Source organism: Bradyrhizobium sp. URHD0069, from assembly GCF_000701345.1.
Lineage (GTDB): Bacteria > Pseudomonadota > Alphaproteobacteria > Rhizobiales > Xanthobacteraceae > Bradyrhizobium.
In genome coordinates, this window is sequence record NZ_JNIJ01000011.1 from 1 (window position 1) to 57,671 (window position 57,671).

Sequence of the window (57,671 nt, forward strand, 5' to 3'; positions counted from 1 at the left end):
CCGAACAACAGCTACATCGCGACCTTGGTCGAGCGCCATACGCGTTACGTGATGTTGGCCAAGGTGGCAGGTAAGGACACCCAGACGGTCGTCTCCGCGCTCATCAAGCAGGCGAAGAAGCTACCAGAGGAGCTGTATAAGTCCCTGACCTGGGACCGGAAAAAGGAACTCACGGATCATCGTCGCTTTACGTTGGCGACCAAAATCGACGTATACTTTTGCGATCCGCAAAGCCCGTGGCAGCGCGGCTCGAACGAGAACACCAATGGCCTGCTGAGACAGTACTTTCCGAAAGGCACCGATTTGTCGGTGCACTCGCAAGCCTATCTGAACAAAGTGGCTCGCCAGCTAAACGAACGACCACGTGAGACCTTGCAATTTGAAACTCCAGCAGAGAGATTTAACGCCTGTGTTGCGGCGACCGGTTGAGCCGGCAGGCGCAATCAAGATAGAATTGACCTGTTCATCGGTATCTCAATCCGGCATAAGGCCGACGGTCATGATTCATTTTGCCGCCGGACTCTTCGCCCTGTCCGGCGAACCAACAGAGCAGCATGCAGGTCAGATATAACACGCTAACCCTCACGGGATGGACATCGGTCGCAGTTACCGTGGCGGTCCTCGCCAAGACCTTCGTGCCGTTCTATCTAATAGGTTCGACAGCGATCTTTGCGGCTTCTGTTGCAGTCGGGCTTGTCCTGGTCGCGTTGAGCTGGCGCCCGATCTTCGACGGTGCCAACCACGCCCGGGACGCCCTCGTCGTAGCTGCGCTGTTCTACACGGTTATTGTCGTCAGCTTCCTGGCGTATTCCCGCGCCGCATTACCGGCGACACACCTGTGGGGCATCCTGATCATCCATGGGATCATGCTGATTTTTGGCTTTACTGCAGCGCGTGCGCTGAAGATGGTCCTGCTGGTGCTTTCCGGCACTGCGGCGATCTATGCGGCGCTGCTCGCCCTCCACGCATTGCGCTTCGGCGGCATCACAACGGGCATCAATATCGACGACATCTTCGGAATTGGAGTCCCGGAAATCTACATTACCTTCCACCAAAATATCGGCTTCGTGCTCGGCGTCGGCGTGCTAGCAATATTTGGATTGGCATCGAACCGCGTTATGCGGTTCCTCCTAGTGACCGCACTGCTGATCGTACTGCTGCTCTTGTTTCATATCGCTGCCCGAACGGCATTGGTCGCGCTCGCGAGTAGCCTGATCTTCTTAGGTTTCACAGCGCTCTGGGAGTATTCGAGGAAAGTCGCAACACTAACTGCCGCGGCTGTGATCGTGGCTGCGACGATTGCAGCGGGTGTACTTTCTCAGCGCGCGCTAAACCAAATCGGCGTGGACGCAAAGGCACCTGATGCGATCTCTCGGACGATCCGAGAGTTGCAGGACCCCAATCAGGGCTTCCGTTTGCCGATATGGGAACAGACCTGGCGCCATATCGTGAGCGACCCGGCGCGGTTGCCGCTTGGGCGGGGCATCGGCATGTATCCAATCGATGCGGGGTTTGGCGCTCCGGATTGGCTGCTTCATCCCACCGAAGGATCCAAGCATTATCCCCATAACGTGCATCTGGAAATACTCTACGATACCGGAATTGCCGGGCTGGTGCTGTTTAGTATTCTGACTATCTTACCAATCATTGCGTCGCTGCGCCGCTGGTCCACCTTTTCTCCCGCGGAGAAATCCACCGTCGCCATATATGTTTTTAACCTCGTGAGCTCGGACATTTCCGGCGCGTTTGCCTATACATATATGCTGCAGTTTTTTCTCGCATTGACAGTTGGTATCGTTGCGCTGAAACGAGCTGATGACACTAAGATTGACGGCGCGGGTGTACCTAAGGAGACCTGGGATCCAAAGCATCCGCGCGCGCCCGCATGATCTAGTGGCCAGACCCCGCGGGCCCGCCTGGCTGAAGATGGTCCCACGGGGCGCCAATCAACCATTACTTAACTTAAAAATGGGGCGGGCGTGCTACGTTAGACCTAAAAATCGAGCGCACCGATCACACACGATCAAGGGGCAATCTCCACTGTGATCACTTCGAATCCCCACTCCCCATACGAACCGGGATCGTGATTTATACGCACGAAAAACCGCCTAACCGCCGGACCAGCATTGGGAGAGAGTACGGTCACATAACCGGACACTCTATAGTCGCGATCGTCGGCGCCGAGCTCGACGTCGAATTTATTGGAAGCGCAACTTTCGAAACTGACCGGGCCTTGATCCTTCAAGCGTGCGCGCGCAGCATTCTGTGCTGTAACGCAAGCCATAATTCTCATATCGTTCAAGTAGGCTTTCGAGCGGTCTTCCGCGTGGGATAAATCCGCTTGGAGAACTACCGCGAAGACTAACGTTACACGACACGCTATTGCTTTAGTAACCCCTTTTGAAGCCGCCAATATGGCCCAGCGATCCTTAAACGGCATGCTTTCGCTCAAAATTCGGGTGCTGCCTACCCCACCGAACATCGTCATACGCGGAGCGCAATCTTTTAGATATCTCGGTAGCCTTACGAACGCCAGATGCGAGTAGCTTCAGCTGAGCGGCTTGTGCGCAATAGGAACTACTCTTAGAAGATTTTGAGCTGTATACCCCTGTTCATGAGATCGATGTCCGCCTAAAAACGGCGATCTGACCGAGACGGTCCCGGACTGTTCCGAGGGCAAATCAATCGATGTGAATTGAATGACTTTGGAAACTGCTGCACCGCCGCGACGAATACTATACGTCGTCAACGAGGACTTCGCGTTCTTGCTCAATCGGCTACCGATGGCTCGGGCGGCGCGCGAAGCAGGGTTTGAGGTACATGTCGCGACACGTGTCGATAGAGGCGCCGACGCGATTGAGGCGGAAGGCTTCACGCTGCATCGGGTTCCTTTCCGCCGAGGTGGGCTATCACCTTTTGCCGCAATCCCAACTATTAGGGCGCTACGACGCGTCGAAAGCAAAATTAAGCCGCAGATCATTCACCACTCTGGTTTGCAATGCTGCGTCTTTGGCTCGATCGCAGCACTCGGGAAAAAGATTCCCTTCGTAAATGCAATAACCGGGCTGGGCTATATTTTTACATCGGTGACTTGGCGAACGCGGTTGCTGAAGCGGAGCATGGCAACGCTGTTGCCATGGCTTCTAAATAGCGAGCAAAGCCTAGTGCTCGTTCAAAATCCTGATGATCAGTCAGCTCTCGAAACCCTTGGAATAGAACGGAAGCGGATCGTTTTGATCCCCGGGTCGGGCGTCGACACCGATCGCTTGCAGCCGCTGCCGGAACCGGATGGCCCGATCACAATTGGTTTTGCCGGGCGCTTGTTGACCGATAAGGGCATTCGGGCGTTGGTGGCCGCTCATGGTATTCTGCGTAAACAAGGGCATGGTATAAACCTGATAATTGCTGGAAATCCGGACCCAGCCAACCCCGCTTCTGTTCTGTTGGAAGAAGCACAGGCATGGAGCCGTCAGCCGGGAATCACCTGGCTCGGACACATCGACAACATCGTCTCGCTGTGGCAGCGCTGTCATGTGGCCGTACTGCCGTCGCACAGGGAAGGCTTGCCCATGAGCCTGCTGGAGGCCGCAGCATGCGGACGGCCGATGATAGCAACGGACGCTCCTGGATGCCGCGAAATCGTCATCAACGATCAGACAGGTCTGTTGGTGCCGATCGAGGACGCGCCGGCCCTGGCCGGCGCGATAGCGCGCCTTGCCACCTCACCTGCGCTACGTGCGCGCTATAGCTGTGCGGCACGGCAACTCGTCGTCGACAAGCTATCAGCGAAAATCATCGGCAAGGCTGTTATCGAGCTCTACGATCGCTTAGCGCTGGATCGTTTTCAAACTTACCGGCCGCCGGAGACTTCTACTTTGCCGGCCCAACGACTGCAGCGAGCCGGTAAAATTCTGCTTGTCAGTCAGCATTACGCACCGTTTCCCAGCACGACATCCGGCTACATGACCGACATCGCCAGGGCGCTTGCGCTGGAAAGCCAGGTGCTCGTTCTGTCGGGGACCCCGAACTCCGGCTCGAAATCGCCGTCGAAACCAGGCGAGCCCGCCGTCATCGAAATACGGAGCTGGTGGCCGGGGAGATCTGCGCTGGTCTCACGCTCGCTTGCCGCCCTCCTGTTCGCTGTGCAGGTTTTTCTTTCAGTCATGAAGCACAGCCGTCGTGAAGACGCCGTTCTTTGCGTTACGACTCCGTTCACGTTGCCCTATGCCGTGACGTTAGCGGCGCGACTACGCGATGCTTCTGCAGCGCTCATTATCTACGATTTCTATCCGGATTCCCTGATCATGGCGGGCTTTCTGCAACCCACGTCGATAGTGACCAAAATTATGCGATGGGCGAACAGGGTGATGTTCGAAGGGCTCGACGCCGTCGTTACCATCGGGCGTGACATGAATTCTATATTGATGGCCTACCCGCGAATGACCGCAGAAAAGATTAGCTTCATTCCAAATTGGGCGACGCTTCCGGTGCGCTATCGGGAGATCGCAGCTGACAATCCCTATCGCCGCCGTTGCGGAGGCAAATTCCTGGTGGCGATGTCGGGAAATGCGGGATTTACCCACGATCCCGACTCCGTATTTGAGGCCGCTCGAATATTGAAAGACAATACCGGTATTCATTTTCTGTTTTCTGGCGAAGGTGTTGGCTGGACTAAATTGAAGGAAATGCAGGCCGCCTCGCCGCTCGACAACGTCACGCTAATCGAGCGCGTACCCGAAGCAGAATTAGAAACTTTCCTGTCGGCCGCCGACATTTGGCTCATTCCGTACCGCAAAAACAATACCGGCGTGTCTGTGCCGAGCCGAATCTACAATTTGCTCGCGGTCGGTCGGCCCGTCATCATTTGCTCGGAACCGGACGCGGAAGCGGCCATCCTCGTCCGCGAACATGACTTGGGTTGGGTGGTGCAACCGGAGAGGCCCGCAGCGATTGCACAGGCCGTCGAGCTCGCAGCCTCGGCAGCCGGCAACACGCTGGAGAAGGGCCAGCGCGCGGCCGAGATCGCTCCGCGCTACACAAGGCAGAACGCGCTGAAATCTTACGGTGAACTGATGAGCCGTCTTCTGGACAGGCACGCCGCGGTGCCCGAGCAAGCCAAGCGGGAGCGTCGTGCCAGACTTCGCTGATCCCGATGAAGCGGGCAACAGCACGCCGTATCAAAGATAGCGTTTTAGCCGTTGACTCACCGGAAAGTTTTTTCCATCGAGGGCGGCGACACAGCCGCTCATACCGCCAATTCTCTCCTGCAAAGGCTTGCTTATGAAAAACGATCCAGTTTTGGTGACCGGCGGGATCGGATATGTGGGGCGGGAATTGGTGCGCCAGCTCGTCGCGCAGAGGGATTGCGAAGTCCACGTTCTGGATAATTTGGCCAGCGGTGAACATCGTCTGGCTCAGATGGACCAGAAAGAATTTGTTCTGCATCGGCACGACATCCGCGATGCCGATGCGGTCGCAGAATGTCTCGGTAAGGTGAAACCGGCGATTGTCTACCACCTCGCCGCAGTGCATTTCATTCCGGCGTGCGAGAGGGCGCCCGGCAATGCGGTCGCAATCAACGTGTCCGGGACCGTCAATCTTCTGAACGCCGCGCCGGCCGGAGCGAAATTCGTCTTCGCGTCGTCGGCTGCCGTTTATCGTCCGCTGCCCGGTGCTCACCTGGAACGCAATGAAGAGTTGGGGCCGGTCGATATCTATGGCTCCACGAAATTGCACGGCGAGGATTTTGTTCGGCACTATCACAACCAAAACAAGATCCGCGGCGTCATCGTCAGGTTGTTTAACGTGGTAGGCCCCGGAGAGACCAACCCACATCTCGTACCCGCCATTATCGGCCAGCTTGCGGCGGGCAAACACCAACTCGCCTTGGGAAACCTGTTTCCGCATCGTGACTATATCGACGTCAGCGACGCCGCATTCGGCTTTCGTGCGCTTGGCGAGAATGCCGCATTCAATGACGGACCGCTGATTTCAAATCTCGGCACGGGAAACACGCACTCCGTCGGCGATGTCGTCGCGACGATCGGCGCTGCGGCCGGCGTCACGCTCGATATCCAGCAGGACCCCTCGCGCATGCGCGCGGTCGATCGTCCGATGCTAAAGGCATCTACCCAGAAGCTGAAGCAGATCACCAATTGGACGCCGGCAATGTCGCTCACTGAGAGCATGCAGCGGGCATGGGCCAGCCGCGTTGAGGACGGGTTTTAATGACGGCGAGCAAGCCGCGCGTCGCCGCTGTTGTCATTACGCCACCGACGTTTAAGGCAAGCGGAGGGGTATCTGCTGCAATCCAGTTGACGCAAAGGATCGCGAAGCTGGTCGACAGCGCGTTGTTTCTCATGGCGGATCACGATAGCGAGACCGTCGAGGACGGCCTTCGCACCTTCCGCCAGAAGGCACGAAATCCCCTTCTGCCGCTGCAAAAATTCTTGCCGCGTCAGGCAGTCAGCCTCGCCTGGCGTGCGGATATCAAATCATGGCTGCGTGACGGCCGGTTCGATATTGTCCATTTTCACAACCCCCACCCGCCGGGCGCACTTAAGACCGCTGCGCAAGCCTGTCTTGATCTTCATATTCCTTACGTAATTTCGACGCATGGATTTGTCGAATTCAACGAATTTTCGCGCGGCTTCGGTGCCCCCCGCTGGCAAAAGCCGCTGCTGGAAATGCTGGTGCGACGTCCGGTCGTACACGTGGCGCAGAACGCGGCGAGAGTTTTGATGCTGTCGCCGCAAGAGGCGCCTATTCTGACCGGCATGGGTGTGGACCCTCGCAACCTTCGTGTCATCTCCAACGGGGTCGATCCGTATTTCGCAACCACAATTCCCGAAACCGAACGTCAAAGACTAACCAGGCGCTTCGCCCTTCCGGCGGAACATCCCCTCATGCTGTTTGTGGGCAACCACACGGCGAACAAGGGCCTCGACGTGCTGCTAAGGGCATTGCCCATTATGCGCGAAAAGGCTGTGACGGTCGTCGGCGGCGCAATCCGCTCGCAGGAAGAGCATGCACGGCTCCTCGCCGACAATGGCATGTCGGCCTCGGATGAGCGGCTTCTGTTCACTGATTTCATCACACGGGAAGAATTGCGGGCGCTCTATCAGACCGCGGATTTGTTTGTATTCCCCTCGCGCGCCGACACGCTGCCGCTTGTGGTCCTTGAAGCCATGGCGAGCCGCCTTCCCGTCGTTTCGACATTAATCGGCGGAATTCCGTTTGAGGTATCGCCCGATGCCGGAATTCTGGTGAAGCCGGGCGACCCCATGCCTCTCGCTGCCGCGTTGGACCGGTTGTGCGCCGATGAATCGATGCGCAAGGCAATGGGCAATGCCGGGCGGGCGCGCGTCATGGAGGTCTTTAACTGGGAAAGGTCGGCTGCACGGGCCGGGGCGATCTACCAGGAGATTTTGGCTGAAAAGATCGGATAGCAGGTGCCACCAATGGATCGTTAGTAAGCCCATTCTGAATGTTTAGCCGAGCGCCTTGTGTCCCACGAACGAGTAAAGACGGCCAGGCCTGTTATCGAAACGCTCGGCGACGGTCAGCGCAAATTTGAAGACGGAGTCAGAGCTCAGGATCGCTCGCCAGCCCGGTACCGGCAACTTGCGTGACAGACGCGAGACTACGGCATCGCGCAAGCTATTGATTGTATACGGAAACAGATTGATCGCGTTTGTCAGTGGCCCAAAGACCTCCAGCGGCTGAAATCCGGCCGCGCTCAGGGCGTTGACATAGCGATCGAGACGAAAGGCGTGCTCGCCGCCATACAGCCGGTGCAGCGGATGCTGGTCCAGAAACTTCTGGAGATCGGAATCGTGGCTGATGACATGTTCGCGTGCAGCGATCGCGATCCCACCGGGCTTCAGCACGCGATAAATTTCGCGGCAGGCATCTTCAAGGTTGGTCATGTGGTGCAAGACCGCCCGTGCGAATACCACATCGAAACTCTTGTCGGCGAACGGAAGCCGCTCGGACACCTCCTCGACAACGTCGATGGCGAGCCTCGCATCTTGGGCGAGCTTGCGGATCGCCGCGGATCCGACGATTGCACTCGGGTCGGGTTCGAGCGCGGTCACCTCAAAACCATCGCGCGCCAATGCGTAGCTGGCAATGCCACGACCGGCGCCGATATCGAGCGCCCGACCGTGGCGTCGGTGCAATATCTCAGAAACGGCGTGCCATTCTCCCGATGCATGATAACGTGCGGCAGCGTCCACCAACGGATCGTCATAGAACGCGTCTCGCGCAACCTGCTGCTGCTCAGGCTGATTGCGAAACCAGACGACGGCCTCCTCCCAAGACGAATGCCTAGGATCAGAGCTCATCGGGCGACAGCTCCCTGACGATGACCGCAGGATTCCCCGCTACGATGGAAAACGGTGGCACATCTTTGGTTACGACAGCGCCGGCAGCAACAATCGCACCCTGCCCCAACGTCACGCCGCGTAGCACAAAAGCCCCCGCGCCAATCCACGCGTCGTCGTGAATGGTGACAGGCTGCTCGCCGAGCGCCAGCTCGCGCGGATGGCCGCGTTCGAGTATCGCCCTAGTTTGCTGATGTCGTTGAGACGCACCTAATGGATGCGTAAGATTATCAAATATATTGACAGAGTGAGACACTAAAACACGACTTCCAATGGTGATCGAAGCGGCCGACCATATGCGAGTTCCCTCCCCTACGTAGCACCAATCTCCGAGCACAATCCTGCCGCCGTGACCAAAGGTCATAAGTTCACCGCGGACGAAAGTGTTGCGTCCAATCAAAATCCTCTCTGTGTCACCAGCAATATTTCTGATCCGCGCGCTTCGGCTTAAGCGCGAGCCCTCACCCAATCGACATGTAGCGCGTCCAACAAGTCGCTGAATCAGAATATCGAAATTCATTATCTTTGTAGGAATCCCGTAAATATATTCCGCCTGTAGCACAACTATAGCCGTTCCGCGAGAGCGACAAAACGCTGCCATTGCGCGGACTTGCTATAAATGCTTGCGATCCGGTGCCGTCCCCGGGCAGCCATTTGCAACGATCCGGGACCGTCGGCAAGCCGTTCTTCGATCAGCCGGGCGGCCTGTTCGGGAGAACCGTAGACTTTGATCGTCGTGTCCGGCTCCATGCCATCCGGGTATTGCCCAGAGTCCGAAACCAGCAGGGCGCCGCAGCCCATCGCCTCGAAGCATCGCATGTTGCCGCGATCCTCTCCTGCCATGTCGATGGCGCCGTTGAGCACGATCTTGGACTGCCCGATCAAATCATAAAGCTGCCGTCCGAACACCGGCTCTTTTGCAATCCTCGATATCGCCGGGGGACGGCGGTGCTTTCTGAGCGGCGGCAAAAAGCCGGCAGGGCTTTCAGCAAGCCGCGTGAAACGCGATGCATCCAGACAGAAGACGACGCTCCGGGTCACAGCGAGATTGGCGACCCGCTCCAGAATCCTCGCACGTCGCGAATGGTGGCGGGAGTAGCCTCCGACGAACAGGACGTCGATAGGCCGCTCGCCCCGGCCATATTCGTTCATCACCGGATCGATCGCAGGCGAAAACGAAGCGACCCGACAGCCCTTTTTGCGCCAGTCCTCAAGGATTGACGGAAAATTACCGACGACAAGATCATAAGTCGACAGGTTGGCATTACCCGAAGGCGCCGCGCGCCAGCACACGGTTTTCTTTACGCACCCGGGCAGCTTGCGCACGAAGGCATTGCCGTACCGGATCGGATCGAGATTGTACAGGACATCGGCGCGATGATGTTCGATCTGCGCGATGAGAATGTCTTCCAATGCGCTTGACGACGGCATCCCGTTTTCTCGCGCCCAGTATTTCTGCAGCGTGTGGTCGTCGCCGTTGGTGAAGAAGGCATCAGGGGATCTGTCGAGAACCGGCTGCAGGAAATGCAACGCGCCGAACCTGTCGTTCAGGAACACACGCAGTCGCTCGTCGAAGCGAACGGCACCAGTCGCAAGACGGTCGAAATGACGCAGATAGGATGGGTAAAGACCGCTATTCTGGAATATTCGCATTTCAGAGGATCCGCCAGCAGCCGGGATCGATAGCATTCTCCGCGCGAATAAGAAACTCAGCTACCGGCGCTTCGCCTCCCCCAAATGGCCATCTAGCTGCGAACGATTGACACTGTCACATGCTGCTGCGAAATAGCACGGTTTTACGTTTCAGATGACCGATGCGCGGCGCAATACGGACTCGGAACAGCCTATGACCAGCAAAAATAACGCGGGGTACCGGATTGAAGGCGAGTCGATCTATTCCAACACGGAATATCTCGCGAGCAACCCGACGTGGCATGTCGAGGATTCACCGTGGAAGGCCCAGAAGATTTACGAGATCCTTCGCAGGAACAATCTCAAGCCATCGCGGATTGCGGAAATTGGCTGCGGCGCCGGCGAGATCCTGGTACAGCTCAAGGCTCACCTGCCTGAAAGTTCTTTCGTCGGCTATGAGATGTCGGAGCAAGCCTTCGCGCTGGCGCGAAGTCGCGAACGTGCCGGTGTGCGTTATGTCAACGCCAATCTGCTGGATGAAGAGGTTCGCTTCGATGCTCTCCTATGCATTGACGTGTTCGAACATGTCGATGACTACATCGGATTCATCAAATCCCTGAAACGCTACGCCGACTACAAAATCTTCCATATTCCGCTCGACCTGTCCGTTCAGGCAGTAGCGCGGGTTGACGCGTTGCCGGAAGCGCGGCGAAGAGTCGGACATCTGCACTACTTCACCAAAGAGACCGCACTCGAGACCATAAGATACTGCGGCTATGAAGTAATCGACGCCAATTTCACCGCGCTTGCGATCGAACCCCCGAATCGCGGCTTGCGGGCCAACCTGATGAAAATACCTCGTATTCTCCTGTCGAAAGTCGCGCCGGATTTTGCCGCACGTGTTCTGGGTGGGTGGTCGCTGATGGTGCTGGCAAAATAACTAAATCAGCCATTGCCGGCCGGTATCGACGATGGCCCAGCCTGATTGAGAAGCCTAGTCGCTTTTACGAGGGCACCTGCCAAGAGCGGCGCAAGCAGCAATCCGCCCGACAACAATGCGGTGTTAAGAGCACTCACCAACAGCGTGAAGACACCGACAAACGCCGCGGCCATCACTGCGATGCCGAGCGCAGTTTTGCCATTCACCAGATAAATCGCATCGATTGAACGGCATATGGCGCCCGCGAGCATGCTGTAAACGATAACGCCGGCATACGAAAAATCAACCCAGGCGTCGGCGATGAACAGTGCGTTGCTGGTAACATCTTTGGTGTTGTGCCAGAGCTGCGAGATGATCGTGTATGCGGGCGTGTAATCGAGTCCCATGATCATCGCCAGCGGCCGGATATTGGCGCCCCATGTGTGAGGATATCGGAAGGGGAATGCGCTGAACGTTTCCAGAACCGATTCACTCGGCACCTCGAAGACCCGGTAATAGAGAAACCCCAGCGCACCGAAATTGTCATAGGCAGACATCGTGAACCTGATGATCAGGTAAAATACGAGAATGAGCGCGAACAAAGCACCGAGCCCACTGCGCCAAGTCAACTTATTGCGAAAGACAAGCAGTCCTGCCACGACCAATTGAATAAGAAAGAATGCCGGAGGCGCTTTGCTCAGGGTTTCGAACTTTCCGATCATAACAGCGAGAAAAAGCAAACTCGCTGCCACAAACAAAATCCACGAACGATTGACCCAGCTCGAAAGCAATCCCCACACGACTAACATCGGCGCCACCGCTCCCAAGATCAAACGGTAGAGATAGTTCGGGCTGCCCCCGTAATTCAGGCGATAAGCGGCCCTGCCCGTTTCATCTCCGGTAATCGACAAGAACGCCTTGATGGTGCCGACATGGTTCTCCTTGAACGATGCCCAGGCCAGGAACACAGCGAGACTCGCGATCACTACCAATAGCATTCGGCTGCCGCCGACGTTGTCTTTCAACGGCTGCGAATTCCAGCCGGTCAAGGCAGCCTGCATGGTCGCGATCCGCTTTGGTATCAGCCGATCGACAATCTCGATCCCCAAAATGACCCCGACGTACATCAGCGCCATCGCAAAATTCATAGCGATAACGATGGCGCCAAAATCTGGGGACGCCGCGTGAATGATGCTGAATATAATGGACTTGCCGCCCATCGAGCCTGAAAGTCGCTCGAGCACCATAGCCTTCTCGCCTGATGAGAGCATGAAACTCAAATAGGCAGGGCCATAGACCAGCAACAGCGATCCCACCAGCATTGTGGCGGCCGTGAGAAACAAGCGTAATCTGAAATAGAGATAGATTGCCGCGCCGCTCATGGCCAAAGTTGCAACCGCATAGCTTGCTGCGAGCATCACCACCCTCCGGAAGAGCGGAAACCCGCTTCGCCAAATTGGGCAGGATGCGGCCCAACCGTCGTTCTTCAGTGCGGCAAGCGAGCTAACATCCACTTCATATGAAGATATGGCCAAATTCGGTCGGCCGACTCCCAATTCCATGATTTGTTGCGGTTGAAGGTGAGAACCACTTTTTCGAGTGACGGCTCATCGACCAGTTCGGCAAAGGCCGCAACCTTCTTTGCCAACAATGATGCCGTCCAGTCCGAAAGCGGGCCATTCAGCCATTCCGGCATTGGCGAATTGAAGCCCACTTTTCGCTTCCCGGCCCGGATCGATTCCGGCATGCGCCCGGCCATGGCACGGCGCGCGATCAATTTGGAAATACCTCCGGCATATTTGGTCTCTTCCGGAAGGGCGACCGTATATGTCACCAGACGCCAATCCAGAAACGGCATACGCACTTCAATGCCATGTGCCATCGACAAACGATCGAAGTTCCGCAAGATCGTCGGCAACACAGTTCCATGAAGCATGCGATAGAGCCTGCGATTGAAGGACCCCCATTCGCGCGGCAGGCGGTCCTCATCGCCCACCACCGGGAACGGCCGCGGCAGCGAGGAAAGCCCCCCACGCAGAAAGAACTGACCTTTGTGTTGGATTAGCCTAGCGCGTGCGAGATCCACCGTTCGCGCCAGAAACCGCCAGCGGGACACAATTCCTGACAACAGGTTCCGCAGCTGGAAAATTCCGGTGCCACCAGCCTGCAGGTAGCCGCCCATCAGTTCATCCGCGCCATGACCATCGAGTGACACCAGTACCCCTCGGCGGCGAAGTTCCCTGTAAATCAGCCACACCGCGGTCGGCAGGCCGATATAGATATCGTCCATATCCTCGAGAACGCGATCGAAATCTCTCAAGGCGTCATCGACGCCGATCTGGAGTATCGTAGGATCGACGCCAGCCCAGGCAGCAGCTTCCTCGGCCTGTGGCCGTTCGTCGTTAGGAGAACCCGGAAACGACACGACGAAAGCATGGCGCCAGGCATGATTGCCTCGCGGCCCCATTCCCGCCTTCTCGGCATCGGCCATCGTGCAGATAATCGCCGAAGAATCGAACCCGCCGGACAGGCAGGTGCCGATCGGCACGTCACTGCGCATGCGCAGGGCTACGGCATCGCGAAAAATCTCGCCGAACCGTTCGACGCGCCCGACTTCTGTGGAGGGCAGCTGCGGCAAGTGATCAATCGTCCGCCACCAGCGTGTCAGGCTGGTGCGGCCTGCCTTTATCCAGAGATAATGACCTCCCTGCAGCCGACTGACTTCTCGATGCAGTGTGCGTTCGCTGCCCTCGATACTGAACGCATCGACCAAAATCCGGCGTGCAACGTCCACGTCGATATCGGTTGGCACCAGTCCGCATCCAACGAGCGCACGCATTTCCGAGGCAAAGACAAAACGTCCGTCCGAAACCGAATAAAGCAGCGGCTTGATACCGAAGCGATCGCGCGCCAAAAAAACATCGCCTGAGACCTTGTTGACAATGGCAAGGGCCCACATGCCGTTGAAGCGCAACAGCATGTTCGGTCCCCAAGCCTGCCACGCAGCAAGGATGACTTCCGTATCGGACTCAGTGCGGAACTGGATGCCTAACCGCTCCAACTCCTCTCGCAATTCGAGGAAGTTGTAGACCTCGCCATTGTAGACGATGACATAACGGCCATCGCCCGATATCATCGGCTGATTGCCACGTGCGCCGGGGTCGATAATTGCCAAACGGCGATGGCCAAGCGCGATGTGCTTGTCATCGCTGAACCAAAATCCCGCGCCGTCGGGACCGCGATGAGCGACCAGGCTGGTCAGACGTTCAATCGCGTCAGGAGCGACGGTCCTGCCCTGTAGATCGACGATACCCGCAATGCCGCACATGAATCAGAGACTCCTCGCAGGAAGAAATCGCGTTGCGATGCGATGCATATCCCGCCGGCAAATCTCTCCGTAAGGCCCAACACTGGAGACCGCGAGAACAACTGCCAGGATCGCCGCAGCAGAAAAGCCATACCAGCCCACAATCTGCCACCAGACCACACTCTGACCGAAGCTGTAACCGGTAATCCAGACTCGCAACAAGACCGCACAGGCCACACCGACGGCGATTGGCAGCAGGACGAAATGCCCGACCCGCTGCCAAATGTCCGGCAAATTGAAACTCCGTCGCAGCAGCAGCGTCATCACAACGATCTGCGCCAACGCGCCGACACAGGAACTCCAGCCGGCGGCGGGCCATCCGATATAAGGTAGTGCGATCGCGCTTGTGCCAAGCGTGAACAGCGCGGTGACCAGCGAGATCGCGGCGTTAGTCCGCGTCCTGCCGTTCGCCAACAGATAAAATGCGAAAACATTGGTGCCGCTGCCGAGAATCCCCGCCAGCGCCAAGACGATCAGGACGCGCTGACCTTCGGCCGCGACCTCCGCGCCAGTCCACAGATGCAGTACATTGCCCGCGACAGGAATGAGGGCTCCGAGCACACCAACCGCCAGAACATTCAGCACCCAGGCCGCACGGAAAAACAAATCGCACACGCGCGCATCGCCCTCACCTTGCAGCGAGCTGAAAAACGGAAACAAAATCTCGCCTATTTTCAGGACACCGATGTAAATCGCCTCCTCGAGGCGTTGCGCGATCACATAGTAACCTACATTTTGCGGTTGCAGGAACGCGCCAAGCAAATAGCGATCCGCCTGCCCCGCAACAAGCCCTCCGCCCTGCGCGACCACTTGCCATTTGCCGGTGCGCAGAAGGCTTGCCAGCGACATGCGATGCAAGGCTGGAAGCGCCACCCATTTGGCCAGTGCGAGCCGCGACAACAGTACCGACAATAAAAGATTGGCTGCAAACCCCGCCATTTGACAGGCTATGAAGGTAGATGCAACCGGCCATCGCGGGATGAGTACCAGCATCAAAAGCGTCGAGATGACGGTACCCGCGATATTGATCAGGGCGAGCCGCGCATAGTCCTGGCGCGCTGTGAACAGCGCGAGGAAGACGCCGGCGACGCACTGGCACAGCCATCCCAGGGCGCCGAAGCAGAACGCCGCAAAAAGATCGTAAGAGAGATCGCCGCTCAGATGAAATAGGCGCTGCGCCACAGCGGGACCCGCGAGCGGGAAAACCGCCGCGAGCGGAATGCCCGCGGCCAGACTGAGAAACAGCGCCGTTGCAAAAAACTGCCTTGCCTCGCGACGCTCTCCGGGAGCAAGTCGTTGCGCTAGTTCGCGCGTAATCATCAGCGCGAGAGAACTGCTGAAAATCAGCGCAGGCGCGATGCTGGCGATGACAAGTCCCGCAATTCCGAACGATGCAACGCCCAGGCGCATGACGACAAAAGGCAGGATCAGTAAGTTCAACCCGACGCCGACGAGAAACGCCGTCGCATTCCAGGTCGAGTTTGCCAGTAATCGAGAGCCGCTTTTCATAGGGTATCTTCAATCGGCTCTGAACCGATATCGCCAGCGGTGGGCATGACTAACTGAAGGCGCTAATGAGATCGACCACGGTCTTCTGCTGCTGCGCCGTGATTTCCGCGAACATCGGCAACGACAGGATGCGGCCCTGATGCCGGTGGGCATTCGGAAACTGCTCGGGACGATGACCCAAGCGCCGGTAGGCTTCCAGAAACGGCAGCGCAACGGGATAGTTGATGGCGGTTTGCACACCGTTTGCGTTCAAATGCGCGGCGAGTTGGTCGCGTTGCGGATGCTGGATGGTGTAGAGGTGATAGACATGGGTGCGATCGGGAGCGACCTGCGGCACGACGATTTCCTCGATCTGGTTGAGACCGGTGTTATAGACCGCGGCCGCGGCCTGCCGCGCCTGCGTCCAACGCGCCAAATGCGGTAGCTTCGCCGAAAGGATGGCGGCCTGCAGACCATCCAAACGGCTGTTGATGCCCTCGAATTGATGTTGATGCTTCACCAGTCCGCCGTGTCGCGCCAGCATCGCCATTCGTTCGGCGAGATCTGAACGACCGGTGACGATAGCACCAGCATCGCCCATCGCCCCGAGATTCTTGCCTGGATAGAATGAATAGGTGGCAGCGTCGCCGAAGGTACCGACCTGTTGACCCTTATACCGCGCCAAATGCGCTTGCGCACAGTCCTCGATTACCCAAAGGCCGTGCTTGCGTGCGATCGCCATGATCGCGCCCATGTCAGCCGGTTGACCATAAAGATGAACTGGAATGATTCCGACAGTTCGCGGCGTGATGGCACTCTCAACGGCTGCGGGGTCGATCGTGAAAGTGCTGGCGTCCGTATCGCAAAAAACTACCGTCGCACCGGCATGAGTGATCATGGCCGACGTGCTGATCCACGATTGTGCCGTGGTAATTACCTCATCGCCGGGCTTAACCCCCAGGGCAGCCATCGCAACAAAGAGCGCGTCGGTTCCGTTGGCGCAAGACACGCAATGATGCGCATCAACAACAGTCGCAAATGCACGCTCAAACGCATCGACGTATGGTCCACGAATGAACGCGCTGTCACGAATGACGGAAGAAACGGCGGCGTCGATTTCCGATTTGATGCTCTGGTATTGCAGATGAAGATCGGCGTAGGGCACGGCCATCGGTGGAAACTTTCGTTCAAGCTGGTGACGGCTACCGGCGCGTGAGTAGGCGCGCCGGATTTCCTGCGTAGGATCCGGGCACCGCGATATCCTTGGTCACTACGGCTCCCGCCCCGACCACGACATCGTCGCAGATCTTAACCGGAAGAATTGCCGCGCCCGATCCGATTGATACTCGATTTCCGATTTTTGTGGGACGCCACAGCTCTTTGCGACCACGCGCCGGCCCACCGATCGAAAACGTATCGTTGACGAACATCACCCCGTGGCCGATGAAACAATCTTCGCCGATTGTGACGAGTTCGCAGACGAACGCATGGGACTGAACTCGCGTCCGCGCTCCGATACGTACGGCTTTCTGGACCTCGGTAAAGGGGCCAATGAAACAGTCGTCTCCAATTTCGCAGCCGTAGAGATTGCAGGGCTCCACGATCCTGACGCGCGCGCCGAATAGCACATCACGCACACTTACGTGTCGGATCTCGGGCTCGTTCATGGTAGCTCACCCAGACGACACAACTGCGGAACAAAATTCAACGAGACTTCCTTGCCCGTCTCAATCGACTCGTACAACGCAGATATCAGTTCGAGGCTCTTGCGTCCCTGAAGACCATCGACAAGCGCCGGACTCTGATCGTTGAGGCATTTGACGACGTGCTCGTAGTACGCCTGGTGACCGAACCCATAAACATTTGGCGGATTGACGGAGAATCTCTCCATCACGTCCTTGTCTGAATCTAGTTCTTCTGAGAATCGCCAATGCCGGATTTTGTTGACTGCAAAGCCCGCAATTTCGACTGAACCCTTTTCTCCGAGTATCGACAGGGACCCTTCAAGATCCTTCGGCCTGATTGCCGTTGTGGCTTCGATGATTCCGAGCGCGCCATTTCTGAATCTGAGCGTCGCCACCGCCGTGTCTTCGGCTTCGATGTTCACCAACGCCGTTGCCGCCCGGGCGTGTACGCTAACGACGTCACCGAAGAACCATTCCAGCATATCGACATGGTGGCTGGCCTGGTTGGCTAGAACGCCGCCATCATATGCCCAGGTTCCGCGCCATTTATCCTGATCATAGTAGGCTTGATCGCGAGACCAGCGCACCCTCACGGTTCCCAGCACCAGGCGTCCAAAGCGGCCGCTATCAAGCGCCTCGCGCGCCTTGACCACGGGAACATTGAATCGATTCTGTTTCACGACGAACAGCTTAACTGCCGCGGCATCGCAGGCGCGGATCATGGCATCGGCGTCTTGAAGGCGAAGAGCCATCGGCTTTTCGACGATGACATGCTTGCCCGCCTTGGCAACAGCAATAGTGTGAGCCGGATGCATGCCACTTGGCGTCAACACGGAAACAGCCTGGATATCTTTTCGGCCAAGAAATTCATCGATATTGTAGAATGCCAACACGCCAAATTTCGCGGCGATTGCGTTGGCGCGCTCACGGACTTCGTCGCAGACTGCAACCAGTTCGGCTCCTGGGATATGGCCTCCCCCAAGAAGATCGGAGTGGCGCTTCGCGATGCGTCCGCACCCCAGTAAGCCAAACTTGATCACGGATCACCCTTTGCGGTTCGCTCCAGAGAGCGCACGACGTCTATCCGGACGACCTATCCTATATCGCGCGATACCCCAACATTTGTAGAAATGGCACGATCTGACCGGCCCAGTACACCGGTTCCACGTATCACACCGGATAGCCGAAGCTGCTATCATTTTCAATATCTTGCATGTCCATGATGGATCACGAACCGCCTTGTCAAGGCTTGCCCCTACCGAATTCTGGCGCGAGCGTCCATTTTTTCAGAAGCCAACCATCGCTCGTTCTGGGGGTAAAGACGCTGGCTGATTTTGCGCCGTCTTGAATTCTGGCGCTGATCCTCTATGAATGCGAGAATTCACCCTGCACCAAAGTATTTTGAGATTTTTTCGAGAGCGAGTGGGCTAGGTGGACGCGAAAACAGATAGCGAGCAGGCGAAGAGCCTGGTGATAGGCGCCACCGGCCTTACTGGTGGTTATATTCTCGAGCACCTCGTCCGCGGCGGACAGCGCCCGCTCGCCCTTTCCAGGTCGCGGCAAACCAGAACTGGCGTCGACTGGTTTCAAGGGGACCTTGAGAAACCCGAGACATTCGGGCTTCCGCCGTTTGCGACCCTATATTGTACTGCGAACGCGATCCTGTTGCCGGCGGCGCTTCCGTATCTTTTCAATCCCTCATTGAAGCGGGTCGTCGTCTTCAGTTCGACCAGCGTCATAACAAAAATTGACAGTGAAATCGTCTCGGAGCGAGAGACGCTGAAGAAACTCGCTGACGCAGAGCAAGAGATCGCCGCACTCTGTGGTCAAAACAGCATTGGCTGGACGATATTGCGTCCCACGCTCATTTATGCCGAAGGCCGAGATCGCAATATTACGCCGTTGTCGAAGCTTATCCGAAGATTCGGCTTTATGCCCCTTGTCGGCGGAGGGCCGGGTTTGCGGCAACCGGTGCATGCGGAGGACCTGGCGATCGGAGCCATTTCCGCGGCATCGAGTCACTCCGCAGCGAATAAGTTCTATTCCTTGCCTGGTGGCGAAACTCTTACTTACCACGAGATGATCGGTCGAATTTTTGATGGGCTGCGGCTGCCGCGGCGTACTATTTCAATACCGCCCTTCTTGTGGAAGGCCGCCTTTGTCATTGCGAAGCCACTTTTTCCCGGCGCCAATGCCGCGATGGGCACGCGAATGATGAAGGATATGGCTTTTGATTCCACCCCCGCGGCGGACGACTTCGGTTGGAAACCGAGAATGTTCAATCCGACTTTTGACTAGGAGCCGGCATCATCTGCCGCAAGGCCCCGAAGGTCGTTGCGCATGCCGCGTGCGAGGCAACGATACTGCGGTGCCTGAACCCGACCCGGCGCAGGATCCCCCGTAGAATCGTCCAGGCTCGCGTCGCGACAAACCCGCGGCGCTTCAAATCGACGTAGAAAATCGGATGTCAGTACCTCCGCATTCGCTGGGATCGCCGCCGAATCGACAGTTCAGATCGACTTTCGGCTTCGATGCGCCGAACTCGCTGCCGGGCCGGGCAGCGGCATATTCTCGAAGATCAAGTCTTGGGCCGACAACGTCGGGTTCGACAAGAACACGCGCGCAGGTCGCCATGGTTCAGAAATATTTTGCGGAGTTCGAGCCGCAACATGTCCGCCGCTCCCAGGGAGTGAAGGTCGCTGCGGATTGAGATCACTAGCGTTGCCGCGTCCATGATCGGTCGAAAGCCCATTATCGTGATCCGGTTTTCGTCCGTGCCCTGCTCCGCGCTTTCAAGCGTGGCTCCAAGATTCGCGCCTGGAAGAACCCGAGAATATGCGAGCTTGAGAACTGCGCGACTTCCGGCTGCACGGCAGTGGCATATAAGCATCAAGCGAGAGCGTGAGTGCGTCCAGTGAAGCTGAAATGCAATCGAGATTTTCCGGCGTCAAACCCGGAACCACAATTGAGAGCGGCAATCTATCCATTTGCTCCGCGCCCTGGGTTTGGCCCTATTCTCAGTAGTCGCGTTCGTAACGGTTGAGGCTGACGCAGCGCCGCCGACGTCACCGAGATCCATGGGAAATGATTCAACGGCAAATTGCACTTCGAATGATGGTCGTCCTTGAGCGCATCTAAGGCCGGAAGTAGTTGACCGTAGGAAGGTGTCGATAAGATGAAACGTCTCGCTAGCGAATAATGAAGTTGCTCGCATGCAGGTCGGAGATATGAACATCCATCAGACTTATGCTATCGTGATTTCCGAGGTTGATCACCGTATCATGGCCGCCATTCGCCGACTGGAACAGAGCTTGCGACTGACCGGTCTGCGCATCATTTAACAGCGCCGCCAGCTGTGCGTTGTGGGTGACCGACGAAAATCTATCCAGTGCAATTGTGTCGGTGCTTACGGCATTCTCGATGACCTCCGCGCCGACGCCAGGCCGGAATACGAATGTGTCATCGATAACCGAGGCCACGTGCTGCGATACAGGGCCTGACGAGATATCGCCGGACCCGGTGCTATTGCTATCGAGAAAATAGTTATTCCCAACTGCGACCAGACTGGTCGATCCAAACGACTCGATTACCATCGGCGGACTTATGAAGGTTGAGCCCGCAAACGTTCCGTCCGAAAACCGGAAATTTTCCACGCCGACAACAGTGTCGGTCCCATCGGGCGATCCGCTTCGCTGATCTGTTACCGTCAACGCCTGCGTCGCGGAATTGTAAGCGATCAGGTAACTGGTGTAAGCGCCCGAGAATACCGCAACGTCGGTGCCGGAGCCGCCCACGATCGTATCGTTGCCCGCACCGCCGGTAAGGGTATCATTGCCACCGCCGCCGTTGAAGTTATTTGCGATCGCATTTCCGGTTAGCGTGTCGTTGCCCGAGCCGCCAATAGCATTGTCGATATAGGACCGCGCGTCATTGTCATATAAATACGCGTTGTAGATATTCCCTGCCGAGTAATGGCCGCTTCCAAGATACGCAAGTTGCGTCGCCGATGTAATCGAGGATGCGCCAGGATTGAGATTGATCGACACCGCCGTCGTGTAGTTCGACATGTCATAGGTATCGATTCCATTACCGTCCCAGATCGTCTCGAAAATACGGTTTGCCGAGCCGCCGGCACCGTTGCCCGGCGCCAGTTGCGCGACGCCGTTGATCAACTCGTGCCCTGTGGCCGGATTCCAGGAATAGACCGTGTTTTCGCTATGCGTCGTGAAATTCGCGCCGTAAAGCGTTTGCAGCGCAAGGATATCGTTCGCCATATAGGTTTGAGGATGGCCATAGGCTTCGTTGGTATAGCCCGTAAGTGGTCCACCCATATAGCTGCGATAGCTCATGACGGTGTATTCGAGATCGTCATGCGCGGCGGGCACCGCGACGTTGGCGACGCCGCCGGTTTCCTGGCTGTGTTTGAGGCCCAACGCGTGGCCTAGCTCGTGGAGCGCTATCGTGAAATAGTAGTTCCCGAGCGCTGCCAGGGAGTAATCGTAGGCGGTCCCAAACCAAATGTCCCCGCCCGCGGGAACACTCGCCGGATAGTAAGCGTATGAGGTCGGATTGGCAGCGGGGGATTTGGCGATCGCGATGTCCGCGCCGTTCGTTCCCGCGAACTGTATCGGGGCGTTGGTGTAACTCGAGATCAGCGCGAAAGCATAGCTGATGGCTTGCTGCATCGCGAAGGGGGCCGCCGAGAAGCCTGCAGCTGTTGACTCGCCGTTGCCGAGATAGTTTGCGGAATAATCGCTCGGAGAATCGGGAAAGCTGTAGGTGATCGTGCCGGACCACTTCGTGCCGCCCAGCAAACCATCGATTTCTGGATTGTCTGTTTTGGAAACAGTTACGGTGGTCGCCAACGACGCTCCTTGGTGCCTCAGCAGGTGTTTGCGCTGCGCCTTCACATCTTAAGCGAACAATAAGTCGGCATAATTTGGGCCTATCACCCTTTCAATCCTGTTGGGCTAAACTAACTGGACGGCTCCCTGGCGGAAGCGCCCAGAGTTCCCTGTCATCGACCGCGAAAACGATGATGCAACGTGCCGGAGGTCGCGTCCTCTTCTTTGCAACGGCCCTATTCGTTGGAGGGATGAGCTGCCCGAACCAGATCAAACGTTTCGCGAAGGACGCATCTCCATGGCCAGGAAGGCATCCGCGGACGAGGGAAAGTTATCCGTGAAAGGACCAGTCCCCGCACGAGATCCCCAGATCGCGGTGCAGGAGGAATATGAAATCGCGCGACAGCGAGGCACAGCGCAAGCGCTGGAGCTCTTCATCTCGCGGCAGCCTGACGACACACTGATCAGGGGCCAGAACACCAAAACGATCGCCAATCTCGTGATCGAATCGACTGCGTTCTAGTCCGCCGCCTCGGCTTTGGGCCTACCTAACTTGGGCCGCGGCGGTTTCACCTTGAATGATGCCCGAGGTTCGACCGCGAATTGAACGCCGAAACCAGCAAGCATCTTCATGGTATTCCCGAGCGAAGGGTCTCTATGCCCCGCAAACATCCTGTACAGGTTCTCCCGTCGCAAACCCGTCTCTTCAGAGAGAGCAACGACATTCTGAGCTCGCATCACGGTACCTATAGCCGCGACGAGAACAGCAAGATCGTAGCTGGCAAGTGCTTCGTTGAGATATTCAGAAATCAGCGCTGGATTATCGCGAAATTTCTTGGGATCAAAGCTTTGCTTGGCGGACACCGAGACCCTCCCTAGAACCATTTGATCGCCACTGTGGCTTCTGAGTGACAGGCTTCGCCTCGAATCCGGGTATGCTCAAGACGCAACTCAAAATCGCCCAATGGGGAATTTACCATGAAAAAGTTAGTCATTGCTTTGTCCGCCATTGCGGCTTTCACCGGATCAGCCATCGCTGCCGACCTTCCCGCCCGTTACACCAAGGCTCCTCCCCCGCCGGCGCCGGTCTTTAACTGGACTGGCTTCTACATCTTCGGCGGTGGCGGCGGCGGATTGTGGAACGCGGACAGCAACGTGCAGACCTTCCCCGGCGGCGCCGCCATAACCCGTGACCAGCGGATGGGTGGCAGCGGCTGGTTCGGAACCGTCGGCATCGGGTATGACTGGCAGTTCAACGGTCCTTGGGTGGCCGGCATTTTCGGTGATGGGCAATTCGGAGAAATCCGTGGTTCCCTGAGCGATCCCGACTTCCAGATTGAGGGTCGTGAAAAGCTTCGGACGAGCTATGCGGCTGGCGTGAGAGTGGGTTATCTCGTTGCGCCCCAAGTGCTGTCCTACGTCAATGGCGGTTACTCCGGTTCGGAGTGGTCAGGCTCCACTCTCACGACCTTGGCCGCAGGAGGCGGGCCGGCCGTCGCTACCACGCCTTCCTTCCGTCGTGATGGCTGGTTCGTTGGCGGCGGCGTCGAGAACAACTTGGACATTTTCGGAATCTCGGCGCCTGGCTGGTTCATGAAGACCGAATATCGTTCGGCTTTCTATGACCGCATTTCCCTGCCCGAGACCGATGTCGCCACCGGCGCCCTTAATGGCGGTGCCATTACTTTCAAGCCCTGGGTGCAGACCATCAGCACCTCGCTGGTCTATCGTTTCAACTGGGGTGGCCCGGCCGGCGCGCGGTACTGATCTCAGCTAAAACTCAAGCAATTCAAAAGCCCCGGCATCGTCCGGGGCTTTTTTGTGCCGGAGCAAATCCGGCCGGAACGGATGGAGCACCCGGGTTCGTCTTAGGGCGGACCCCTCCTATCCTTCCATGCAGATCGACCACGCTGCTCGGCTCGATCAACCTCGCGGATGGCCTCGATACACGCTTGCGCACCCCTTCCGCGCGTATCTTCGCAGCAGAAAACCCGTCTGGCACGCGATTTGGTGCTCATGGCTGGGCATCACAACAGCCCTTGAACGTGGCTGCAATGCCTCTACTCACAGGTTTCCGGAACAACGGGCCAAGCTGCGACTAAATGCGAGGCGGTAAGAGAAGCAGAGTGCGCGATTGACCGGGCGCTTGCGCCCAAAAAGCTCAGGCTCGTCTCGCCCGGTCCGGCAGAGCTGGAAGAAATTTTTTCGCCTTGCTCAGTCTTCGCGTTCCATTTCGGGGGTAGATGGGGCCGAGCCGGCGCTCCAGGCTCATCGAGCTGGGATCTCAGATCAGCACCCGGAAGAAAGCTCGAACCAGCAGAGACGACAATTGGAAATCTCCGCTAAATTGTCTAAGCCGAGCAACGCATCGCGTGCCAGTTCGAACGCGGAATTCCACAAAAACGAGAGTTTCCTGAATGCCGTCCCCGCGCGCCTCGCAAGCCCTGTCCCGCTTCACCGTGCTCGATCTCACCCGCGTCCGCTCCGGGCCGACCTGCGTGCGGCAGCTCGCGGACTGGGGCGCCAACGTCATCAAGATCGATGCGCTAATGGAGGATGCCGGCGGTGAGCAGCCGGGGGGCCCGCGCCGCGGTTCTGACTTTCAGAATTTGCACCGCAACAAGCGCGCGATGACGCTCAACCTGAAAGACCCGAAAGGCCTCGAGGTGTTCCGGCGCCTCGCCGAAAAGGCCGACGTCGTAGTCGAAAATTTCCGCCCGGATGTCAAAGCACGGCTCGGCATCGACTATGAGAGCCTTCGCAAGATCAACCCCCGCCTCGTCTATGGCAGCATCTCCGGCTTCGGCCAGGACGGCCCCTATCACAAGCGTCCCGGCTTCGACCAGATCGCACAGGGCATGGGCGGGCTGATGTCGATCACCGGCGCGCCGGGCCAGGGGCCGATGCGCGTCGGCATTCCCGTCGCAGACCTTACGGCCGGGCTGTTCTGTGCCATGGGCATCCTCACGGCGCTGCTGGAGCGGGATATCTCCGGCGAGGGCCAGTGGGTGCAGACCTCGCTGCTGCAGGCGCAGATCTTCATGCTGGATTTCCAGGCCGCGCGCTGGCTGATGGAAAAGGACGTGGCACAACAGGCCGGCAACAACCATCCGACCAGCATCCCGACCGGTGTGTTCAAGACCTCAGACGGCTATATCAATATCGCGACCACGGGCGGGCGGATCTGGGAGCGCTGTGCGCAGGCGATCGGCGCGCCCGAGCTTGTGACCAATCCCGATTACGCCACCGCGCCGGCACGCTCCAAGAACCGCGACGCTCTTAATGCCGAGATCAGCAAGCTCACTGAAAAGAGATCCACTGAGACCTGGGTCAGGGAGCTCAACGCCGCCGGCGTGCCGTGCGGCCCGATCTATTCGATCGACCAGATGTTCGAGGACGCTCAGGTCAAGCACCTCGGCATTGCGCAAGATGTGCCGAACGTCGAGAACCGCCACATCCGCCTGGTCGGTCAGCCGGTCACGCTGTCACGAACGCCGAGCAAAATGGCGGCGCGGCCGCCGGAATTCGGCGAACAAACCGACGAGGTCCTTGCGGAATTTGGATTTGGCGCTGACGAGATTGTCGCGCTGAAGCAAGGCAAGGTCGTGTGAAACAGCGGCGGGACCCAACTTCGAGCTAGCCGAATCCAATTAGCGCCCTAACCTAGGGCCCGGTTGGACGTTCGGCCAAGACGAATCCGCATTCGCTCGGACCGATCGTCGAACCGACAATTCGTATCGGCTCGCGGGATGCCCCATAAATTGCATATTGTCTTATCTTAGAAGCCGCACGCCGGGGCCTCCACCGTTCTTTGCGATGAACTCGACGCCCGCCTTTTCTAATGCTTTACGCAATTCCACGATTGTCCGTTCTTGTGCCGCGAGCACGCCAGGCTGAGTTTCAAGCCGCTTTATGCTGGGAAGCGAAACGCCAGAAGCTTCGGCGAGGTCGCGCTGCTCCCACCGCAGTAGCGCCCGTGCCGCGCGAACCTGCTCGCTGGTGATGGACAATTTTAATACCTCAGGTATTGACTTGATCGGAGCCAGCCTTTAATACCTCAGGTATCGCATAAGACAGCCTGCGAGATCAACCCTATCGAGCGACAACGCCACTTTGGTGAAGGGCGGAGCTATGTCCGAGTTCAATCCCCCCATCCAACGGGTGAATTTGCCGTGGCTGCCCCAAGCATTCCCATCCATTTTCAAAGAGACATATAGAAATGACCAAGGCGACACAGAGTTACGACCGGCGCCAATTCATCGGTGGCTCGGATGCCCGCATCATCATGGGCAAGGACGAGAAGGCCCTGTTGTGGCTCTGGCGGGAAAAGCGGGGTGAGGTCGCCGCACTCGACCTTTCAGGCGTGCTGATCGTCCAGCTCGGCCTAGTCACCGAGGATCTCAACCGGCGCTGGTATGAACTCAACTCGGGCAACCGGATCTCTGACATCCAACGCCATGCCGTCCACCGGACCATGCCGTGGATGGCCGCCACGCTGGATGGACTGGTCAAGGAAACCGGCGCGGTATTTGAGGCGAAATTCATGCTGCCTTGGTCGTTCTCGGAAGAGGCGGCCGCGGAGAAGCACATGGCTCAGCTCCAGCACAACATGCTGGTCGCGGGCACCAAGAAATCCGTGCTCTCCATCATCAACGGCGGCGGCAAGTGGGTTGAACTGTCGATCGAGGCTGACCCGATCTACCAGACAATCCTGATTGCAGCCGAAAAGGCCTTTTGGCGGGCGGTCAAGACCGGCGAAACCCCTGCCCTGTTCGATTGCGAACCTCCGAAACCACGGATCGAAGCGGTCCGCGTGGTCGACATGAACGCTTCCAACTCCTGGGCGGAATTTGCAGCTCTGTTTTGCGAAACCCGAGGGGCCCACCTCGACCACGAGCGGGCCAAGAACGAGCTCAAAGGGCTGATGCCGGAGGATGCCAAGGAGGCGATGGGCCATGGCATCCGGGCGAAACGGTCCAAATCAGGCGCGGTCAGCTTCGATCTGGTCGAGATGGAGGCCCGCCATGCATCGGTCCAGTGAAAGCGTTGCCGCCATTGCTACCGCGCTAGCGAAAGCCCAGACCGAACTCTCCAATCCCGAGAAGGCGATGGTGGGAACGGTCTACAACGTCAGGTCAGACAGTCCGCAAAGCTTCCGCTACGCCTCACTGTCCAGCGGCCTGGACATCATCAGAAAGACCTTAGGCGGCCAGCAAATCGCGATCGCCCAGACCACCGACATTGATCGGGCCAACGGCATGGTCAACCTGACCACCACGCTCCTGCACACCTCGGGCGAGTGGATCTCCTCGGACTGGCCGGTGTGCCAGTTATCCGAGACATCCGCACCCCGACGGATGGGAGCAGCACTGACCTACGCCCGACGCTACGCACTGTTTACAATGGTGGGGATCGCTGGCGAGGATGATGTCGACGCCCCCGATCTCACCAACGACCAGCCACTGGGCGACAAGGCTGCGGACGCTCGTCTTGCTCCCGGGTCCGGCGCTGAGCCGGCGCCCGCCCGTTCAAGCCGGTTCCGAACCGGCAACCCCGGCATCCCGCTTTCTCTGGAAAAGCTCGGTGTCGAGGAGTCCGCCGCGACCAGGGCGCAACTCATCCGGGAGATCGAAACCCTGCTGGAAGATGACCTGCAGCCTCGCGCGATAGCCATCCTGAAGGCCAAGAACCGCCTATCTGCGGATGACGCAAAGCTTGTCGAGGACGCCTTCGCGGGCAGGATGGCCCTGCAAGGCGCATTGCCGGATGCTTTGACGACGGTAACCGATCTAACACCACTCCAGCCGCCGCCAGCGCCGACGGATGCCGTCAAGCCGCTGCGGCCAAAGAGGCGCCCGAGAAAGGTCAAAGCCGCGCCCGAGCAATCTGCTGCGCCTCCGGTGCCGTCGAAACCAACCATCGATGACAATCCGTCGGCTTCAGCCGACGCTACTCCCGCCAAAATCCAAAAAAGCGAGCTCACGATCAGCGAGCCCCGTCGGCATCGCGATAAAGCTCACCTCAAGTTTGTTGCATCGCAGCCGTGTCTGGTTTGCGGGAGAAGCCCCACTGACGCCCATCATCTGCGATTTACCCAACCCCGCGCGATGGGGCGCAAGGTCAGCGACGAATTCACAGTACCTCTGTGCCGAGCCCATCACCGCGAAAACCATCGCTTTGGCGATGAGCAGGCCTGGTGGAGCAAACAGGCCATCGATCCTGTCGGAACGTCACGGGAGCTCTGGGTCTCGACCCGGCGCATCGAATAAAAACCGCCAAAATATGCAGCGCCACCACGCGTCGTTTCCGTGCCGGCAATCGGGACCCATTCCACACGGAATTGGAAACGCTGATGAGATTGCTGAGTTGAGGAAAGGCAAAGTGGTGTGACGCAAAGTTGATGCACGACGGCCCTGTGACAAGAAAAGCTTCGGAAATCCGGGGCCTTTTGGTAAGTCCAATGACGGCGGTACCGCTCAGTATTTGGCGACCACTGGTCCCGACGTGAATTGATAGTTGAAGCCAGCGCGGACCACATGATCGCGGAAACTCACGCGGGTCTCGTCCGCCGTTCCACCTCGGCTAGCCGGCTGCCTTCGCCGGCCGCCACAGCCGTCCCATACTGCCGAACGCCTTATCGATCACCGGCCAGAACAGCAGCACGATCGCCAATGTCGTGATCGAGCCGACCAGGCCGTTCGACCAGAACACCTTCATGTCGCCGCCGGAACCGATCATCGACAGCCGGAACGCATCCTCGGCGCGGTTGCCGAGCACCAGCGCCAAGGTGAACGGCGCTAAGGGAATGCCGATCTTCTTGAAGACATAACCGACGACGCCAAAGCCGAGCATCAGCCAGATGTCGAACATCGCGTTCTGGATTGAATAGGCGCCAATGGCGCAGGACACCACGATCATCGGCGCAACAGCGGCGAACGGCACTCGCAGGATTGATGCAAAAATCGGCACCGTCGTAAGCACAAGCACGAGGCCAACGACATTGCCCAGATACATCGAGGCGATCAGGCCCCACACGAAATCCTTATGCTCGACGAACAGCAGCGGGCCGGGGTTGAGGCCCCATACCATCAGCCCGCCGAGCAGGATCGCCGCGGTGCCGGAGCCTGGAATGCCCAGCGCCAGCATCGGCAGCAGCGCCGCGGTGCCGGAAGCGTGCGCCGCGGTTTCCGGCGCAAACACGCCCTCGATCCGGCCTTTGCCGAAACCCTCGGGGTCCTTGGAAAAGCGCTTGGCGAGATTATAGCCCATGAACGAGGCCGCGATCGCGCCGCCCGGCGTAATGCCGAGCCAGCAGCCGATGAATGACGAGCGCAGCAGCGTCACCCAGTATTTCGGCAGGTCTTTCCATACACTCAGTACCACGCGCAGGCTGATCGCCGCGGCATGCCCGCGCAGCGCGAGACGCTCCTCCATGGTCAGCAGGATTTCACTGATTCCGAACAGCCCGATCACCGCGACGAGAAAATTGATGCCGCGCAACAGCTCGCCGGAGCCGAAGGTCATGCGCAGCTGGCCCGAGACGGTATCCATGCCGACGCCGGCCAGCAGCAGTCCGAGCGACATCGAAATGACGGTCTTGTGCTTGGCCTCGCGCCCGAGCCCTACGAACGAGCAGAAGGTCAACAGGTAGACCGCAAAGAACTCCGGCGGTCCGAATTTCAGTGCGAATGACGAGATCATCGGCGCCAGAAACGTGATCAGGAGCACCGCGACCAGCGAGCCGATGAAGGAAGACGTGAACGCCGCAGTCAGCGCCTCGGCAGCCCTGCCCTGCTGCGCCATCGGATAGCCGTCGAACGTGGTCGCCACCGACCACGCCTCGCCGGGGATATTGAACAGGATCGAGGTGATGGCGCCGCCGAACAGCGCGCCCCAGTAGATGCACGATAGCATCACAATGGCGGAGGTCGGGTCCATGCTGAACGTCAGCGGCAGCAAGATCGCCACGCCGTTCGGGCCGCCGAGGCCCGGCAGCACGCCGACAAAAATGCCGAGCACCAGCCCGACCATCATCAGGACAAGCGTCTTCCACGTCAGCAGGACGGCAAAGCCGTGCATCAATAGCCCGAAAGCTTCCATGGACGAGTTACCCTGGTTTGCGCATGCGCTAGTAACCGAACGCTGCTTCGAGCGGCCCCTTCGGCATGATGACGTCAAAGGCGATATCGAAGGTCACGAACATGATGGCTGTGAACAGGAACGCCGTAAGTAGCGACTTCCACAACGCGATGCGCCCGACCATCCGCATGAAGCCGGCAATCAACAGGAAGCTCGCGACATAAAGCCCAAGAAACTGCATGGCCAGGCAGAACAGCAGCGTCGGAACGAACACCTGCATGACTCGACGAAACTGGGCGCGAGTGACGAAGGTTTCCGAAGCCTCCTGGCGAGACAGGAAGGCGACAACGACCCCGTAGAGGCTGGCGCCGGCGAGAATCACCGATAGATAAAACGGAAAATAGCCGGCCTGGGGGCCGGTTGCATCCCACGCGATGCCAGTGCGCCAGTTGTCATAGCCAAGCGTCAGCGCCAGCGCCACAAGCAGCAGCGAGACCGTGACATCGACAACACGGATGCTGGTTATGGCCGGGGAGTCGGCCTCCGGCGCGGTGGGATCGTCGACGACAATTTCAATTTCGGTATCGGACATGGAGGCTTCGTTATCTGGGTTCGGCGGTTGTTTCGTTGAGCACCAGCAAAATCACCATTATCATCCGCCACCGCAGTCTCGCATCGGGCAAGCCCGATGATAGGCTCGCGAAAAGCGAGACCCGGTGGCGGGGGATGACAGCATCATCTACTTCGCCACGAACCCCGCTTCTGTCATCAGCGACTTGTTGAGCGCGTCGTCTTCCTCGAGGAATTTCAGCATGTCGTTGCCGGTCAGGAAGATCGGCTTCAGCGCCTGCTTTTCCATGTAGTCTTTGTATTCAGCCGTTTGCGTCACTTTCTGAAACAGGTCGACGTAGAATGCCTGCTGTTCAGGGGTGACCTTGCCGGGCAGAAACATGGCGCGCAGCATCAGATATTGTATGTCGAGGCCCTCTTCCTTGCAGGTCGGGATATCATTCCACGACTGCGTTTCGGTCACCTTGGTCTTGTAGGAAATCCGCTCCTTGTCGAAGACGCAGAGCGCGCGAACCTGGCCGGCGCGCCAGACCTCGAGATTTTCGCTGGGGTTGTTGACGTTGGATTCGCTATGGTTGCCCACAAGTTGGGTCGCCGCTTCGCCACCGGACTTGTAGGGCAGATACGAGAATTTCGCGCCGGTCTTCTGCTCCATGAACACCGTGAGAACGTGATCCTCGCGCTTCGACCCAGTGCCGCCCATCTTGAATGGCGAACTGGCTGCCTTGGCGGCGGCAATGAATTCCTTGACCGTCTTCGGCCCAGCCGCATTGTCCCACAGTACGAACTGGTCTAGCGCGACGACCGAGACCGGCGTCAGCTCGCGCCAGTTGAACGGAATCTTCGCCGACAGCGGCAGCATATAGATCAATGAATAGGCGATCAGCACCTTGTTGGGGTCGCCTTCGCTGGATTTCATGTAGATCAGCGCTTCGGCGCCGGACGCCCCGCCCTTGAGCGACACGACCATCGGCTGCTTCATCAGATTGTTTTTCTGAATCGCGGCCTGCATCATGCGCGCCATCTGGTCGGAGGCGCCGCCGGCCCCGGCCGCGACCACAATCTCAACGGGCTTGGTCGGCTCCCAGGCGGCGATCGCCGGCGCGCTCGCCAGCAGGCCCGTCAGAGCAGCGGCGGCTTTCAGGATGTTTTGCACGTGTTTCTCCCTCTATCTTTTTTGAAGCCCAACATTGCCGGGCGCGTTCGTGGCGTCATTGTGCTAACTAAGGATCGTGGGTTCAAGCAGGTCATAGCGCCAAGCGTTATGACTTTCGCAGGGGTTCTCAGGCAGTGAGCGTCTACTTTCCCTTCCAGGTCTATTTTCCCTTCCAGTTAGGTGTACGCTTGTTGAGGAAGGCATCCATTCCCTCGCGAAAATCTTCGCTCATGTAGGCGCGAAGGATCAAATCCTCACCCTCGTCGCGCGACAATGTCCGCCGGATACGGCGCACCGCCTCCTTGGTGACTTCAAGCGTGATCGGCGCGTGGCCAGCAACCAGCTTTGCGGTTTCGTCGGCGCGGCGCTGCAGGGTTGCGACGTCAGGCACTATTTCATTGAGCAGCCCTAGCGTCAGCGCTTCCGGCGCCTCGATCAGCCGAGCTGTAAAAATCAGATCCTTGGTCCGCGCCGGCCCGATCAGCGAAGTGAGCCGACTGATGTTGGACATCGACAGGCAATTGCCGAGCGTCCGCGCGATCGGAAAGCCGATCCGTGTCGCCTCTGTACCGATCCGGATGTCACAACAGGCGGCGATCCCCGCCCCGCCGCCGGTGCAGGCTCCGGCAATGGCAGCGATCGTCGGCACCCTGACCTGTTCGAGCGCACCCAGCACGCGATCGATGCGCGCCTCATAATCGAGCGCATCCTGCGACGTCTTAAAGGCGCGGAATTGCGAGATGTCGGTGCCCGAGGCAAACGCCTTGTCGCCGGTGCCGGTCAGGATCATCGCCTTGATCGAGCGGTCGGCGTTGACGGTCTCGCAGATGGCCGCCATACGCTCGTACATCGCAAATGTCAGCGCGTTGCGCGCTTGCGGACGGTTGAAGGTCAGCCGGGCGATGCCGTCCTCAACATCGTAGATCAGGTCGTCAGTCGCCGTTGCTAGGGCGTTCATCGTTCGCTCATTCTGCTCTTGCACGCGTCGGAAAGATTCATACTCAACTTAAGCAACCGCGGCGGTTGATTTGGACATCGCGACCACGTCGCGTCCTTTCAGAACTTCCATGGCGGCGAGCACTCCGCCGCTGCGATACGGCACCCTGGCGAGATCGAGACCCATTTCGATACCCGACAGCGTGCCCATCAGCATCAGATCGTTGAAATGCCCGATATGGCCGATTCGGAACGCCTTGCCCTTGATCTTGTTAAGGCCGGTGCCGAGCGACATATCGAAATTCTCGAGCACCACTTTCCGGAAATTGTCGGCGTCATGGCCCTCCGGCATCACCACGCCGGTGAGCGCCGGCGAATGGGCATGTGGATCCTGGCATTGCGTTTCCAGTCCCCACGCTTTCACGGCCGCGCGCGTCGCCGCGCTGTGGCGCTTGTGCCGCGCGAAGACATTGTCGAGCCCCTCTTCCTCGAGCATGGCAATAGCTTCTTTCAAGCCGAAGAGAAGGTTGACCGCCGGGGTGTAGGGCCAGGTGCCCGCCTTGTTGATAGCAATGACTTCCTGCCAATCCCAATACGACCGCATCGACGGGTTGGCCTTCGCCACCGCGAGCGCCTTTTCCGACACCGCATTGAAGCCGAGGCCCGGTGGCAGCATCAGCCCTTTTTGCGAACCGGCAACAGACACGTCGATGCCCCAGGCGTCGTGTTCGTATTCCAGTGAACCGAGGCCGGAAATGGTATCGACCATCAAGAGCGCCGGATGCTTGACGCGATCCATGGCCTTGCGGACTTCGAGTGGATGGGTGACGCAGCCGGTCGATGTCTCGTTGTGCACGATCATCACGGCCTTGATTTGGTGCTGGCGATCGGCAGCAAGCCGCGCCTCGATCTGCTCCAGATCAGCCCCGCGCCGCCAGTCGCCGGCCAAAAAATCGACGTCCAGCTTGAATTTATCGGCGATGCCGTGCCACAGCACAGCGAACTGACCAGTCTCGGCCATCAATACCTTGTCGCCAGCCAACAGCGTATTCACGATCGCGGCTTCCCATGCACCAGTCCCCGACGACGGATAGATGATCACCGGCTGCTTGGTGCGAAACACGCGTTGCAAGGCCGCCAGCACCGCAAAACCAATCTCGGCGAATTCAGGACCTCGATGATCCATGGTGGGCATGTCCATGGCCCGGAGCACCCGGTCAGGTATGTTGGTCGGTCCTGGAATCTGAAGGAAATGCCTTCCAGTATGCACGGTCATGTAGCGTCCTTCCGGGCGAGATCTTTGCGATAGCGGCGCCCGGATAACACTTTTTGACAGGCTTGTCCCCCTGCCAGGCACAAGCCTAGCGTTGGTCCGCGGCACCTCTATTGCTGCGGCATCACCGCCGCTCATCGCACCGCACCATGGGCACCTTTCAAGCGAAATCGCATTTTTCGTCCTCCCGGACAGTCCGCCTATGCTCGGATCTGCTTGTCGCCCCGAACCGATGCGCACGACCAGTTGCTTAGTTCGATATAACCTTGAGTTGCGCCGACACGTTGGACTGGGTGCGCTCCTCGAGAACGGTCATCGCCGCCGCCACGCCGCCGGCACGGTGCGGCACGCCGGCAAGGGACAATCCCATCTCGACCCCGGTCAGCGCGCCTAACAGGGTGAGTTCGTTGCATTCACCGAGATGACCGATGCGAAACACTTTGCCGGAGAGCTTCGACAGTCCGGAACCCAGCGACATGTTGTAATTGTCGAGCACAGTCTTCCGGAACTGGTCGGCGTCGTGTCCCGGCGGCATCAGCACAGCCGTCAGCACCGGCGAATATTCGGCCGGCTCAAGACACAACACTTCGAGGCCCCAATGCGCGACGGCGGCGCGAGTGGCGGTCGCGAGGCGCTTATGGCGGGCGAATACCGCTTCCAACCCTTCCTCAAACAACATCGCGATGGCTTCGCGCAGGCCGTAGAGCAGGTTTGTGGCTGGCGTGTAGGGGAAGAAGCCAGCCGCATTGGGCTTCAGCATCTCTTCCCAGTCCCAGTAGGACCGCGGCATCTTGTTGGTCTTGGCCGCGGCGCGGGCCTTCTCCGAGATCGCGTTGAAGCCGAGCCCCGGCGGCAGCATGAATCCCTTTTGCGAGCAGCTGACGCTGACGTCGACCTTCCACTCATCGTGGCGGTAATCGATCGAGCCCAGCGAGGAGATCGTATCGACAAGCAGCAGCGCGGGATGGCCGACCTTGTCCATCGCAGTGCGGATGTCGCCGACGCGACTGGTCACCCCCGTGGAGGTTTCGTTGTGCACCACCATGACGGCCTTGATGGCATGCGATGAATCCTGCGCGAGCCTGGCTTCAATCGCCGCGGGCTCCGCGCCGTGGCGCCAGTCGCCGGGCATGAAGTCCACCTCGATGCCCCAGCGCGCTGCCATCTGCCGCCACAAGGTGGCGAAATGGCCAGTCTCCACCATCAAGACCTTGTCGCCGGGTGAGAGAGTGTTGACGATCGCGGCCTCCCAGGCGCCCGTACCCGAGGATGGAAAGATGATGACCGGTCCGGACGTCTTGAAGATTTTCCGGCTGCCTTCGAAAACCGCTTTTGCCAGTTCAGAAAATTCCGAACTGCGGTGATCGATCACGGGCATGTCCATCGCCCGGAGCACGCGATCCGGAACGGGGCTCGGGCCGGGTATCTGAAGGAAGTGGCGTCCCTGATGCTTGGTCATGATTTCCTCCATCCCACGCCTGCCTGCTGCTATGGTCCATATTGCATTCAATTCTTTCGGGTTCAATCAATTTATGCGTTCAAATTTTTGTCGACGTTCCGCCTTTTGGGCATTATCGTTCGCCTAATGAAACCAGTGATTCCAAGCGACCCGACCTCCGTGCCGGTTCAAACCGAGGCCGTCGATGCGGGCCGCGAGGAGCCCTCGCTGCACGGCGAGATCCTGGCGCGATTGCGGGACTACATCGTGGAGGGCAACATCCCGGATGGCGGCCGTGTGCCGGAGCGTCAGCTGTGTTCCATGTTTGGGATTTCCCGCACGCCGTTGCGCGAGGCTTTGAAGGTTTTGGCGTCGGAAGGGCTGGTCGATCTGCTGCCCAATCGCGGTGCGCGCGTCAGGCAATTGAGCGAGCGCGAACTGGGCGAGCTCTTTGACGTCATGGGCGGACTGGAGAGTCTTGCCGGACGTCTGGCATGCGAAAACATCACTGATGAGGAAATCGCGGAAATCGAGCGGCTGCATTACGAAATGTACGGTTTTTACCTACATCGCGACATGCACGGCTACTTCCGCATCAACCAGCTCATCCATCAGAAAATTGTCGAGGCGTCCCGCAACGCTACTTTGCTGGCGACTTATGGCAATTTCGCCGGCCGGATACGTCGCATTCGCTATTCCGCCAATTTTGCGCGCAAACGTGAGCGCTGGGGCGAAGCGATGCGTGAGCATGAAATGATCCTCGAGGCGCTGCGGCGGCGAGCAGGCAGCGAGCTCAGCGACATCCTCTTCCACCATCTGCGCAATAAGCGGACCGCCGCGATCGAGCATTTGAGCGAGGCAGACGCTGCTCTCTCCTCGCCCGTTCCGGCCTGATCCGCTCACGGACAGAGTCCTCGCGGTAGTCCAGATCATTTTATTTTGAATTCATAATTTCAGAAAATACGAAAATAATTGCATTTCCAATGCTTTCGAATTAGGGAGCAGAATCGTAAGTCTTCGTAGCGGCCGACTGGGGTCCCAGATGTCGAATTCAGGCTTCCCGCGGCTTGAACAGCGGCTTCGAGCGAATACCACCGGCGAGGTCTTGTTCGATTCGTTCAGCCGCGGTCGCTATGCGACCGACGCCTCATTCTACCAGATCATGCCACTGGGAGTCGTAGTTCCCCGGACTATGGATGAGGCGCTGCGGGCGCTGGCAATATGCCGCGACGACGGCAAGATCGTCACGCCGCGTGGCGGCGGAACCTCGCAATGCGGTCAAACCGTCAATGACGGCATCGTTATCGATCTTTCCAAACATCTGAATCGCATCATCTCGCTCGACGTCGAAAACCGCAGCTGCGTGGTCGAACCGGGGATCGTGCTCGACGACCTCAACCGGCAGCTGAAGAAACACGGGCTGTGGTTTCCGGTCGACGTTTCCACCGCGTCCCGCGCCACCATCGGCGGCATGGCCGGCAACAACTCCTGTGGCGGTCGTTCGCTGCGCTATGGCACGATGCGCGACAACACGCTGTCGATGGACGCAGCCCTTGCCGACGGCACCCTGTTGCATTTCGGCGAGGTGCCGCGCGATCTCGTGCGAGTGAATTCGAGTGACATCGGCCCGGATCTATTTCGCGATATGCTTGCGCTCGGCGCGCGTGAAGCCGGCGAGATCGCCGAAAGATTTCCAAAAGTGCAGCGCCGCGTCGGAGGATATAATCTCGATGCACTGGTGCCGCGCAACGCGCCAAACAATATGGCGCACCTGCTGGTCGGCTCCGAAGGCACGCTGGCCTTCACGACGCAGGTTGAACTGAAACTTTGGCCGGTCATTCGCAACAAAGTCTTGGGCGTCTGCCACTTCGGCAGCTTCTACGAGGCGATGGATGCCGCACGGCATCTGGTGAAGCTGCGGCCGATTGCGGTGGAGTTGGTCGATCGCACCATGCTGGCGCTTGGCCGCGAGATCGTGATGTTCCAACCGATCATCGGCGCAGCGGTACGCGGCGATCCCGATGCGGTCTTGATTGTCGAATTCGCGGAGGAAGATCAGGCCGAAAACCTCATGCGCCTGAAGCAGCTTGGCGAATTATTGGCCGATCTCGGTTTCGGCTGGAACCATCCGCAACGCAAATGGGGCGGCGTGGTCGAGATAACCGAGCCCGCGCTGCAGATCGCCATCGCCGAATTCCGCGCCGCAGGCCTCAATGTCATGATGTCGATGAAGCAGGAGGGCAAGCCGGTCTCGTTCGTCGAGGACTGCGCGGTACCGCTTTCGCATCTTGCAGACTATACCGAACGGCTCAACGGCATCTTTGCCAAGCACGGCACCCAAGGCACCATGTATGCGCACGCCTCGGAAGGCTGCCTGCATGTGCGCCCCGTCCTCAATCTGAAACTCGAAAAAGACGTCAAGGCGATGCGGGCTATCGCCGAAGAAACCTTTGCGATGGTGCGCGAATACAAGGGATCGCATTCCGGCGAGCACGGCGATGGCCTCGTGCGATCGGAGTTTCACGAGGCGATGTTCGGTTCGCGCATCATCGCCGATTTCAGGGAGGTCAAGCAGCGCTTCGATCCGTATAATGTGCTCAATCGCGGCAAGATCGTCGATCCGCCCAAGATGGACGATCGCTCGCTGTTTCGCTATCCGGCGGACTACCGTGTCGGTGAATTGAAAACGGTGCTCGACTGGTCCGCCTATCCCGGCGCTGGTGGCGGCTTCCAGGGTGCCGTCGAGATGTGCAACAACAATGGCGCCTGCCGCAAACTCGAAGGCGGCGTGATGTGCCCGTCTTATCGCGCCACCCGCAACGAGAAAGACGTCACACGTGGACGCGCCAATACGCTGCGGCTTGCGATCTCCGGGCAGCTTGGCCCCGATGCCCTCGCCTCTGACGAGATGATGGACACTTTAAAGCTCTGCGTTTCCTGCAAGGCATGCCGTCACGAATGTCCGACCGGCGTCGACATGGCCAAGATGAAGATCGAAGTTCTTGCCGCGCGTGCCATGAAGCAGGGGCTTTCGCTCCGAGATCGCATGGTGGGCTTCCTGCCGCATTATGCGACGCTGGTCTCGCGCCTCGCGCCGCTTGCCAATTGGCGCAACAACAGCCCCTTGCTGCGGATGCTGTTCGAAAAAATAGCCGGCATCAGCGCGCAACGCGCGTTGCCGAAGTGGCGGCGCGATGTGTTCAGGCCTGACTTCGACGCGATCGGCCCGCCCGACGGCCGCGAGGTCGTGCTGTTCGCCGATACCTTCAACCGTACGTACGAGCGCGAAAACCTAGACGCCGCGCTGCGCGTGCTGGTCGAAGGCGGCTACCGTGTTCACATCCCAAAGTCGGCGGACAGTGCCAGGCCATTGTGCTGCGGGCGGACGTTCCTTTCGGCCGGCTTGGTTGATCACGCACGCACTGAGCTCGACCGGCTGGTCACCACTTACGCGCCATTCGCTCTGCGCGGCGTGCCCATCCTCGGTCTGGAACCGAGCTGTCTGTTGACGCTGCGCGACGAACTGCTGTCGCTGCGCTCCGACGAGATCGCAAAAAGCATCAGCGCGCACGCGTTGTTATTCGAGGAATTTCTGGTTCGCGAAGCTGAGGCCGGCCTGCTGCGGCTGCCGCTCGGTCCACTCGCCGGGAAAGCTCTCGTGCACGGCCACTGCCATCAAAAATCGTTCGGTGCATTCAAATCGGTCGAGGAGGTGCTTCGGTTGGTTCCCAACTTGCATGTCGAAACCATCGAATCGAGCTGTTGCGGCATGGCCGGCGCCTTCGGCTACGGCGCGGACACCTATCGGGCGTCGATGGAGATGGCCGAACTATCGCTGCTGCCGGCGGTGCGGCGCGCGGACGCCGCGGCGCTGATTGTGGCCGACGGGACGTCGTGCCGACATCAGATTAAGGACGGCGCCGAGCGTAGCGCCCTTCACGTCGCGCGCGTGCTAGCGATGAGCCTCGACAGCGCGCGATCCAACCCTTAACCCCTCCCCGATCGGATAGGAACCCATTCATGGCTGAACTGACCCTCGACGTCGCCCGCAAGATTCTCGATGTAGCCCTCGCCAAAGGCGTCGAGAAGAAACTGAAACCCCTGGTCGTCACCGTTCTCGATGCACGCGGCTGCGTCAAGGCATCTGCCGCGCAAGACGGCACCAGCCTGCTGCGCAGCGAGATTGCCCATGGCAAGGCTTACGGAGCGCTGGCGATAGGCATGGGATCGCGGGCACTGTTCGAGCGCGCGCAGGAGCAGGCCTATTTCATTGACGCAGTGAACACGCTGGCGCAGGGCCGGCTGGTGCCGGTCCCCGGCGGCGTGCTGATTCAAGACGGTGGTACTCTGCTCGGTGCGGTCGGAATCAGTGGCGACAGCTCGGACAATGATGAGGTCTGTGCAATCGCAGGCATCGAGGCCGCCGGACTGAAGGCTAACGCGGGGTAGTTACCTCCCCCGGCCGTGACGGCTTGCGCTTTTCGCCAAGGGCGTGAAACCCTCCTTGGCATCCTCCGTCGTCACCAGCAATGCGATGTAACTTTCGGTATAGGCGATGCTTTGATCGACCGATATCAAGAGCGATTTAGCTATCCGGAATAGCTGACGGCGCAGCCTTCTTCACCCAGACCTTGTTGTCGTGGAAAGCGGCACCGCCGATCGGCGCGACCGCCTCGGCGCCGGTGAGGGTGTTGATGCCGCGACCGCCGATATGAGCCTTGTTGGGATGAATCGATTCCGCAATCAACACGCCGCGGCGCACACCATCGAACAATTTTGCGGTCAGCGTCGTCTCGCCCCGGGTGTTGCCCAGGGTGACCACATCGCCGTCGGCGACGGCAAGCTGCGCGGCGTCGGCCGGATGGATCATCACGGTCGGCGCGCCTTCGCGCGCCTGAGATGACGGCGTTTCGTTGAAGCTGGTGTTGAGGAAACTGCGCGACGGACTGGTGGCGAGCCGGAACGGATGCGCCTCGTCGGCTTCCTCGATAATGGTCCAATGATCGGGCAGCGACGGCATCTTTTCCCAGGCGCCCATTAGTCCGGCATTGCCGATCGGAGGGTGCGCCCAATCCGCTCTGAAGTGAAACTTGCCGTCGGCATGCGCGAAGCCATCGAGGTAATGCGAGGTGCGGAAATCCGGCTGCAGGTCGCGCCACAGATCGGCCTCAAGCGTTTCGATGTCACCGTGACCGCTCTTTTTGAGGGTGGCGTCGATCAACTCGCGCGCCGACATTTCGAACCCAGGATGCACGGCGTTGAGACGGCGGCCGAGGCCCTGCAGCACCTCGTGATTCGACCGGCACTCGCCGGGGGAATCGATCAGCTTGGCACCGACCGAGATGTGCTGATGGCCGCCGCCGTAATAGAGATCGTCGTGCTCCATGAACATCGTCGCGGGCAGCACAATATCTGCCATGGCAGCGGTTTCGGTCATGAACTGCTCATGTACCGCCATGAACAGGTCCTCGCGCGCGAACCCCCGGTGCACCAGCGCCTGCTCCGGCGCGACCGCCATCGGATTGGTGTTTTGGATCAGCATGGCTTTGACAGGCGGGCCGCCTCTCAGCGCCTCTGCGTCGCCGGTCAGGATGCGGCCGATCTTGGATTGATCGAGCACTCGCGTGCTGCGGTCGATCGCGTCGTGTCCCTCAATCAGCGATTCATTGAACTTCCAGAGCGCGTAGTTATTGAAAAACGCGCCGCCGCCCTCGTACTGCCAGGCGCCGGTCACGGCCGGAATGCATAAGGCCGCGTGCATCTGCGCCGCGCCGTTGCGGCTGCGGGTGAAGCCATAACCGAGGCGGAAGAACGCACGCTTGGTTTCGCCGACCGTGCGGGCAAATGCCTCGATCTCTTGCACCGGCACACCGCAGATTGACGAGGCCCATTCCGGCGTGCGGGCCGCCAGATGCGCCTCGAGCTCGGCCGGACAATCGGTGTAGCGATCGAGATAAGCCCTATCGGCATAACCGTCACGAAACAGCACGTGCATGACACCGCAGGCGAAGGCGCCGTCGGTGCCCGGCCGCAAGATGACCTTGATGTCGGCCTGCTTCATGGTATCGTTATTGTAGATATCGATCGCCGCGATCTTTGCGCCACGTTCCTTCCGGGCGCGCATTGCGTGCGTCATTACGTTGACCTGGGTGTTCACCGGATTGGTGCCCCAGATCACGATCAGGTCGGAGACACCCATCTCGCGCGGATCGACGCCGGCGATCTTGCCAGTGCCGATGGCAAATCCGACGCGGGCGATGTTGGCGCAGATCGTGCTGTAGTAGCGGGAATATTTCTTCACATGCGCAAGGCGGTTGATGCCGTCGCGCATCACCAGCCCCATCGTGCCGGCATAGTAATAGGGCCAAACCGATTGGGCGCCGAACTCACGTTCGGCTTCGTTGAACCGCGCGGCGATCTCGTCCAGCGCTTCGTCCCATGAAATCCGCGCGAATTGACCGGATCCCTTTGGCCCGGTCCGCCGCAGCGGGTGCATCAGCCGCTCGGGGTGATGGATGCGCTCGGCATAGCGGGCGACCTTGGCGCACACGACACCTGCCGTATAGCTCTGCAGCTTGGAGCCGCGCACCCGGCCGATGGTGGAACCATCGACCACCTCGATATCGAGCGCGCAGGCCGACGGGCAATCGTGCGGACACGTGGAATGCCGGATGTCGATCTTGGCCTGTTGGTTCATGTGCCGATAGCTATCATCAAAAACGGCGACAGCCGAGGGCATTTATCCGGTAGTCCGGAACGATCGTGCTATGCATTATGAGCTGGGATAAGGCTCATCTATCCGCTGGTTCTGGCCAGATTGGGTACACCGAACGGTATCTTTTATTCCTGCCGTGCACATCCAGTCTATCGTCGACAGCCGATTGCCGCTGCAGCTAGACTTCGCCAAACCAGTGCAACGCAAAACAAGACTAAATCAGGGAGTTTGAAATGACGGGCTCAAGGCTTGCGCTCGCGTTGGCGGCAGCTCTTGTTGCGACCCCAATTGCTGCGATTGCAGGTCTCGCGCAGGATTATCCAACGCGGCCGATCAAGATCATCGTTCCCTTCGGCGCCGGCGGCCCAGCAGACGTAACGGCCCGCTTGCTCAGCAATGTCCTGCAGGAGGGTTTCGGCCAACCGTTCGTGGTCGAGAACCGGACCGGTGCCGGCGGCGTCATCGGCACCCTCGAGGCCGTCAAATCGCCGGCCGACGGCTATACGCTGTTGATGATGTCGAATACTCAGACGGCGAACGAATCGCTGGTGCCGACGCGCAAATATGAATTGATGCGCGATCTGGCGCCGATCGCGGCGATCAATTACTCCGACCTCTTGATCGTCGTGCACCCGTCGGTGCCCGCAAGGACGCTGCAGGAATTCATCGCGCTCGCCAAATCGCAGCCGGGAAAGTTGAACTACGCTTCATCCGGCCAGGGCACGCCCTATCATATGGCCGGTGAGTTGTTCAAAAGCATGGCCGGCATCGATGTGGTGCACGTGCCCTACCGTAACAGCGGCGAGGCGCGCAGCGGCGTCATCGGCGGACAGGTGCAGGTGATGATCGACGCAGTTCCGGCGATGGCCCCCAATGTCGCAGAGAACCAGGTGCGGGCGCTCGCCACTACCGGCAAGGCGCGTTCAAGGGTGCTGCCGAACGTGCCGACGGCCAGCGAAGCCGGCGTGCCCGGCTACGAGGCGACCATCTGGCTCGGGTTGATGGCTCCATCAGGGACGCCGAAGCCAATCATCGACAAGCTGAACGCGGCGGTGAATGCCGTGGTCAAACGGCCGGACATCGTCAAGCTCTGGACCGAACAGGGCGCGGTGCCGATATCGATGACCCCGGAGGAGTTCGACAAACATTTGCGGGGCGATATTGTGAAATGGGCCGAGGTCGTCAAGAAATTCGGCGATAAGCCGCAATAGCGTCAAACCAAGCTCAAGGTCTTATTCGCAATGCCAAGTATTGGGTTCCGCCTCAATGGCGTCGAGACCGAAGTCGACGCCGATCCTGATCGTTCTCTGCTCGATATTCTGCGCGGTCCCCTTCACATGACGGGCCCACACTTCGGGTGTGGTGCCAACGAATGCGGCGCCTGCAACGTCATCGTCGGCAACCACGCAGTGGCCGCGTGCGATACGCCGCTGTGGTCGGTCGCAGATAAGGACATCACCACTATCGAAGGCTTGGGAAGCGCGGAAAGGCCGCATCCCCTGCAGCGTGCGTTCATTGCTGAGCAGGCCCTGCAGTGCGGCTACTGCGTGTCAGGCATATTGATGAGCGCCGCCGCGCTATTGAGACGAAACCCCAGTCCTACCGGCGAAGACGTCAAGGGCGCGCTGGATCGAAATCTGTGCCGTTGCGGGTCTCATAATCGCATGGTGCGGGCGGTGCTGCGCGCGGCGGCCGAGATGGCAGCCCCCCAATGACTGCGCCTGCGGCATCCCCCATGCCAACGCTGCCGGTCAGCCTAGCGGCGAACCCTGCACTATCGTCCTGGGTCCGGTTCTCGCCGGAGGGACACGCGATGGTCTCGCCGGGAAAGGTGGAGATCGGGCAAGGCATTGTCACGGCGCTGGCGCAGATCGCCGCCGACGAACTTGATATCGATACCGGCCGCGTGCAGATGGTCCGCGCGTCTACGACGCGTAGCCCCAATGAGGGCGTCACGTCAGGCAGTCTTTCCATACAGCAGTCGGGACGCGCCTTGCGCTACGCCTGCGCTGAAATTCGGCAGATCTTTCTTAGCGCCGCGTCAGATCGCCTGGGCGTCGGCATCGACGCGCTCGATATCAGCGATGGCATCATCTCCGGACCGGGCAATGTGCGGACCAGCTATTGGGAGCTTGCCGGCGAAGTCTCGCTGGACCGCGATGCGACGCCGGGTGCGACGCCGAAATCATCGACACAGCGCACCGTGGCCGGAAACTCGGTTCAGCGGCTGGATATTCCGGACAAGGTTTTCGCGCGTCCACGTTTTATTCACGACCAGGCGTTGTCCGGAATGCTACATGGCCGCGTGCTGCGACCCGAACTCTCCGCTGCAAAACTCGTCGACCTGTCGGAGGGCGGCACGCGCGCTATTGCCGGCCTTGTTGCCATCGTTCGCGACGGCAATTTTGTGGGCGTGGTCAGCGAAACCGAGGATGGCGCCGAGGCGGCGATGAAGGCGCTGCGCAAGGCAGCGACATGGTCTGCCGGTGAAACGCTTCCGGACGAGAACAGGCTGGCGGAGTGGTTGAAAGCCCAGCCGGCGGAGCCGGCGGCCATCGACAAGAAAACGGCTCCCCAAGCAGGTGAGAAGAAGCGCACAATCCGGCGGCAGTATACCCGCCCCTACCTCGCGCATGCGTCGATCGGACCCTCCTGCGCCATGGCAAAGTGGACAGGAGACCGCGTCCACGTCTGGACCCACAGCCAGGGGGTCTATTTCCTCCGCGCCGATCTCGCGCTTGTACTCAAATTGCCGGTTGAGAACATCACGGTCGAACATATGGAAGGCGCCGGCTGTTATGGACACAATGCCGCGGACGACGTCGCACTCGATGCCGTTCTGCTGGCGAAGGCAGCCGCCGGCCGACCGGTCCGGGTGCAATGGTCGCGCCAAGACGAGCTATCGCACGCGCCCTTCGGAGCGGCGATGGCCATCGAAATCGAGGCCAATCTCGATGCGCAAGGAGAGATCGTCGATTGGCGCCACAGCATCTGGAGTAACGGCCACACCGCACGGCCGGGACGCGCGGCTCAGCCCGCTTTGCTCGCGGCTACTGAGCTGGCAAATCCGCATCCGCGCTATATCGCCACCAATCCGCCGCAGGCCAATGGCGGCGGCGCCGACCGCAATTCGATCCCGCTCTATGACTTTCCGTCTTGGCAAATCGAATGCCATCGCTTGCTGACCATGCCGATACGCACTTCCGCGCTGCGGACGCTGGGCGCGCAGGGCAACGTGTTTGCGATAGAGTCGTTTATCGACGAACTGGCGAGCGAGCGCGGCGAAGATCCGATCGCATTTCGGCTGCGGCACCTCAGGGATTCGCGAGCGCAAGATGTGATCCGCTCAGTTGCGAAGCGCGCGAATTGGAAGCCGGACAAGCGGGCCGGCATTGGTTACGGCGTCGGCTTTGCGCGTTACAAAAACACCGGCGCTTATTGCGCTGTGATCGCCGAGGTCGAGGGCGCCGAAGACATCAGCGTCAAGCGGCTGACGCTTGCGGTTGACGTCGGTGAAGCCATTAATCCAGACGGCGTGATCAATCAGATCGAAGGCGGCGCGATCCAGGCCACCAGCTGGGTGTTGAAAGAGCGAGTTCGCTTTGACAGCCAGCACATCACCAGCAACACCTGGACGGCGTATCCTATCCTTCGCTTCAGCGAAGTGCCGGACGTGGAAGTCGAGCTGATCCGGTGGCCCGACAGTGAGCCGCTCGGCGCTGGAGAGGCGGCCCACGGCCCGGTCACGGCGGCAATTGCAAATGCCGTGTTCGATGCGCTCGGGGTGCGGGTCCGTGATCTTCCAATCACGCGCGACAGTCTGATCGCCGCGATGGAATCGGCCCTGTGACTGCATTGAACATTCTCAGCGGCGGCGCGGCCCAGGGTCTGGTGGCGAACCTTGCGCCGAAATTCAAGGCGCTGACCGGCCACAATATCCAGGGCGAGTTCGGCGCGGTTGGCGCCATGGCCAACAAGTTGCGTGGCGGCATACCCGCCGACATCGTCGTTCTGACGGCGGCGATGATTGCGGATCTGGCGCGGGAGAAGCTTGTTGTCCGCACTTCCATCGCCGACATCGGTCTGGTCGAGACCGCGATTGCGGTGCGCGCCGACGATCCGCGAGTCGCGGTCAAGGATGCCGCGGCGATGCGCGACGCGCTGCTCGCGGCCGACGCGATTTTTGTTCCGGATACCAAGGCGTCGACCGCCGGCATTCATGTTGCGAAAGTTCTGCAACGACTAGGCATCGCTGACGAAGTGGCCGCCCGGCTCAAAGTCTATCCGAACGGTGCGACCGCGATGCGCCATCTGGCCGCATCCGACGCGGTCAGGCCGATCGGCTGCACGCAATCGACGGAAATCATCAGCACCCCTGGCGTGACCCTGTCGGGGTCCCTGCCGCCGGGATGTGAACTCTCCACCATGTATACGGCAGCGGTGACGGCGCGCGCCGCCGGTGTCAAGCAGGCCCAGGTGCTGATCGATTTGCTGACGGACGCCGATCAGCGCGAGCTGCGCGAGCGTGCAGGCTTTGTGAGCGGCTAGACCGAGGGGTCGCCAGCCTCGACATCATAGACGCGCCAGCAAAGCCCGCCTAAACTCCCATCCATACCGCCGACGCCGGGGCAACCGGCGCGGACGAAACACGTGGCCGTACCGCCGCAAATTAGGGGAGGAAATCATGGACCGTTTTTCGCGGATTAATCGCTCTGCCGTATTCTTATCCGTTGTTACCGCGACAGCGCTTGCCCTGGTGACACCGGCCTCAGCGGAAGACACTTTCAAGCTCGGCATTGTGACGTTCCTGTCCGGGCCCGCCGCTGACAGCTTCGGCGTCCCGGCGCGGAACGGCGGCCAATTTGTTATCGACCAGTTGAATAAGGGCGCGGTCCCCTCCCCTTACGAAAAGGTCGGTTTTGGCGGCATGAAAATCGAGCCCGTCATCATCGACGAGAACGGCGGCGCGACCAAGCAGGTCCAGGAACTGCGCAACCTCTATCAGCGCGACAATGTTGATGCTGTGCTCGGCTATATCGGCTCCGGCGACTGTCTCGCGGTCGCGCCGATTGCTGAAGAACTGAAAAAGATGCTGGTGCTGATGGATTGCGGCACACCACGCATTTTCGAAGAAGCGAAATACAATTACGTATTCCGTACCGCCGCCCACGCCACTATGGATAACGTCGGCCTCATTCGTTACATGAAGGCAAAGAATGTTAAGATGGACACGCTTTCGGCCATCAACCAGGACTACGCCTGGGGCCAGGATAGCCGGGCCGATTTCGTTGCTGCGGCCGGGCAACTCTACCCCAACGTCAAACTGCAGACTGATCTTCTGCCGAAGTTCGGCGCAGGCCAGTACGGCACCGAAATTTCCGCGTTGGTCGGCGCTGGCTCCGATGTGGTCTATTCCAGCCTATGGGGCGGCGACCTACAGGCCTTCATCTTGCAGGCTGCGCCGCGCGGGCTACCGAAGCGCAGCCAGCTGGTTTTCAGCGCCGCGGACCACGTGCTGCCGCCGCTCGGCGACAAAATGCCCGACGGAACCATCATCGGGGCCCGCGGCGCCTACGGCCTGATGTCGCAGAAATCGCCACTCAACGACTGGTTCTTTAAGGGTTACGAGGCGGTCAACGGCGTCTATCCGGTTCAGGCCGCCTATCGCATCGCGCAGTCGATCTTCGGGCTGAAGGCTGCGGTTGAGAAGGCGATGGCCAAGAACGGCGGCAAGAAGCCATCGACCGACGAACTGGTGGCGGCGATGACCGGCCTTGAATGGCAGTCGCCCGGCGGCCTCATTCAGATGAGGCTTGCCGACGGCCATCAGGCGATCCAGCCGATCGCGATCAGCCGCACCAAGTATAATCCGGATCTCAAGCGGGTCGATCTGGTCGACATCCAGTATTTCCCAGCAGAATGCGTCAATCCGCCTCCTGGCGTAAAGTCGCTCGACTGGATCAAGGGCGGCATGCAAGGCGCCAAGTGCAACTAAGGGGCACCCGCATCTGAGCGAAGAGTAAAGCGGCGCGAGTGAGATGCTCGCGCCGCGGCCTCCCGTCCGCTTTGCGGCATGCGATCTACCGGTGTCGCATTTCAACCGGCGTTATGAATTGTACCTTCTCGCACGGTCTCGCATGAGAACAGCGCAATGAACTCCTTTCTGACGATTGTTCTCGACGGGCTAATCCAAGCTTCCTGGCTTTTTATTGTTGCCTTGGGGCTGACCCTGGTGTTCGGCGTTTTGAAAATTCTCAACATCGCCCATGGCAGCTTCTACGCGCTCGGCGCCTATATCGCGGCGACCGCGGTGACGTTCGTCGCCGCACATAGCCTTCCGCCCAGCGTCGGCTTTGTCGCGATGCTGGCTTCGGTCGCACTGATCGCGTCCGCGGTCGGCCTTCTGCTCGAGCGCGGCCTTTTGAAAATGTTCTATGGCCGCGACGAAGTGGTGCTGCTGCTGGTGACCTATGCGGTGTTCCTCATCCTCGAGGACGTCACCAAATTGATCTGGGGCGTAAACCCGATCTACGCGACGCAGCCCTATGAGCTGTTCGGCAATGTCGCATTCGCCGGTTTGTACTACGTTGGCTACGATCTGCTGCTGATGCCGATTTCCGCCGCCGTCGGCTTCGCGGTTTGGTTCGGGCTCAATCGCACCGTCACCGGCAAGATCGTGTTGGCGGTGATCCACAACGAGGAAATGAGTGTCAGCATGGGGGTTAGGGTCAACCGGGTCTACGCGGTCGCCTTCGCATTCGGCGTGCTGCTTGCGGCCCTGGCCGGCGCGCTGACTGCGCCCAAGATCTCGATGCAGCCGGGCCTCAGCTCCGATGTGATCATCTTGAGTTTCGCCATCGTCGTGATCGGTGGCTTAGGCAGCGTCGAGGGTGCGGCGGTCGGCGCGATCCTTGTCGGGCTCGCCCGCGCAGCTTCGGTGCACCTAGTGCCGCAGGCCGAGTTGTTCATGATCTATCTGATTATGGCCGGGGTGCTGATGTTTCGCCCGGAGGGTCTGTTCAAACGCGAGGCGGCAAGGCGGATCTGATGAAGCATGGTCGTCTTCACCCTCTCGTCATGATCGCGCTGGTGGTGGCCGCGACGCTGTTCGGCCGTATACTTCCGACATGGACGCTATCACTTGCGACCGTCGCCGCTTCCAACGCCCTGATTGCGCTCGGCATTGTGATATTGGCGCGCACCGGCAACGTGTCGTTCGGTCAAGGCTTGTTCTTTGCGGCGGGTGGCTATGGCGTCGCCCTGATCGCCAACGCCTGGGGCGTCACGGATGCGGTGGCGCAAATGGTCATTGGCGCGGTCTGCGGCGGCCTGCTCGGCCTTGTGATCGGCCCGCTGATTGCGCGTTATAGCGGCATCTTCTTCGGCATGCTGACGCTCGCGCTGTCGATGGTGCTGTATGGCGCGCTGGTCAAATCGTCCGCGCTGGGCGGCTCTGACGGCTTCAATGTCGGACGGCCGAGCCTGTTCGGCATGGTCTTTGTCGACCCGCGCGAGGCGGATTTCATGCTGTACGCGGTGTCGGTGGTCACCACCGGACTCGCCGGCATCGCAGCAACGATCCTGTTTCGGTCCGAGCTCGGCCTTGCCAGCCTTGCGGTTCGTGAAAACAATTTGCGCATCGAGTATCTCGGGATCTCGGCCAATCGGGTCATCACCATCAACTTCATTATCGCGGCGGTTTTCGCCGGAGCCAGCGGCGCGTTCGCGCTGATGGCCCAACGGCATATCGATCCGCAATTCGCTTACTGGACCACATCGGGTGAATTCGTCTTCGTCGCGGTGCTCGCGGGATACCAAAGCGTAGCCGCGGTGTTCGTCGCCTCGCTAGCGCTGGAACTCGTTCGCTCCTTCTCGAACCTGTACCTTCCTAATACCTGGCAGCTCGTGCTTGGCGTTTTCCTGTTGGGCGTCATTTTGTTTCTGCCCCGCGGCATCGGCTCGCTTTGGATCCGGGAGAAGCGCAAACGGAGCAAGCCAGCGGCTGCCACGCCCGCTGCGGTCCGAAAAGGGGTCGCGCTGTGAAGCCAATCCTTTCCGCGCGCAGGCTTGAGAAGCGCTTTGGCGCGGTGGTCGCCGCCGATGCCTTGTCGATTGATATCGCGGCCGGCCAGAAGGTCAGCTTGATCGGCGCCAACGGCGCGGGCAAGACAACCTTCGTCAACATGGTCACCGGTTATCTCAAGCCCGACTCCGGCTCGATCGCGCTCGACGGGATGAATATCGGACGACGCTCGCCAAGACATGTTGCCGAGCTCGGCATCTCCAGATCGTTTCAAATTCCACAGTTGTTCATTGATCTGACTGCCGCCGAAAATCTGGCGGTGGCGGTCTCCGGCACCCATCCACGGGCACTTTCCTTCCACTCGCCGGCGGAAGCGCATGGCCGTCGCGACAAGGCTCTCGAATTGCTGGAACGATTTGGCTTGGCCGACCTGGCCGACCGCCCGATCTCAGAGCTTGCCGGCGGTGTACGCAAGCTCGTCGACATTGCCATGGCGCTGGTCCGCAGGCCTAGATTACTGCTGCTGGACGAGCCGACATCTGGTGTTTCGGCAGAAGAGAAATTCGCCACGATGGACCGCGTGATTCATGCCGTGGCGCCCGATGCCGCAACCATCGTCTTCGTCGAGCACGATATGGAGATCGTCAGCCGCTACGCCGACCGGGTGGTGGCGTTTTATCAGGGTCGGATTCTCGCCGATGGCGATCCGCGCGACGTCCTGAATGATCCGGAGGTGCGGCGCTACGTCACCGGAGGCGCACAATGAACGCCACAGCGCCATTGCTCGAGATCGACCATCTGGTCGTCGAAATTCAGTCGATGCCCGCGCTGCGCGGCTTTTCGATGCGCGTAGCAAGGGGCGCCATGGTGAGCCTCGTCGGCCGCAACGGGGCCGGCAAAACTACCCTGATGCGTTCGATCATGGGGCATCTCAAGCCGGCGCAGGGTACCGTCCGGTTCGCAGGGGCCGATCTGTCGGCGCACCCGCGCCACGCCCGCGCGGCTCTCGGGATCGGCTATATGCCGGAAGATCGCTGCCTTGTACCTCAGCTGACCGTTGAGGAAAATATTCTGTTGCCGCTTTGGGTGGCAGAGCACCTCGATCGCAAGGCGCGGCTCGACTTCGTGTACGAGGTGATCGGCGAACTTGCCGAGATGCGCGATCGCAAGGCACTGCAGCTCAGCGGAGGCCAACAGAAGCTGGTCGCACTTGGCCGTGCGCTTGGCATCGGCACCAAATGCCTGCTGCTCGACGAGCCGTTCGAAGGAATCGCGCCGGCGCTGTCGGAGCGGCTGTCGGAGGTCCTAGCCTCCCTGAAGGGCAAGGATCTCACTCTTCTGATGTCGCAATCCGATATGAATCACTCGCGCGGGCTGATCGACGTTGAGTTCACGATCGAACGCGGCGCCAACCTTGCTTCGGGATAGGCTAGCCTGCGTCAATAGGCTTTGACTGTCCGGATTACAGTAGCGGCCTTCGAAGGCCGCGCCGCCGCGGCCTCTGGCCCGAACTTCGTGCCGGCAAACTCAGCCTTGACCGCATCCGATATCCAGTTGGACGGCACCGGACGCGGCATAACCAGCCCGACCAGCGCTACTATAACGAGTACGGGCAATGCAAAAACGCCGGTACCCCAGCGTCGGTAAAAACGGCTGACGGTTTCGCCTGATTTGTCGAACAAGCACTGCATGGGTGCCTCCATCGTGCGAATCTACAACCCGTCACTTAGCTCAACACGCGCGAAGCGGATGTAAATTGCTTCACATGCGCCAAAATCAAAACGTTCGTGAAATGTGTGGGTCAATCCGCACGCGGCGTCCGAAACAGCAGACCACAGATCTGCGATTGCATATCTGGAATCCGAAAAACTCGGATTCGCGCTGCGTCTGGCACTGGGCGGAGCGGCGTGCCGATCCGTTGGCGCGCGCCGGAATCACGTTCACAATCGCGTTAATCGCCTTCGCTTCCTGATCCCGCTTCGGCCAACTCTTGAAGCGGCTCGGCGTTGAGTACAACGATGACCCCGTGTTCGAGACGCACCCACTTGCGTTCGGCCCAGACCCGCAACTGCTTGTTGATGCTTTCCCGGGTCATGCCAACCATTTCGCTGATTTCCTGCTGGGTAATGGAGATCGTTCGCCCTCCAGGCGCGAGCTTATGTTTCTCGGTCAAACGAAGTAGCGCGCTGGCGAGCCGGCCTGGCAAATTCTGAAGGATAACCTCCTCCACCTGATCACTGGTCCATCGCAGCCGCGTGCAAAGCAACTCAATGATTTTCATCGCCAGCGCCGGCTGACTCCGCACGAAGGGGATAAAGTCGCGACGGTCGATGACGAAAATCTCGCAATTGGTATTTGCCGTAGCGTCGGCTGTGCGTGCCAGCCCGTCGAGCAGTGCGACTTCTCCGAAAATCTCGCCGACGCCGATCAGATTCAAAATCGCGCTGCGGCCGTCCGCGGAAGAGATGCTGATCTTCACCGTGCCACTGATCACCGCGATCAGACTGGTGCCGGGATCTCCTTTGGAGAAGATGGTAGCTCCCCGCTTCAGCGTCGAATGTTTGGCATAGCGGCACAGCTGGTCGAGGGCCTCAGGATCGAGATCGCAAAAGATCGGATGCTTGCGCAGGACCGCCAGCTTACTGCTCGAAAATCCGTGAGCGTTTCCGATCTTGTGCTGAGGCACGTCAGTTGAACTCCCGAAGCGGAGCCGCGGTCTGCGGCTCCGAGATCGATCATTTTAACTCAAAATTCGGACAAAGCATGGTGAAGGCCGATATGCATCCTGCCCTTATGGGTAAACATCCGAACGTTCAGGTCGTAGCATGCATCGACATCTTCACGACCTTCAAAACCAGCGGTAACGGCGTGGCGGACCTCAGATTGTTGGCCATGACGTCGGTGATTTTGTCGCGGATTGGGTCGGATATGTCGCCGGAATGCTTCTCCCATTTTGCCGTAACCCTCTGTCGACCCGGATATGTCGGCCCAGTTTTTTTGGTCCGGCACCAGGAATTTGGTGAATTTCCCAAAGGATCCATAGGGCCCGTTGTGCTTCTTGTAATCCTTAAATTTCCCTGCGTTGTTCGGGCTATGCAATTTATTGATGTGCTGTTCGAACCTTCCACTATACCGCTCGCCTAATACGCGGCGAGATATGCTGAGTTCGCAATATGTCATAAGTCCGAAGGGGCGGGCCTCAAGCCCGGCGGCAATCCCGATGGATTGTTTCATAGATAGCCTCATCCGTCTCAGCAACTCCCTGTGACGCGAGGATGTTGGCTTCGGCGAAGACCGCCAGTACCTTGATACCCCGTATCCCCTCTGCTTTGCACCGGCCTGAAAGACACGCACGAAAGTCAACCCGCGCTGGATGTCTCCCAAGTTGACCGTATGCGGAGCGATACGCCGACGGTGGCCGCGAGAACGACGCATGCGACGCGACGTCAGAGATTGCCGGGCTTCAGGAGAGTCGATTGGGGCGCCTATCGATGCATTCGGAACATCAGAGCAACTCTGAAGCAATGCCAAGCCCGGATGGCTCACAGTAGGGCGGCTTGGGCCCATAGCTTAAACTTCGTATACTAACGCCACCACTCACAAACGTCGTATTTGAAGTAAGTGGAAACGCAGTATTCATCAAATTCCGGCAGTCTCTCTCTGGCCAATGGAGATTGCGCTATGCCGCAAATCTGGATGACATACGGCGAGATCGCGGGGCTACTCGGCTGCAACGCAGACGAGGCTCGTGCCCAAGCCATATTTCGATCGCTCGATCGCAAGAAAAGCCGCGACGGCTTAACGCGCGTCAAACTGGATCTCCATTGGGCAGCCAAATTCTTTGCGGCAGTTCGAGACGGTGATCAAGACCTGGATCAGACAATTTGTGATCTGCAAATGGTTGGCAGGGAGATGGCCCGAAACAGCGGCTTAGTCACCAGGCAGACAGCGAAATCCCGCGAATTTGGATCAATTATCAAGAGGAGAGTGTGACAAGTCGACCGTTACTCCATATTATCGGCTTGAGATTGCCGAACTTCGGAAAGAATATAATATAGGCACCTGCGATAGGGTGGTCATCGACCCATCTGGCAGGTCCGAGTAAATTCTTGGGCGATGCGAACCGTTGATCGGTAAGGCGGCTCTAGGTCCGATAGCATAATAAATGTCGCCAGCCGCGAAATCTGCAAGCAAAGCCGCCTCGCGCGTCGACCGCGAGTGGCACCACCCGATTCCGCGACTCAATGCAATGATGGCATGTGACACGGCTTTTCGAGTTGTAGCCGGCCGCTATCTTGGAGATTTGACAGCAAATCAAGAGGCGACATGCGCAGGCGACGCCACGGCCCTGCATCAAATGCGTATTGCACTTACCCGCTTGCGCGCAGCCATATTGTTTTTCTCACCGATGATCGATGACGCCAAGCTCACGCAACTAAGGAGTGAACTCAAATGGCTTAACGCCCATCTTGGCGTTGTGCGGGATCTCGACGTCGCTATCGAGCGACTGAAGGCCGTCAGCAAAAAACAGGCGCAGACAATATCCAACTATCAATCCTGGAACGAGAGACGCGCAGACAGCCATCGCCACCTAGCCCAGGCGCTTCGGTCAGCCAGGTATCGGCATCTGATCGAAAGCATATCCGGTTGGGTCGAGAATGGACCCTGGTCCATCAAGAGAGGAAGACAGGCCGCGCAGGAGCGTGCTTCGCCGATCGCCGCATACAGCACGGACAAACTGACGAGATGGCGGGAAAAGCTTTTGACGAAATCCCGCAAGCTCGGGAGGATGGGCACCAAGAAGCGACATCGGTTGCGCCTGCTGAACAAGAAGCTGTGCTATTCAATCGAATTCTTCGACGATCTGCTTCCGGACAGAAGATTTTTGGGGCAACAGGTTGCGCTGAAGCACTTGCGCAACGCGCAAAGAGCTCTTGGGCAGTTAAACGACGGTGCAAAGGGCGAAGCGCTGGCGGCCACGCTGCACCGAGACGGCATTCCGGCGGCGACGCCGTTTCTCAGTCCGAAGCGCAAAAGCCGACTGATTCAGAAAGCGGCCGGGGCTTATCGGAAGCTGGCCGCGCTGAAGCCGTAACTCACTACCGGAGAGCGAAGGTTTGTGTCGGGATCGTTTTAGATCGCGCGTGCGCCTGATCGACGAAACGTGGTGTCGTTAAGGGCCGCCGGGCGACGACGAGAGCTTAGGCCATCGAACGGGACGGGTCTTACCTCTATTATCATCGCTCGTTGTTCACCAAGCTCATGAGCGGCCGTATCGAGCAATTCAAACTCGCGCCGCGACCAACCTGACGAGTTCTCATGGACAAGACCGTTGGAGTCGTCCGGCTTGGCATCATGGGAGGCGCGATCGCCCGCAGCCTCGTTTATTGCGGGATAGCACGTGATCGGTTTCGATATCGACGCTGGGCGACGGAGCCGAACTCGCGCAGGCCAACGTCACAATCGCCGGTCGTAAACCAAAATTGACCCATTTAAATCCGGAATAGCCACACGACCAGTTATAAATGCCCTTCATTCAATTAAATGCCCTCCATTCAATCTTGCAATGAGGACAGGTCATGAAAATCGGCGTGTGCGGAACCGGACGAATGGGATCATCGATCGCGCAGCGGTTGATGTCGGTCGGACATGAAGTTGGTGTCTGGAACCGTAGTTCAGCGAAGACCAAGCCGCTAGTCGATGCGGGAGCAAAGCTGTTCACATCCCTTGCCGAGCTCGTGGAGAGTTGCGAAGTCGTGATCGTGATGTTGCTGAATGACGTAGCCACCGACGCGATCTACCGCGGGCCAAACGGTATCCTAAAATCCAAACTCTCCGGCAAGCTCGTGATCGATATGAGCACGGTGCGCCCGGACACGATGAAATCAAACGGTGCTTCAGTGTTGCAGCAAGGCGCCGCCTTTGTCGAGTGCCCGGTCGGCGGAAGTACCGGTCCGGCGAAGGAAGGCAAGCTGTTCGGCCTTGCCGGAGGTGCGGAAACAGCTGTCGCTAGGGCAATGCCGATCCTGCAACAACTATGCCGCCGCATCGAACATGTCGGCGAACTCGGTTCGGGCGCAACGATGAAACTGGCGGTCAATCTGCCGCTGCTAGTCTACTGGCAGGCGCTCGGCGAGGCTTTGACCATCTGCAAGCCGCTCAATCTTCCCGCTGACCGTTTGATCGATATCTTGTCCGACACCGCCGGCACGCCGAACGCCATGAAGGGGCGCGGCGCGGCTATCGCAAAGGCACTGACCGGATCGCCCTCGGGCGAGACCGCGTTCGGCCTCAACGCTGCGAAAAAGGATCTCGCCACGGCCGTTCAATTCGGCGCGTCCATTCATGCCGAACTTCCCGTGACGACGAGCGCGCTTACCTGCTTTGAGGAAGCGGAAGCTGCGGGTCTGGGCGATGCCGACGCAACCGCGGTTGCCGTCCGCTGGACCCAGCGGCCGGCCATCGCGACTAAGTCCTAGATCAGGTTCATTTTCCGTCGCGCCCGAACTATCATCCAGCAGCAGCGGCCGTTCAACGATCTAACGCAAGAACCGCTATGGCCGCACCGCCGCAGCTATCCGTTTCCGAACGGCACAGCCAGTGCCGGATCTGCCGGTGCGTTCCACATGCAGAGGTACCACGGCAAACCTGTTCCGCACCGGCAGCCATCCCGGCAGCCGTATCGGCTGTATTCGACGAGACTCGTTGGCTGAATTGCCGGCAACGCGTCAGACCACATGAAAGCCTGACGCAAGCAACAAAAAAAGCCCGATGGCCATCAGGCCACCGGGCGAGTTTGGGAGTCTCTAAATGGCGGAAAGCGGCTATGTCACTTGATGGATTTGCGCCAATACAGCGTGTTTGGCCAAGCCCATGGACATTGCGGCTGGTACAGCCGGTAGCCCGCCCGAATAAAGTTGTTGGCGGAGGCGACATTGTCGGTGGTATCCGAAACAATGCAGCTCCATCCATTGTGGCGCGCCCGCGAGCCCAGCGCGCGCATTAGACGCAATTGGAGCTGGTTCCCGCAGTGCTTTTTCAACACGCCAACTCGGCAGAAATATCCCGCATTGTATGCGTGCGTTGACGGAACAACTCCGGCAAAGGCGACCGGTATAGCCCTGTGATACGCAAGCCACCAGGATCCCCAATCGAATTGCGG

The 57,671-nt window shown here is 59.2% G+C and carries 50 protein-coding genes and 2 pseudogenes (1 of these 52 running past the window's edge); 28 read left to right on the forward strand and 24 right to left on the reverse strand.

Going from position 1 to position 57,671, the window contains the following annotated elements:
- Together N554_RS0105385 and N554_RS0105390 are read left to right on the forward strand one after the other, a co-directional pair.
- A partial coding sequence (locus tag N554_RS0105385) for an IS30 family transposase (protein ID WP_029582546.1) occupies window positions 1-429 on the forward strand: 429 nt, incomplete at its 5' end.
- 125 nt (window positions 430-554) lie between these two features.
- Window positions 555-1,889: an O-antigen ligase family protein gene (locus tag N554_RS0105390; protein ID WP_081851115.1), complete on the forward strand. Its 1,335-nt coding sequence runs from the start codon at window positions 555-557 to the stop codon at window positions 1,887-1,889.
- Between the two features lie 134 nt (window positions 1,890-2,023).
- Here N554_RS0105390 and N554_RS0105395 read toward each other — a convergent pair whose 3' ends face one another.
- Complete coding sequence (locus N554_RS0105395) at window positions 2,024-2,488, reverse strand: hypothetical protein (protein ID WP_029582548.1); 465 nt, start codon at window positions 2,486-2,488, stop codon at window positions 2,024-2,026.
- 211 nt (window positions 2,489-2,699) lie between these two features.
- Between N554_RS0105395 and N554_RS0105400 the strand changes: the two are divergent.
- The 4 genes and pseudogenes from N554_RS0105400 to N554_RS0105415 all read left to right on the forward strand — a co-directional run.
- Window positions 2,700-3,830 (forward strand): annotated as a pseudogene (locus tag N554_RS0105400) (glycosyltransferase family 4 protein); the annotation flags it as partial.
- A 141-nt stretch (window positions 3,831-3,971) separates the two neighbouring features.
- A pseudogene (locus N554_RS0105405) lies at window positions 3,972-5,147 on the forward strand (glycosyltransferase family 4 protein); the annotation flags it as partial.
- A 133-nt stretch (window positions 5,148-5,280) separates the two neighbouring features.
- The gene (locus N554_RS0105410) at window positions 5,281-6,228 is read left to right on the forward strand and encodes an NAD-dependent epimerase/dehydratase family protein (RefSeq protein ID WP_036052474.1); all 948 of its coding nucleotides are present in this window, start codon (window positions 5,281-5,283) and stop codon (window positions 6,226-6,228) included.
- Window positions 6,228-7,448: a glycosyltransferase family 4 protein gene (locus N554_RS0105415; protein WP_051677330.1), complete on the forward strand. Its 1,221-nt coding sequence runs from the start codon at window positions 6,228-6,230 to the stop codon at window positions 7,446-7,448. The genes N554_RS0105410 and N554_RS0105415 overlap by 1 nt, the downstream gene beginning before the upstream one ends.
- 42 nt (window positions 7,449-7,490) lie before the next feature.
- Here the strand turns inward: N554_RS0105415 and N554_RS0105420 are convergent, their stop codons facing one another.
- From N554_RS0105420 to N554_RS0105430, 3 genes are read right to left on the reverse strand one after another with little or no spacing between them, the layout of a single operon-like run.
- The gene (locus N554_RS0105420; protein WP_029582552.1) at window positions 7,491-8,345 is read right to left on the reverse strand and encodes a class I SAM-dependent methyltransferase; all 855 of its coding nucleotides are present in this window, start codon (window positions 8,343-8,345) and stop codon (window positions 7,491-7,493) included.
- Window positions 8,335-8,904, reverse strand: coding sequence for an acyltransferase (locus N554_RS0105425; RefSeq protein ID WP_036052526.1), 570 nt, complete (start codon window positions 8,902-8,904; stop codon window positions 8,335-8,337). The genes N554_RS0105420 and N554_RS0105425 overlap by 11 nt, the downstream gene beginning before the upstream one ends.
- Before the next feature lie 44 nt (window positions 8,905-8,948).
- Complete coding sequence (locus N554_RS0105430; RefSeq protein WP_029582554.1) at window positions 8,949-10,037, reverse strand: glycosyltransferase family protein; 1,089 nt, start codon at window positions 10,035-10,037, stop codon at window positions 8,949-8,951.
- A gap of 193 nt (window positions 10,038-10,230) precedes the next feature.
- On the opposite strand from N554_RS0105430, the gene N554_RS0105435 reads away from it, so the two are divergent.
- Window positions 10,231-10,956 carry a class I SAM-dependent methyltransferase gene (locus N554_RS0105435; protein WP_081851142.1) on the forward strand — a complete coding sequence of 242 codons (726 nt, stop codon included), beginning with the start codon at window positions 10,231-10,233 and terminating at the stop codon, window positions 10,954-10,956.
- 5 nt (window positions 10,957-10,961) lie between these two features.
- Here N554_RS0105435 and N554_RS0105440 read toward each other — a convergent pair whose 3' ends face one another.
- The 6 genes from N554_RS0105440 to N554_RS0105465 form a co-directional block, all read right to left on the reverse strand.
- Window positions 10,962-12,353, reverse strand: a complete 1,392-nt coding sequence (locus N554_RS0105440) for a hypothetical protein (RefSeq protein ID WP_036052477.1) — start codon at window positions 12,351-12,353, stop codon at window positions 10,962-10,964.
- Between the two features lie 68 nt (window positions 12,354-12,421).
- Window positions 12,422-14,263, reverse strand: coding sequence for an asparagine synthase (glutamine-hydrolyzing) (asnB, locus tag N554_RS0105445; protein ID WP_029582557.1), 1,842 nt, complete (start codon window positions 14,261-14,263; stop codon window positions 12,422-12,424).
- 3 nt (window positions 14,264-14,266) lie between these two features.
- Complete coding sequence (locus tag N554_RS0105450) at window positions 14,267-15,811, reverse strand: lipopolysaccharide biosynthesis protein (RefSeq protein WP_029582558.1); 1,545 nt, start codon at window positions 15,809-15,811, stop codon at window positions 14,267-14,269.
- Window positions 15,812-15,860: 49 nt separating this feature from the next.
- Complete coding sequence (locus N554_RS0105455; protein ID WP_029582559.1) at window positions 15,861-16,961, reverse strand: DegT/DnrJ/EryC1/StrS family aminotransferase; 1,101 nt, start codon at window positions 16,959-16,961, stop codon at window positions 15,861-15,863.
- A gap of 31 nt (window positions 16,962-16,992) precedes the next feature.
- The gene (locus tag N554_RS0105460) at window positions 16,993-17,457 is read right to left on the reverse strand and encodes an acyltransferase (RefSeq protein ID WP_029582560.1); all 465 of its coding nucleotides are present in this window, start codon (window positions 17,455-17,457) and stop codon (window positions 16,993-16,995) included.
- Window positions 17,454-18,515: a Gfo/Idh/MocA family protein gene (locus N554_RS0105465; protein ID WP_029582561.1), complete on the reverse strand. Its 1,062-nt coding sequence runs from the start codon at window positions 18,513-18,515 to the stop codon at window positions 17,454-17,456. The genes N554_RS0105460 and N554_RS0105465 overlap by 4 nt, the downstream gene beginning before the upstream one ends.
- 391 nt (window positions 18,516-18,906) lie before the next feature.
- On the opposite strand from N554_RS0105465, the gene N554_RS0105470 reads away from it, so the two are divergent.
- Window positions 18,907-19,773, forward strand: coding sequence for an NAD-dependent epimerase/dehydratase family protein (locus tag N554_RS0105470; protein ID WP_029582562.1), 867 nt, complete (start codon window positions 18,907-18,909; stop codon window positions 19,771-19,773).
- An 890-nt stretch (window positions 19,774-20,663) separates the two neighbouring features.
- Here the strand turns inward: N554_RS0105470 and N554_RS42810 are convergent.
- Window positions 20,664-22,340, reverse strand: a complete 1,677-nt coding sequence (locus N554_RS42810) for a M10 family metallopeptidase (RefSeq protein WP_081851143.1) — start codon at window positions 22,338-22,340, stop codon at window positions 20,664-20,666.
- 316 nt (window positions 22,341-22,656) lie between these two features.
- Between N554_RS42810 and N554_RS37890 the strand changes: the two genes are divergently transcribed.
- Window positions 22,657-22,842: a hypothetical protein gene (locus N554_RS37890; RefSeq protein ID WP_245283529.1), complete on the forward strand. Its 186-nt coding sequence runs from the start codon at window positions 22,657-22,659 to the stop codon at window positions 22,840-22,842.
- Here the strand turns inward: N554_RS37890 and N554_RS0105490 are convergent.
- Window positions 22,839-23,183, reverse strand: a complete 345-nt coding sequence (locus N554_RS0105490; RefSeq protein WP_197033425.1) for an addiction module antidote protein — start codon at window positions 23,181-23,183, stop codon at window positions 22,839-22,841. The genes N554_RS37890 and N554_RS0105490 overlap by 4 nt on opposite strands.
- Window positions 23,184-23,297: 114 nt before the next feature.
- On the opposite strand from N554_RS0105490, the gene N554_RS0105495 reads away from it, so the two are divergent.
- Both N554_RS0105495 and N554_RS0105500 read left to right on the forward strand, forming a co-directional pair.
- Entirely contained in the window at window positions 23,298-24,086 is a 789-nt protein-coding gene (locus N554_RS0105495; protein ID WP_029582566.1) for an outer membrane protein, read from the forward strand.
- A gap of 650 nt (window positions 24,087-24,736) precedes the next feature.
- On the forward strand, window positions 24,737-25,930 hold the full coding sequence (locus N554_RS0105500) for a CaiB/BaiF CoA transferase family protein (protein WP_029582567.1): 1,194 nt from the start codon (window positions 24,737-24,739) through the stop codon (window positions 25,928-25,930).
- 162 nt (window positions 25,931-26,092) lie between these two features.
- Here N554_RS0105500 and N554_RS37895 read toward each other — a convergent pair whose 3' ends face one another.
- A complete protein-coding gene (locus N554_RS37895) occupies window positions 26,093-26,329 on the reverse strand; it encodes a helix-turn-helix domain-containing protein (protein WP_029582568.1) in 237 nt (78 codons plus the stop codon).
- Window positions 26,330-26,538: 209 nt separating this feature from the next.
- Between N554_RS37895 and N554_RS0105510 the strand changes: the two genes are divergently transcribed.
- Together N554_RS0105510 and N554_RS0105515 are read left to right on the forward strand one after the other, a co-directional pair.
- A complete protein-coding gene (locus N554_RS0105510; RefSeq protein ID WP_051677332.1) occupies window positions 26,539-27,360 on the forward strand; it encodes a YqaJ viral recombinase family protein in 822 nt (273 codons plus the stop codon).
- Window positions 27,344-28,588 (forward strand): ERF family protein, encoded by a 1,245-nt coding sequence (locus tag N554_RS0105515; protein ID WP_029582570.1) that lies wholly within the window; start codon window positions 27,344-27,346, stop codon window positions 28,586-28,588. The genes N554_RS0105510 and N554_RS0105515 overlap by 17 nt, the downstream gene beginning before the upstream one ends.
- 313 nt (window positions 28,589-28,901) lie before the next feature.
- Here N554_RS0105515 and N554_RS0105520 read toward each other — a convergent pair whose 3' ends face one another.
- From N554_RS0105520 to N554_RS0105545, 6 genes are all read right to left on the reverse strand, one after another.
- Entirely contained in the window at window positions 28,902-30,419 is a 1,518-nt protein-coding gene (locus N554_RS0105520) for a tripartite tricarboxylate transporter permease (RefSeq protein ID WP_029582571.1), read from the reverse strand.
- Window positions 30,420-30,447: 28 nt separating this feature from the next.
- On the reverse strand, window positions 30,448-30,990 hold the full coding sequence (locus N554_RS0105525) for a tripartite tricarboxylate transporter TctB family protein (RefSeq protein WP_029582572.1): 543 nt from the start codon (window positions 30,988-30,990) through the stop codon (window positions 30,448-30,450).
- A gap of 147 nt (window positions 30,991-31,137) precedes the next feature.
- Window positions 31,138-32,115 carry a Bug family tripartite tricarboxylate transporter substrate binding protein gene (locus tag N554_RS0105530; protein ID WP_371259461.1) on the reverse strand — a complete coding sequence of 326 codons (978 nt, stop codon included), beginning with the start codon at window positions 32,113-32,115 and terminating at the stop codon, window positions 31,138-31,140.
- A 169-nt stretch (window positions 32,116-32,284) separates the two neighbouring features.
- Window positions 32,285-33,082 carry an enoyl-CoA hydratase/isomerase family protein gene (locus N554_RS0105535; protein WP_029582574.1) on the reverse strand — a complete coding sequence of 266 codons (798 nt, stop codon included), beginning with the start codon at window positions 33,080-33,082 and terminating at the stop codon, window positions 32,285-32,287.
- Window positions 33,083-33,130: 48 nt separating this feature from the next.
- Window positions 33,131-34,336 (reverse strand): pyridoxal-phosphate-dependent aminotransferase family protein, encoded by a 1,206-nt coding sequence (locus N554_RS0105540; RefSeq protein WP_029582575.1) that lies wholly within the window; start codon window positions 34,334-34,336, stop codon window positions 33,131-33,133.
- 247 nt (window positions 34,337-34,583) lie between these two features.
- Window positions 34,584-35,792: a pyridoxal-phosphate-dependent aminotransferase family protein gene (locus N554_RS0105545; RefSeq protein ID WP_029582576.1), complete on the reverse strand. Its 1,209-nt coding sequence runs from the start codon at window positions 35,790-35,792 to the stop codon at window positions 34,584-34,586.
- Window positions 35,793-35,918: 126 nt separating this feature from the next.
- Here N554_RS0105545 and N554_RS0105550 point away from each other — a divergent pair, with 126 nt between their 5' ends.
- The 3 genes from N554_RS0105550 (at window position 35,919) to N554_RS0105560 (ending at window position 40,220) form a co-directional block, all read left to right on the forward strand.
- Window positions 35,919-36,665, forward strand: coding sequence for a GntR family transcriptional regulator (locus tag N554_RS0105550; protein ID WP_029582577.1), 747 nt, complete (start codon window positions 35,919-35,921; stop codon window positions 36,663-36,665).
- A 148-nt stretch (window positions 36,666-36,813) separates the two neighbouring features.
- Window positions 36,814-39,762 carry an FAD-binding and (Fe-S)-binding domain-containing protein gene (locus N554_RS0105555; protein WP_029582578.1) on the forward strand — a complete coding sequence of 983 codons (2,949 nt, stop codon included), beginning with the start codon at window positions 36,814-36,816 and terminating at the stop codon, window positions 39,760-39,762.
- 29 nt (window positions 39,763-39,791) lie between these two features.
- Window positions 39,792-40,220: a GlcG/HbpS family heme-binding protein gene (locus N554_RS0105560; protein ID WP_029582579.1), complete on the forward strand. Its 429-nt coding sequence runs from the start codon at window positions 39,792-39,794 to the stop codon at window positions 40,218-40,220.
- A gap of 136 nt (window positions 40,221-40,356) precedes the next feature.
- Here N554_RS0105560 and N554_RS0105570 read toward each other — a convergent pair whose 3' ends face one another.
- Window positions 40,357-42,468, reverse strand: a complete 2,112-nt coding sequence (locus N554_RS0105570; RefSeq protein ID WP_029582580.1) for a molybdopterin oxidoreductase family protein — start codon at window positions 42,466-42,468, stop codon at window positions 40,357-40,359.
- Window positions 42,469-42,719: 251 nt separating this feature from the next.
- On the opposite strand from N554_RS0105570, the gene N554_RS0105575 reads away from it, so the two are divergent.
- The 9 genes from N554_RS0105575 to N554_RS0105615 all read left to right on the forward strand — a co-directional run bounded on the left by N554_RS0105575 (window position 42,720) and on the right by N554_RS0105615 (window position 51,937).
- Window positions 42,720-43,697, forward strand: coding sequence for a Bug family tripartite tricarboxylate transporter substrate binding protein (locus tag N554_RS0105575; RefSeq protein ID WP_029582581.1), 978 nt, complete (start codon window positions 42,720-42,722; stop codon window positions 43,695-43,697).
- 30 nt (window positions 43,698-43,727) lie between these two features.
- On the forward strand, window positions 43,728-44,201 hold the full coding sequence (locus N554_RS0105580) for a (2Fe-2S)-binding protein (RefSeq protein ID WP_029582582.1): 474 nt from the start codon (window positions 43,728-43,730) through the stop codon (window positions 44,199-44,201).
- Window positions 44,198-46,336, forward strand: a complete 2,139-nt coding sequence (locus N554_RS0105585) for a xanthine dehydrogenase family protein molybdopterin-binding subunit (RefSeq protein WP_029582583.1) — start codon at window positions 44,198-44,200, stop codon at window positions 46,334-46,336. Before N554_RS0105580 ends, N554_RS0105585 begins: the two co-directional genes overlap by 4 nt.
- The gene (locus N554_RS0105590) at window positions 46,333-47,034 is read left to right on the forward strand and encodes a molybdate ABC transporter substrate-binding protein (protein ID WP_029582584.1); all 702 of its coding nucleotides are present in this window, start codon (window positions 46,333-46,335) and stop codon (window positions 47,032-47,034) included. Before N554_RS0105585 ends, N554_RS0105590 begins: the two co-directional genes overlap by 4 nt.
- A gap of 136 nt (window positions 47,035-47,170) precedes the next feature.
- Window positions 47,171-48,481 (forward strand): ABC transporter substrate-binding protein, encoded by a 1,311-nt coding sequence (locus N554_RS0105595; RefSeq protein WP_029582585.1) that lies wholly within the window; start codon window positions 47,171-47,173, stop codon window positions 48,479-48,481.
- Window positions 48,482-48,637: 156 nt separating this feature from the next.
- Window positions 48,638-49,534 (forward strand): branched-chain amino acid ABC transporter permease, encoded by an 897-nt coding sequence (locus N554_RS0105600; protein WP_029582586.1) that lies wholly within the window; start codon window positions 48,638-48,640, stop codon window positions 49,532-49,534.
- Window positions 49,534-50,529 carry a branched-chain amino acid ABC transporter permease gene (locus N554_RS0105605; RefSeq protein ID WP_029582587.1) on the forward strand — a complete coding sequence of 332 codons (996 nt, stop codon included), beginning with the start codon at window positions 49,534-49,536 and terminating at the stop codon, window positions 50,527-50,529. The genes N554_RS0105600 and N554_RS0105605 overlap by 1 nt, the downstream gene beginning before the upstream one ends.
- On the forward strand, window positions 50,526-51,275 hold the full coding sequence (locus N554_RS0105610) for an ABC transporter ATP-binding protein (RefSeq protein WP_029582588.1): 750 nt from the start codon (window positions 50,526-50,528) through the stop codon (window positions 51,273-51,275). Before N554_RS0105605 ends, N554_RS0105610 begins: the two co-directional genes overlap by 4 nt.
- Window positions 51,272-51,937: an ATP-binding cassette domain-containing protein gene (locus N554_RS0105615; protein ID WP_029582589.1), complete on the forward strand. Its 666-nt coding sequence runs from the start codon at window positions 51,272-51,274 to the stop codon at window positions 51,935-51,937. Before N554_RS0105610 ends, N554_RS0105615 begins: the two co-directional genes overlap by 4 nt.
- 11 nt (window positions 51,938-51,948) lie before the next feature.
- Here the strand turns inward: N554_RS0105615 and N554_RS0105620 are convergent, their stop codons facing one another.
- The 3 genes from N554_RS0105620 to N554_RS39595 all read right to left on the reverse strand — a co-directional run bounded on the left by N554_RS0105620 (window position 51,949) and on the right by N554_RS39595 (window position 53,743).
- A complete protein-coding gene (locus N554_RS0105620; RefSeq protein WP_036052481.1) occupies window positions 51,949-52,200 on the reverse strand; it encodes a hypothetical protein in 252 nt (83 codons plus the stop codon).
- 260 nt (window positions 52,201-52,460) lie between these two features.
- Window positions 52,461-53,195, reverse strand: coding sequence for a Crp/Fnr family transcriptional regulator (locus N554_RS0105630; RefSeq protein WP_029582592.1), 735 nt, complete (start codon window positions 53,193-53,195; stop codon window positions 52,461-52,463).
- A 59-nt stretch (window positions 53,196-53,254) separates the two neighbouring features.
- Entirely contained in the window at window positions 53,255-53,743 is a 489-nt protein-coding gene (locus N554_RS39595; protein WP_156041793.1) for a hypothetical protein, read from the reverse strand.
- 447 nt (window positions 53,744-54,190) lie between these two features.
- On the opposite strand from N554_RS39595, the gene N554_RS0105640 reads away from it, so the two are divergent.
- From N554_RS0105640 to N554_RS0105650, 3 genes are all read left to right on the forward strand, one after another.
- Complete coding sequence (locus N554_RS0105640) at window positions 54,191-54,502, forward strand: hypothetical protein (protein WP_051677333.1); 312 nt, start codon at window positions 54,191-54,193, stop codon at window positions 54,500-54,502.
- 259 nt (window positions 54,503-54,761) lie between these two features.
- A complete protein-coding gene (locus N554_RS0105645; protein ID WP_245283538.1) occupies window positions 54,762-55,604 on the forward strand; it encodes a CHAD domain-containing protein in 843 nt (280 codons plus the stop codon).
- Between the two features lie 484 nt (window positions 55,605-56,088).
- Window positions 56,089-56,988, forward strand: coding sequence for an NAD(P)-dependent oxidoreductase (locus tag N554_RS0105650; protein WP_036052483.1), 900 nt, complete (start codon window positions 56,089-56,091; stop codon window positions 56,986-56,988).
- Window positions 56,989-57,338: 350 nt separating this feature from the next.
- On the opposite strand, the gene N554_RS0105655 is transcribed toward N554_RS0105650, so the two are convergent.
- Window positions 57,339-57,671 carry the 3' portion of a GNAT family N-acetyltransferase gene (locus tag N554_RS0105655; RefSeq protein WP_029582597.1) on the reverse strand. Its footprint extends 96 nt past the window's final position, so 333 of the gene's 429 nt are visible here — the last part of the coding sequence; its start codon lies off the right edge, out of view — the gene reads right to left on this strand; it ends in the stop codon at window positions 57,339-57,341.

What these genes read in the sequence shown, in the direction of transcription:
- N554_RS0105430 (WP_029582554.1), bottom strand. Translation starts at nt 10,037, where the DNA reads ATGCGAATATTCCAGAATAGCGGTCTTTACCCATCCTATCTGCGTCAT.
- N554_RS0105435 (WP_081851142.1), top strand. Translation starts at nt 10,231, where the DNA reads ATGACCAGCAAAAATAACGCGGGGTACCGGATTGAAGGCGAGTCGATC.
- N554_RS0105500 (WP_029582567.1), top strand. Translation starts at nt 24,737, where the DNA reads ATGCCGTCCCCGCGCGCCTCGCAAGCCCTGTCCCGCTTCACCGTGCTC.
- N554_RS0105450 (WP_029582558.1), bottom strand. Translation starts at nt 15,811, where the DNA reads ATGAAAAGCGGCTCTCGATTACTGGCAAACTCGACCTGGAATGCGACG.
- N554_RS0105540 (WP_029582575.1), bottom strand. Translation starts at nt 34,336, where the DNA reads ATGACCGTGCATACTGGAAGGCATTTCCTTCAGATTCCAGGACCGACC.
- N554_RS0105510 (WP_051677332.1), top strand. Translation starts at nt 26,539, where the DNA reads ATGACCAAGGCGACACAGAGTTACGACCGGCGCCAATTCATCGGTGGC.
- N554_RS0105640 (WP_051677333.1), top strand. Translation starts at nt 54,191, where the DNA reads ATGCCGCAAATCTGGATGACATACGGCGAGATCGCGGGGCTACTCGGC.
- N554_RS0105620 (WP_036052481.1), bottom strand. Translation starts at nt 52,200, where the DNA reads ATGCAGTGCTTGTTCGACAAATCAGGCGAAACCGTCAGCCGTTTTTAC.
- N554_RS0105515 (WP_029582570.1), top strand. Translation starts at nt 27,344, where the DNA reads ATGCATCGGTCCAGTGAAAGCGTTGCCGCCATTGCTACCGCGCTAGCG.
- N554_RS0105560 (WP_029582579.1), top strand. Translation starts at nt 39,792, where the DNA reads ATGGCTGAACTGACCCTCGACGTCGCCCGCAAGATTCTCGATGTAGCC.
- N554_RS0105460 (WP_029582560.1), bottom strand. Translation starts at nt 17,457, where the DNA reads ATGAACGAGCCCGAGATCCGACACGTAAGTGTGCGTGATGTGCTATTC.
- N554_RS0105555 (WP_029582578.1), top strand. Translation starts at nt 36,814, where the DNA reads ATGTCGAATTCAGGCTTCCCGCGGCTTGAACAGCGGCTTCGAGCGAAT.
- N554_RS0105425 (WP_036052526.1), bottom strand. Translation starts at nt 8,904, where the DNA reads ATGAATTTCGATATTCTGATTCAGCGACTTGTTGGACGCGCTACATGT.
- N554_RS0105605 (WP_029582587.1), top strand. Translation starts at nt 49,534, where the DNA reads ATGAAGCATGGTCGTCTTCACCCTCTCGTCATGATCGCGCTGGTGGTG.
- N554_RS0105650 (WP_036052483.1), top strand. Translation starts at nt 56,089, where the DNA reads ATGAAAATCGGCGTGTGCGGAACCGGACGAATGGGATCATCGATCGCG.
- N554_RS0105615 (WP_029582589.1), top strand. Translation starts at nt 51,272, where the DNA reads ATGAACGCCACAGCGCCATTGCTCGAGATCGACCATCTGGTCGTCGAA.
- N554_RS0105390 (WP_081851115.1), top strand. Translation starts at nt 555, where the DNA reads ATGCAGGTCAGATATAACACGCTAACCCTCACGGGATGGACATCGGTC.
- N554_RS0105585 (WP_029582583.1), top strand. Translation starts at nt 44,198, where the DNA reads ATGACTGCGCCTGCGGCATCCCCCATGCCAACGCTGCCGGTCAGCCTA.
- N554_RS0105525 (WP_029582572.1), bottom strand. Translation starts at nt 30,990, where the DNA reads ATGTCCGATACCGAAATTGAAATTGTCGTCGACGATCCCACCGCGCCG.
- N554_RS0105420 (WP_029582552.1), bottom strand. Translation starts at nt 8,345, where the DNA reads ATGAGCTCTGATCCTAGGCATTCGTCTTGGGAGGAGGCCGTCGTCTGG.
- N554_RS0105645 (WP_245283538.1), top strand. Translation starts at nt 54,762, where the DNA reads ATGGCATGTGACACGGCTTTTCGAGTTGTAGCCGGCCGCTATCTTGGA.
- N554_RS0105520 (WP_029582571.1), bottom strand. Translation starts at nt 30,419, where the DNA reads ATGGAAGCTTTCGGGCTATTGATGCACGGCTTTGCCGTCCTGCTGACG.
- N554_RS0105440 (WP_036052477.1), bottom strand. Translation starts at nt 12,353, where the DNA reads ATGCTCGCAGCAAGCTATGCGGTTGCAACTTTGGCCATGAGCGGCGCG.
- N554_RS0105545 (WP_029582576.1), bottom strand. Translation starts at nt 35,792, where the DNA reads ATGACCAAGCATCAGGGACGCCACTTCCTTCAGATACCCGGCCCGAGC.
- N554_RS0105395 (WP_029582548.1), bottom strand. Translation starts at nt 2,488, where the DNA reads ATGACGATGTTCGGTGGGGTAGGCAGCACCCGAATTTTGAGCGAAAGC.
- N554_RS0105495 (WP_029582566.1), top strand. Translation starts at nt 23,298, where the DNA reads ATGAAAAAGTTAGTCATTGCTTTGTCCGCCATTGCGGCTTTCACCGGA.
- N554_RS0105595 (WP_029582585.1), top strand. Translation starts at nt 47,171, where the DNA reads ATGGACCGTTTTTCGCGGATTAATCGCTCTGCCGTATTCTTATCCGTT.
- N554_RS0105550 (WP_029582577.1), top strand. Translation starts at nt 35,919, where the DNA reads ATGAAACCAGTGATTCCAAGCGACCCGACCTCCGTGCCGGTTCAAACC.
- asnB (WP_029582557.1), bottom strand. Translation starts at nt 14,263, where the DNA reads ATGTGCGGCATTGCGGGTATCGTCGATCTACAGGGCAGGACCGTCGCT.
- N554_RS0105410 (WP_036052474.1), top strand. Translation starts at nt 5,281, where the DNA reads ATGAAAAACGATCCAGTTTTGGTGACCGGCGGGATCGGATATGTGGGG.
- N554_RS0105575 (WP_029582581.1), top strand. Translation starts at nt 42,720, where the DNA reads ATGACGGGCTCAAGGCTTGCGCTCGCGTTGGCGGCAGCTCTTGTTGCG.
- N554_RS0105580 (WP_029582582.1), top strand. Translation starts at nt 43,728, where the DNA reads ATGCCAAGTATTGGGTTCCGCCTCAATGGCGTCGAGACCGAAGTCGAC.
- N554_RS0105415 (WP_051677330.1), top strand. Translation starts at nt 6,228, where the DNA reads ATGACGGCGAGCAAGCCGCGCGTCGCCGCTGTTGTCATTACGCCACCG.
- N554_RS39595 (WP_156041793.1), bottom strand. Translation starts at nt 53,743, where the DNA reads ATGAAACAATCCATCGGGATTGCCGCCGGGCTTGAGGCCCGCCCCTTC.
- N554_RS0105455 (WP_029582559.1), bottom strand. Translation starts at nt 16,961, where the DNA reads ATGGCCGTGCCCTACGCCGATCTTCATCTGCAATACCAGAGCATCAAA.
- N554_RS0105600 (WP_029582586.1), top strand. Translation starts at nt 48,638, where the DNA reads ATGAACTCCTTTCTGACGATTGTTCTCGACGGGCTAATCCAAGCTTCC.
- N554_RS0105535 (WP_029582574.1), bottom strand. Translation starts at nt 33,082, where the DNA reads ATGAACGCCCTAGCAACGGCGACTGACGACCTGATCTACGATGTTGAG.
- N554_RS0105570 (WP_029582580.1), bottom strand. Translation starts at nt 42,468, where the DNA reads ATGAACCAACAGGCCAAGATCGACATCCGGCATTCCACGTGTCCGCAC.